Annotated in this window: 52 protein-coding genes and 2 pseudogenes (1 of these 54 running past the window's edge); 20 read left to right on the top strand and 34 right to left on the bottom strand. The window is 66.5% G+C overall.

The annotated features are described in order from the left end of the window. A protein-coding gene (locus ASC77_RS20790) for an alcohol dehydrogenase catalytic domain-containing protein (protein ID WP_200945076.1) crosses the window boundary here: on the bottom strand, nt 1-267 show its 5' portion. The gene continues 951 nt to the left of window position 1, outside the view; only the first 267 of its 1218 coding nucleotides appear in the window; the start codon lies at nt 265-267; the stop codon falls past the left edge of the window. A gap of 156 nt (nt 268-423) precedes the next feature. Between ASC77_RS20790 and ASC77_RS20785 the strand changes: the two genes are divergently transcribed. Next, a complete protein-coding gene (locus ASC77_RS20785) occupies nt 424-1386 on the top strand; it encodes a LysR family transcriptional regulator (RefSeq protein ID WP_056157359.1) in 963 nt (320 codons plus the stop codon). Between the two features lie 15 nt (nt 1387-1401). On the opposite strand, the gene ASC77_RS26320 is transcribed toward ASC77_RS20785, so the two are convergent. The 4 genes from ASC77_RS26320 to ASC77_RS20770 are packed head-to-tail and all read right to left on the bottom strand — an operon-like array spanning nt 1402 to nt 6171. Next, a complete protein-coding gene (locus ASC77_RS26320; RefSeq protein WP_156391213.1) occupies nt 1402-2271 on the bottom strand; it encodes an NAD(P)-dependent oxidoreductase in 870 nt (289 codons plus the stop codon). A 47-nt stretch (nt 2272-2318) separates the two neighbouring features. Further along, nucleotides 2319-3761 carry an aldehyde dehydrogenase family protein gene (locus ASC77_RS27625; RefSeq protein ID WP_056157357.1) on the bottom strand — a complete coding sequence of 481 codons (1443 nt, stop codon included), beginning with the start codon at nt 3759-3761 and terminating at the stop codon, nt 2319-2321. A 17-nt stretch (nt 3762-3778) separates the two neighbouring features. Continuing rightward, nucleotides 3779-4969, bottom strand: a complete 1191-nt coding sequence (locus ASC77_RS20775; protein WP_056157354.1) for an acyl-CoA dehydrogenase family protein — start codon at nt 4967-4969, stop codon at nt 3779-3781. After that, nucleotides 4966-6171, bottom strand: a complete 1206-nt coding sequence (locus ASC77_RS20770; protein ID WP_235547860.1) for a CaiB/BaiF CoA transferase family protein — start codon at nt 6169-6171, stop codon at nt 4966-4968. Before ASC77_RS20770 ends, ASC77_RS20775 begins: the two co-directional genes overlap by 4 nt. A 115-nt stretch (nt 6172-6286) precedes the next feature. Between ASC77_RS20770 and ASC77_RS20765 the strand changes: the two genes are divergently transcribed. After that, entirely contained in the window at nt 6287-6955 is a 669-nt protein-coding gene (locus tag ASC77_RS20765) for a GntR family transcriptional regulator (protein WP_056157352.1), read from the top strand. Nucleotides 6956-6971: 16 nt separating this feature from the next. On the opposite strand, the gene ASC77_RS20760 is transcribed toward ASC77_RS20765, so the two are convergent. After that, a complete protein-coding gene (locus ASC77_RS20760) occupies nt 6972-7817 on the bottom strand; it encodes a 3-hydroxybutyryl-CoA dehydrogenase (protein ID WP_321163716.1) in 846 nt (281 codons plus the stop codon). Nucleotides 7818-8230: 413 nt separating this feature from the next. After that, nucleotides 8231-8443, bottom strand: a complete 213-nt coding sequence (locus ASC77_RS20755) for a hypothetical protein (protein ID WP_056157350.1) — start codon at nt 8441-8443, stop codon at nt 8231-8233. Nucleotides 8444-9216: 773 nt separating this feature from the next. Between ASC77_RS20755 and ASC77_RS27895 the strand changes: the two genes are divergently transcribed. After that, nucleotides 9217-9384, top strand: coding sequence for a zinc-ribbon domain-containing protein (locus ASC77_RS27895; RefSeq protein ID WP_082575127.1), 168 nt, complete (start codon nt 9217-9219; stop codon nt 9382-9384). An 83-nt stretch (nt 9385-9467) separates the two neighbouring features. Here the strand turns inward: ASC77_RS27895 and ASC77_RS20750 are convergent, their stop codons facing one another. The 5 genes from ASC77_RS20750 to ASC77_RS26815 form a co-directional block, all read right to left on the bottom strand. Beyond that, on the bottom strand, nt 9468-10283 hold the full coding sequence (locus tag ASC77_RS20750) for a metallophosphoesterase family protein (RefSeq protein ID WP_056157348.1): 816 nt from the start codon (nt 10281-10283) through the stop codon (nt 9468-9470). Next, nucleotides 10280-10687, bottom strand: a complete 408-nt coding sequence (locus ASC77_RS20745; protein ID WP_056157346.1) for a hypothetical protein — start codon at nt 10685-10687, stop codon at nt 10280-10282. The genes ASC77_RS20750 and ASC77_RS20745 overlap by 4 nt, the downstream gene beginning before the upstream one ends. Then, a complete protein-coding gene (locus tag ASC77_RS20740) occupies nt 10684-12198 on the bottom strand; it encodes a hypothetical protein (RefSeq protein WP_156391212.1) in 1515 nt (504 codons plus the stop codon). Before ASC77_RS20740 ends, ASC77_RS20745 begins: the two co-directional genes overlap by 4 nt. 403 nt (nt 12199-12601) lie before the next feature. Beyond that, nucleotides 12602-13021 carry a DUF6221 family protein gene (locus tag ASC77_RS27890; protein ID WP_414813202.1) on the bottom strand — a complete coding sequence of 140 codons (420 nt, stop codon included), beginning with the start codon at nt 13019-13021 and terminating at the stop codon, nt 12602-12604. Continuing rightward, nucleotides 13018-13416, bottom strand: a complete 399-nt coding sequence (locus ASC77_RS26815) for a hypothetical protein (protein ID WP_156391210.1) — start codon at nt 13414-13416, stop codon at nt 13018-13020. The genes ASC77_RS27890 and ASC77_RS26815 overlap by 4 nt, the downstream gene beginning before the upstream one ends. Nucleotides 13417-13500: 84 nt before the next feature. Here ASC77_RS26815 and ASC77_RS20735 point away from each other — a divergent pair, with 84 nt between their 5' ends. From ASC77_RS20735 to ASC77_RS20710, 5 genes are all read left to right on the top strand, one after another. Continuing rightward, nucleotides 13501-13917, top strand: coding sequence for a helix-turn-helix domain-containing protein (locus ASC77_RS20735; protein ID WP_082575126.1), 417 nt, complete (start codon nt 13501-13503; stop codon nt 13915-13917). Between the two features lie 431 nt (nt 13918-14348). Beyond that, a complete protein-coding gene (locus ASC77_RS27755) occupies nt 14349-14603 on the top strand; it encodes a helix-turn-helix domain-containing protein (RefSeq protein WP_056157339.1) in 255 nt (84 codons plus the stop codon). Continuing rightward, nucleotides 14603-15829 carry a tyrosine-type recombinase/integrase gene (locus ASC77_RS20720; RefSeq protein WP_056157337.1) on the top strand — a complete coding sequence of 409 codons (1227 nt, stop codon included), beginning with the start codon at nt 14603-14605 and terminating at the stop codon, nt 15827-15829. The genes ASC77_RS27755 and ASC77_RS20720 overlap by 1 nt, the downstream gene beginning before the upstream one ends. Continuing rightward, complete coding sequence (locus ASC77_RS20715) at nt 15829-16107, top strand: hypothetical protein (RefSeq protein ID WP_156391209.1); 279 nt, start codon at nt 15829-15831, stop codon at nt 16105-16107. Before ASC77_RS20720 ends, ASC77_RS20715 begins: the two co-directional genes overlap by 1 nt. 130 nt (nt 16108-16237) lie before the next feature. Beyond that, entirely contained in the window at nt 16238-17362 is a 1125-nt protein-coding gene (locus tag ASC77_RS20710; RefSeq protein ID WP_056157332.1) for a site-specific integrase, read from the top strand. Nucleotides 17363-17632: 270 nt separating this feature from the next. Here ASC77_RS20710 and ASC77_RS20705 read toward each other — a convergent pair whose 3' ends face one another. Further along, the gene (locus tag ASC77_RS20705) at nt 17633-21067 is read right to left on the bottom strand and encodes a glycoside hydrolase family 3 C-terminal domain-containing protein (protein WP_162249844.1); all 3435 of its coding nucleotides are present in this window, start codon (nt 21065-21067) and stop codon (nt 17633-17635) included. 223 nt (nt 21068-21290) lie between these two features. Between ASC77_RS20705 and ASC77_RS20700 the strand changes: the two genes are divergently transcribed. Further along, nucleotides 21291-22478, top strand: a complete 1188-nt coding sequence (locus ASC77_RS20700; RefSeq protein ID WP_162249843.1) for an ROK family transcriptional regulator — start codon at nt 21291-21293, stop codon at nt 22476-22478. A 39-nt stretch (nt 22479-22517) separates the two neighbouring features. Here ASC77_RS20700 and ASC77_RS20695 read toward each other — a convergent pair whose 3' ends face one another. Beyond that, nucleotides 22518-23798, bottom strand: a complete 1281-nt coding sequence (locus tag ASC77_RS20695; protein WP_056157327.1) for a PucR family transcriptional regulator — start codon at nt 23796-23798, stop codon at nt 22518-22520. 184 nt (nt 23799-23982) lie between these two features. On the opposite strand from ASC77_RS20695, the gene ASC77_RS20690 reads away from it, so the two are divergent. The 5 genes from ASC77_RS20690 (at nt 23983) to ASC77_RS20670 (ending at nt 30452) form a co-directional block, all read left to right on the top strand. Next, nucleotides 23983-24354, top strand: coding sequence for a nuclear transport factor 2 family protein (locus tag ASC77_RS20690; RefSeq protein ID WP_056157325.1), 372 nt, complete (start codon nt 23983-23985; stop codon nt 24352-24354). A 28-nt stretch (nt 24355-24382) separates the two neighbouring features. After that, nucleotides 24383-25411, top strand: coding sequence for an amidohydrolase family protein (locus tag ASC77_RS20685; protein WP_235547856.1), 1029 nt, complete (start codon nt 24383-24385; stop codon nt 25409-25411). Next, complete coding sequence (locus ASC77_RS20680; protein ID WP_082575122.1) at nt 25404-26945, top strand: carotenoid oxygenase family protein; 1542 nt, start codon at nt 25404-25406, stop codon at nt 26943-26945. Before ASC77_RS20685 ends, ASC77_RS20680 begins: the two co-directional genes overlap by 8 nt. Further along, nucleotides 26942-28441: an aldehyde dehydrogenase family protein gene (locus ASC77_RS20675; protein WP_082575121.1), complete on the top strand. Its 1500-nt coding sequence runs from the start codon at nt 26942-26944 to the stop codon at nt 28439-28441. Before ASC77_RS20680 ends, ASC77_RS20675 begins: the two co-directional genes overlap by 4 nt. Before the next feature lie 106 nt (nt 28442-28547). Then, the gene (locus ASC77_RS20670) at nt 28548-30452 is read left to right on the top strand and encodes an FAD-dependent monooxygenase (RefSeq protein WP_235547854.1); all 1905 of its coding nucleotides are present in this window, start codon (nt 28548-28550) and stop codon (nt 30450-30452) included. Nucleotides 30453-30843: 391 nt separating this feature from the next. Here the strand turns inward: ASC77_RS20670 and ASC77_RS20665 are convergent, their stop codons facing one another. From ASC77_RS20665 to ASC77_RS20650, 4 genes are read right to left on the bottom strand one after another with little or no spacing between them, the layout of a single operon-like run. Then, on the bottom strand, nt 30844-31218 hold the full coding sequence (locus ASC77_RS20665; RefSeq protein WP_156391207.1) for a nuclear transport factor 2 family protein: 375 nt from the start codon (nt 31216-31218) through the stop codon (nt 30844-30846). Further along, nucleotides 31215-32252, bottom strand: a complete 1038-nt coding sequence (locus tag ASC77_RS20660; RefSeq protein WP_056157322.1) for a zinc-dependent alcohol dehydrogenase family protein — start codon at nt 32250-32252, stop codon at nt 31215-31217. Before ASC77_RS20660 ends, ASC77_RS20665 begins: the two co-directional genes overlap by 4 nt. A gap of 47 nt (nt 32253-32299) precedes the next feature. Continuing rightward, nucleotides 32300-33055, bottom strand: a complete 756-nt coding sequence (locus ASC77_RS20655) for an SDR family oxidoreductase (protein ID WP_056157320.1) — start codon at nt 33053-33055, stop codon at nt 32300-32302. Next, a complete protein-coding gene (locus ASC77_RS20650; RefSeq protein WP_200945074.1) occupies nt 33052-34425 on the bottom strand; it encodes an MFS transporter in 1374 nt (457 codons plus the stop codon). The genes ASC77_RS20655 and ASC77_RS20650 overlap by 4 nt, the downstream gene beginning before the upstream one ends. 161 nt (nt 34426-34586) lie before the next feature. Between ASC77_RS20650 and ASC77_RS20645 the strand changes: the two genes are divergently transcribed. Together ASC77_RS20645 and ASC77_RS20640 are read left to right on the top strand one after the other, a co-directional pair. After that, entirely contained in the window at nt 34587-35486 is a 900-nt protein-coding gene (locus ASC77_RS20645) for a helix-turn-helix transcriptional regulator (RefSeq protein ID WP_056157317.1), read from the top strand. Next, on the top strand, nt 35474-35866 hold the full coding sequence (locus tag ASC77_RS20640; protein ID WP_056157315.1) for a cupin domain-containing protein: 393 nt from the start codon (nt 35474-35476) through the stop codon (nt 35864-35866). The genes ASC77_RS20645 and ASC77_RS20640 overlap by 13 nt, the downstream gene beginning before the upstream one ends. 249 nt (nt 35867-36115) lie before the next feature. Here ASC77_RS20640 and ASC77_RS26310 read toward each other — a convergent pair whose 3' ends face one another. Further along, on the bottom strand, nt 36116-36697 hold the full coding sequence (locus ASC77_RS26310) for a branched-chain amino acid ABC transporter permease (RefSeq protein WP_268788438.1): 582 nt from the start codon (nt 36695-36697) through the stop codon (nt 36116-36118). A gap of 46 nt (nt 36698-36743) precedes the next feature. Here ASC77_RS26310 and ASC77_RS27885 point away from each other — a divergent pair, with 46 nt between their 5' ends. Continuing rightward, a complete protein-coding gene (locus ASC77_RS27885; protein ID WP_082575119.1) occupies nt 36744-37055 on the top strand; it encodes a hypothetical protein in 312 nt (103 codons plus the stop codon). Between the two features lie 137 nt (nt 37056-37192). On the opposite strand, the gene ASC77_RS27880 is transcribed toward ASC77_RS27885, so the two are convergent. The 13 genes and pseudogenes from ASC77_RS27880 to ASC77_RS20580 form a co-directional block, all read right to left on the bottom strand. Then, a complete protein-coding gene (locus ASC77_RS27880; protein ID WP_414813204.1) occupies nt 37193-37411 on the bottom strand; it encodes a histone-like nucleoid-structuring protein Lsr2 in 219 nt (72 codons plus the stop codon). Between the two features lie 143 nt (nt 37412-37554). Then, nucleotides 37555-39063 (bottom strand): Re/Si-specific NAD(P)(+) transhydrogenase subunit beta, encoded by a 1509-nt coding sequence (gene pntB / locus ASC77_RS20635; RefSeq protein ID WP_056157313.1) that lies wholly within the window; start codon nt 39061-39063, stop codon nt 37555-37557. A gap of 5 nt (nt 39064-39068) precedes the next feature. Then, a complete protein-coding gene (locus ASC77_RS20630) occupies nt 39069-40595 on the bottom strand; it encodes a Re/Si-specific NAD(P)(+) transhydrogenase subunit alpha (protein WP_056157312.1) in 1527 nt (508 codons plus the stop codon). A 1-nt stretch (nt 40596) separates the two neighbouring features. Further along, nucleotides 40597-41896: pseudogene (gene ccrA, locus ASC77_RS20625) on the bottom strand (crotonyl-CoA carboxylase/reductase). A gap of 35 nt (nt 41897-41931) precedes the next feature. Beyond that, nucleotides 41932-42427: pseudogene (locus ASC77_RS20620) on the bottom strand (MaoC family dehydratase); the annotation flags it as partial. Nucleotides 42428-42643: 216 nt separating this feature from the next. Further along, nucleotides 42644-43849, bottom strand: coding sequence for an acyl-CoA dehydrogenase family protein (locus tag ASC77_RS20615; RefSeq protein ID WP_056157307.1), 1206 nt, complete (start codon nt 43847-43849; stop codon nt 42644-42646). Nucleotides 43850-44133: 284 nt separating this feature from the next. Continuing rightward, entirely contained in the window at nt 44134-44847 is a 714-nt protein-coding gene (locus tag ASC77_RS20610) for an ABC transporter ATP-binding protein (protein WP_162249842.1), read from the bottom strand. 11 nt (nt 44848-44858) lie between these two features. Then, entirely contained in the window at nt 44859-46754 is a 1896-nt protein-coding gene (locus ASC77_RS20605; protein ID WP_056157304.1) for a branched-chain amino acid ABC transporter ATP-binding protein/permease, read from the bottom strand. Further along, complete coding sequence (locus ASC77_RS20600) at nt 46751-47644, bottom strand: branched-chain amino acid ABC transporter permease (protein ID WP_056157302.1); 894 nt, start codon at nt 47642-47644, stop codon at nt 46751-46753. Before ASC77_RS20600 ends, ASC77_RS20605 begins: the two co-directional genes overlap by 4 nt. Nucleotides 47645-47772: 128 nt before the next feature. Beyond that, nucleotides 47773-49020: an ABC transporter substrate-binding protein gene (locus ASC77_RS20595; protein WP_056157300.1), complete on the bottom strand. Its 1248-nt coding sequence runs from the start codon at nt 49018-49020 to the stop codon at nt 47773-47775. A 269-nt stretch (nt 49021-49289) separates the two neighbouring features. Then, the gene (locus ASC77_RS20590; protein WP_056157298.1) at nt 49290-50471 is read right to left on the bottom strand and encodes a CaiB/BaiF CoA transferase family protein; all 1182 of its coding nucleotides are present in this window, start codon (nt 50469-50471) and stop codon (nt 49290-49292) included. Nucleotides 50472-50523: 52 nt separating this feature from the next. Further along, complete coding sequence (locus ASC77_RS20585) at nt 50524-51366, bottom strand: oxidoreductase (protein ID WP_235547850.1); 843 nt, start codon at nt 51364-51366, stop codon at nt 50524-50526. Between the two features lie 80 nt (nt 51367-51446). Beyond that, the gene (locus tag ASC77_RS20580) at nt 51447-52664 is read right to left on the bottom strand and encodes a CaiB/BaiF CoA transferase family protein (RefSeq protein ID WP_082575114.1); all 1218 of its coding nucleotides are present in this window, start codon (nt 52662-52664) and stop codon (nt 51447-51449) included. Between the two features lie 382 nt (nt 52665-53046). On the opposite strand from ASC77_RS20580, the gene ASC77_RS20575 reads away from it, so the two are divergent. Next, nucleotides 53047-54237 carry an acetyl-CoA C-acetyltransferase gene (locus ASC77_RS20575; protein WP_056157294.1) on the top strand — a complete coding sequence of 397 codons (1191 nt, stop codon included), beginning with the start codon at nt 53047-53049 and terminating at the stop codon, nt 54235-54237. 31 nt (nt 54238-54268) lie between these two features. Continuing rightward, nucleotides 54269-55033, top strand: coding sequence for an enoyl-CoA hydratase-related protein (locus ASC77_RS20570; protein WP_200945073.1), 765 nt, complete (start codon nt 54269-54271; stop codon nt 55031-55033). A gap of 2 nt (nt 55034-55035) precedes the next feature. Here the strand turns inward: ASC77_RS20570 and ASC77_RS20565 are convergent, their stop codons facing one another. Then, complete coding sequence (locus ASC77_RS20565; protein ID WP_056157290.1) at nt 55036-56280, bottom strand: MFS transporter; 1245 nt, start codon at nt 56278-56280, stop codon at nt 55036-55038. Nucleotides 56281-56447: 167 nt separating this feature from the next. Here ASC77_RS20565 and ASC77_RS20560 point away from each other — a divergent pair, with 167 nt between their 5' ends. Next, entirely contained in the window at nt 56448-57206 is a 759-nt protein-coding gene (locus ASC77_RS20560; protein ID WP_056793501.1) for a TetR/AcrR family transcriptional regulator, read from the top strand. Nucleotides 57207-57389: 183 nt separating this feature from the next. On the opposite strand, the gene ASC77_RS20555 is transcribed toward ASC77_RS20560, so the two are convergent. Continuing rightward, on the bottom strand, nt 57390-57671 hold a 282-nt coding region (locus tag ASC77_RS20555), incomplete at its 5' end, for an AMP-binding enzyme (protein WP_056157286.1).

The following is a 57671-nucleotide window of genomic DNA, read 5'->3' as shown; positions in this document are numbered from 1 at the left end:
GGTGCCGATGTTGTTGAGCACGTTGCCCAGGTTGGGCACGATGCCGCACGCCTTGACCTCGACCAGGACGTCGGTCGTACGTGGTGTCGGGATCTCCAGTTGGTCGATCGTCAGGGGTTCGCCGACGGTGTGCATGCGCGCCGCGCGCATCGTCTTTGTGTTCGCCACAGTTCTGTCTCCGCTCCGGTCCGGTTGGTGCCGCGTGACCGTTGATGGCCAACGGGTTCGAGATCGCAGTAGCCGGAGGGTGTCCCGGGGCTGCTGCATGCGGCCTGCTCGACCTGCGCTCCGCGAGGCGAGTCCGCCCAGTGTTGCCCTCGTCACAAACGCGTGTAAAGCGGTGAGAAGCCCTCTAGAAGTTCGGGGGAATCGAAGTTAGGTTTGGGCCAGCGACGTGCTGGATCCAGGGAGGTCATCGACGCCGTGAACCCTTCGCCGCCGTCCTTCACTCTGAGGCAGCTGTCCTACCTGGTCGCAGCGTCTGACGCCGGCACGATCGTCGCCGCCGCAGAGCGTATGCACATCTCCCCATCCGCGATGTCGGACGCCATCACCGAGCTCGAACGGCTGCTCGGCACCCAACTCTGCGTACGCCGCAAGGCACAAGGCCTGACGTTGACCAGCGCTGGTATTCGAGCGGTGGAGGACGCACGACGCCTTCTGCACGCAGCGGATGAACTGAACGTCGCCCTTCACGCGGGCGGCACGAGGCTGGCCGGACCACTGGCGATCGGTTGCTTCACGACCATCGCGCCGACGGTGTTACCTCCGTTGCTCACCTCGTTCGCAACCGAACACCCAGGGCTGGATCTCGAGACGATGGAAGCGACCCAGGACCACCTCGTCAACCTGTTGGACACCGGTCGACTGGACATCGCTTTCGCCTATGACGCATTCATACCGGGGAACACGCCGCGGGAGAAGATCTTCGAGTTGCGTCCGCACGTGCTGCTCCCAGTCGACCACCGCTTGGCCGATGCTCCAGCCGTGCACCTCGAGGACCTGGCGGACGAGGACTTCATCATGCTCAACGCGCCACCGTCGACAGACCACGCCTTGGGCCTCTTCGCGGAACGTGGGCTGACTCCGAAGATCCGTCATAGGACTGGCAACCCCGACGTCGTCCGTTCGCTTGTCGGCAGGGGCCTCGGCTATGGACTGCTGCTCCAGCAGTGGCCCGACTACTCAAACGTCGGCGACTTCCCGACGGTGCGTCGAGAGCTCCTCTCTGACATTCCTACGATCGCGGTCGTCGTCATGTGGTCCGCGGCGCTCGGACTGACTAGTAGGGCTCGAGCGGCGGTGGAGTTCGTGCGGACCGTTTCGTGGCCGGTCGTACCGCCACTCCCAGCAGATGCTGGACGAGGAACGGTATCTCCCGGCTAGCTGGCTCTGCTTGCCCTAGTTGGCACCAGCATCGCCACCAGGCAGAAGTTCGTCGAGTACATCCCCCAGGGTCACCTCGCCTGAACTCGGCCCGTCGCCTGACAGTGCACGCTCATAGATCCATGCAGCCGCTTCGTGGAACCCGTGAGGTAGACCAGCATCGCGGAAGGTTTCTGCGACTGCCCGCATCTCGAAGGCCCATCGCCATCCCTTGCGTGCCGCGGCGTTTGCGGCCGCGTGGACCTTCGTCCCAAGATCAGGCTGGGACCGACCCCACTCAGCGAGGAGGTCCGACTCGACCCCGTGAGCGCGAGCTGCGGCGAGCCCGGCTAGCAGGAGGGCCTGGTTGCCCTTGGTCCAGGAGGCGTAACACATCTTCAGAGCCGACGCTGCTGATGGGCCTTCGAGCGTGATCGCCTCGACCGGTCCGCCGCCGAGGACCTGAGCGGCTGCTTGGGCAGCCGGGCCTGAGAGGAAGAGGCGCACGGGTCTCCCCTCGGTCGGGGGTTCACCGACCACACTACCGTCGACGAAGCGGCCACCGCCACCTTCGACCAAGGCTCGCAGCTGCGTCGACTGTGCCGGCGAGATCGCGTTCGCGTCGACGAAAACTCGTGCTCGATGACCGATCGTATGAGCGACATCGGCGGCTGCGTGGGGTGGGACGATCGAGATCACCAGGTCACACTCAGCCACCAGGGTCGCCAGGTTTCCGACGTCCTCGAGCCCCGCTCGGGTGGCGCGATGTCGTGTGCGGTGTCCCCGCGACTCCGAGGCCCAGATCACCCGATGGCCACGCTGGACGAAGCAGCGACCAAGCGCTGCACCCATGTCGCCGGGATGGACGATCCCGATCGTTCGTCGATCTGCCGCTGCGTCTGCCAACGCCGACTCCTGTCGTGGGGTCAAAACTGGTGGTGCCGGGCTCGGTTTCAGGTGACCGCCCCAGATGCGACGTACGCGGTCTTGACCTGGGTGAAGAACTCGCGAGCCTCCTCACCCTGCTCGCGCGGGCCGAACGACGAGGCTCCGCGGCCACCGAACGGGACATGGAAGTCGACCCCCGCCGTTGCCAGATTGACCATGACCATGCCCGCCTCGGCGCGCCGCCGGAAGTCGTGGGCGGCAGCGAGCGAGGTGGTGATGATGCCGGCCGTCAGCCCGTATGGGGTGTCGTTCGCGACCGCGAGGGCCTGCTCGTAGTCCTCGACCTCGATGACCGAGGCGACTGGCCCGAAGACCTCCTCGCGGTTGATGGCATCTTCCGGGTCGGTGCCCAGCACGAGCGCAGGGCGCATGAAGAATCCGTCAGTCGGGGCGGCCTCGAGCTGGCCGCCGACCACCTCGCGGCCGGCGTCCGCCGCCTCGCTCACATACCGTCGGTCCTGGTCGAGCTGGTCCCGGTCTACGACCGGGCCCATGTCGATCCCGTCCTCGAGCGCGTGACCCACTCGCAAGCCCGCCATGGCGACGCTCAGGCCGTCGACGAACCGGTCGTGGATCCCCCGGGTGACGATCAGGCGGGAGGAGGCCGTGCAGCGCTGGCCGGTCGATCCGTAGGCGCCAGCGAGCGCCTGGGTGACCGCGACTTCGATGTCGGCGTCGTCGAGGACGACGAGGGGATTCTTGCCGCCCATCTCCAGCTGCGCGCGGATGCCCGCTGCGCTGGTGCGCTCTAGCACCCGGCGACCGGTGTCCTCGGATCCGGTGAACGTCACGGCGTTGAGCCCGACTGAACCGGTCAACACGTCGCCGATCTCCCTGCCGCGGCCAAGGACCAGGTTGAGCACGCCGTCCGGCAGGCCGGCGCGGTGCAGAATGTCGACGAGGTGCCAGGCTGAGGCCGGCACGGCCTCTGCCGGCTTGAGGACGACGGTGTTGCCGTAGGCGAGTGCCGGCGCGATCTTCCATGCGGGGATGGCGATCGGGAAGTTCCACGGCGCAATGACGGAGACCACACCGACCGGCTCGCGCGTGATCGAGACCTCGATGCCTGGGCGGACGGAGTCCAGCAGTTGTCCCCGGTTGCGGATTGCCTGTCCGCCCTGGAACTGCAGAATCTGGGCCGCGCGGCGGACCTCGCCGATCGCCTCAGGAAGTGTCTTGCCCTCCTCGCGGGCGAGGACACGTCCGAGCTCGTCCGCGCGACGCTCGATCTCGAGGCCCGCGATTGTGAGGATCTCGCCGCGTCGAGCACCGGTAGTGGACGCCCACCCCGGAGCCGCGGCGACCGCTGCCTCGATGGCCTGGTGGGCGAGGTCCTCGCTCGCGGCTCCCCAGGAAGCGACGACGTCGGTCGAGTCCGACGGGCTGAGGTCGTGGTGGACCGGGCCACCCTCGATCCGCTCACCGCCGACGAAGTGGCTGAGGGTCATGATCCCCGTAGCCGACGTCACCGGAAGGCCGCGATTCCGGTCATGGCCTGGCCGATCGCGAGCGCATGCATCTCCGAGGTGCCCTCGTAGGTCAGGACCGACTCGAGGTTGTTCATGTGCCGGATGACCGGGTACTCGAGGCTGATGCCGTTGGCGCCGAGGATCGTGCGGGCCGTTCGGCACACCTCGAGCGCCTCGCGGACATTGTTCAGCTTGCCCAGGCTGACCTGTGCTGGGAGCAGGCCGCGGGCGTCCTTGGTGCGACCGAGGTGCAGCGCGAGCAGTGTGCCCTTGACGACCTCGACGGTCATGTCGGCGAGCTTCTGCTGGGTGAGCTGAAACCCGGCGATGGGCTTGCCGAACTGGGTGCGTTCGCTGGCGTACGCGAGGGCTGCCTCGAGGGAGGAGCGTGCCGCTCCGATCGCTCCCCACACGATGCCGTAGCGCGCCTCGTTGAGGCAGCTCAGCGGGCCCCGCAAGCCGACGACCTCGGGCAGGACGGCGTCAGCGGGCAGGCGGACCGAGTCGAGCACGAGCTCGCTGGTCACCGATGCACGCAGCGACATCTTGTGCTTGATCAGGGGAGCACTGAAGCCAGGGGTGTCGGTTGGCACGACGAAGCCACGGATGCCCTCGTCGGTCTGAGCCCAGACGATGGCCACGTCGGCAACGGAGCCGTTGGTGATCCACATCTTGCGGGCGTCGAGGATCCAGTCGTCGCCGTCGCGGCGGGCGCGGCTGCGCATCGAGGCGGGGTCGGACCCGGCATCGGGTTCGGTCAGTCCGAAGCAGCCGATGGCGCGGCCCGCTGCCATGTCCGGCAGCCACCGCTGCTTGTGCTCCTCCGAGCCCCAGCGGTGGATCGCGAACATCGCCAGCGACCCCTGCACCGAGACCAGCGATCGGAGGCCCGAATCAGTCGCCTCGAGCTCGAGGCACGCCAGTCCGTATTCGGTGGCGCTCATCCCGCCGCATCCGTAGCCCTCGAGGTGCATGCCGAGCACACCGAGTTCGCCGAGCTCGAGCGCCAGGTCGCGGATCCCGGGGATGGTGCCCTCCTCGAACCAGGTCGCGATGTGCGGCTCGACGCGGTCGTCGCAGTAGTGCCGTACGGCGTCACGGATGTCGCGCTCGTCCTGGCTCAGCACGACATCGATGCCGGCCGGGTCTGCGGGGTTGAATGTGAGGTTCCTGGTCGTGGCGCTCATAGGTGCTCCTGGTTGTTGACGGCGTCCGAGGTGGGGGTAGTCAGCCAGCGTCGGACGTCATCGTCGTGTTGGCCGAGGGTCGGAGGTGGGGTGGGGTGTGCGGGCTCGAAAGCCGAATAGTGGATCGGGTGAGCGACCTGAGGGGGTTCGCCATCGACATCGACGAGAGGGTCAAGGCCCAACGAGACGGCCAGGTCGATCCCATGAGCGATGTCCTTCACCTCACCAGCAGGCACGTCGGCGACGGTCAGCACCGTTTGCCACTCGGCAGCGGTGCGAGCGGCAAGTCGGTCCTCGAGCAGCGCGACGAGCTCGTCACGGTGCCCAACGCGGGCGCCGTTGGTCGAGAAGCGATCGTCACCGGCCACACGCGGAAGTCCGAGCACCTCGCACAGGCGCTGGAACTGTCGATCATTGCCACACGCCACCGCGAGCAGACCGTCGGCACAGCGCAGGGTCTCGTAAGGTGCTATCGACGGGTGTCGGTTGCCCAGGCGGTGCGGCGAGGTTCCCGTGGCCAGGTACGAGCTGGCCTGGTTGGCGAGCGACCCGATGAGGCTCTGCAACAGACTGACCTCCACGTGCTGGCCGAGCCCAGTCAGTCGCCGTTGGTGGAGAGCAGCCAAGATTCCGATCACGGCGTCCTTGCCCGTGAGGACGTCAACAAGTGCGACCCCAACCTTCTGCGGGTCGCCGCCAGGTTCGCCCGTGATGCTCATGAGCCCGCCCAGCGCCTGCACGACGAAGTCGTAGCCCGGCAGGTGAGCGCCGGCCCCGCTGCCGAAGCCCGTGATCGAGCAGTGGATCAATCGCGGGTTGACCACTCGATTGGCGACCGGGTCGAGGCCGTACTTGTCCAAGCCTCCCGATCGGAAGTTCTCCACCAGCACGTCGGCACGACGAACGAGCTCGTGAGCCATTGCGAGGTCGGCGGGCACCCGCAGGTCCAGCGCGATGCTCTGCTTCGAGCGGTTCGCGGAGCCGAAGTAGGACGACCCATTCCGCGTCCAGGGAGGTCCCCAGCGCCGCGTGTCGTCTCCGCCGTCGGGATGCTCGACCTTCACGACGGTCGCACCGAGGTCGGCCAGGGTCATCGTCGCCAGCGGCCCGGCGAGGACCCGGCTGAAGTCAGCGACGACGAGGCCCGTCAACGGCGGATCGCGCAGCACTGTCGGCGCGACAGCAGTTACGTCGTCACTCACGTCATGCCCCATGCAGCGTTGCCTCGATGTTCGCGTCGAACCAGTGGAAAAAAGAGAATCTTATAAATTCTAAGGAACTGTCAAGTGGATGGGCCCTCCGCTAGGCTCAAGGGCGATGAATGGTCCTCAGCACCCCGGTACGACCCGCAGACTGACGGCGCAGCAGTTCGCGCTCGAACAGATCCGGGAGCTCGTGGCTAGTGGTCGGCTGAAGCCCGATGCGCGGATCCGGCAGGAACAGCTCGCGGCAGAGTTGGGAACGAGCGTGGTCCCGGTGCGTGAGGCACTCAAGACGCTCGAGGCCGAGGGCCAGGTGCGCTACGAGCCGCACCGCGGCTACCAAGTCGCGCGACTGAGCCTGGCGGAGCTGACCGAGACCTACCTGATCCGGCGCCTGCTCGAGGATGAGATCGTGCGCATCGCAGCGCCCCTACTCGATGACAAGCGCTTCGCCGAACTCGACCGCCTCATGCAGGCGATGGAGTCCGCGAGCGCAGCGGGCAACCCTCACCTGATGATCGCAGCGAACCGTGATTTCCACTTCACGATCTTCGGGGCGGCCAGGCACCCTCGCATGGAGGACTTCATCCGCATGCTGTGGCAGAGCACGGACGCCTACCGCTCCGTGTACTACGCCGATCGAGGTGCGCGCGATCGCGTCAACGACGAGCATGCGAGCATCGTCGCGGCACTACGCGCCGGTGACATCGACCGGGCATTGCGCGAGCTCGATGAGCACCGCGGCCACGCCGTGACCGACCTCGCGGCTCGCCTCGAAGGCTGAGTCGGACACTTTCGGCTCAGCTATAGGTGTAGAACCCGCGGCCCGTCTTGCGGCCCAGCAGGCCGGCGTCGACCATCCGCTGCAGGAGCGGCGGGGCGGCGTACAGCGGCTCCTTGAACTCGTCGTACAGCGACTCGGCGACGGCCTTGGTGGTGTCCAGGCCGATCAGGTCGGCGAGGGCGAGCGGGCCCTGCGGGTGCGCGGCACCCAGGACCAGGCCGCGGTCGATGTCCTCCGCGGAGGCGAAGCCGGACTCGAACATCCGGATCGCCGACAGGATGAAGGGGATCAGCAGCGCGTTCACCACGAAGCCCGCCCGGTCCTGGCAGTCGATCGCCTGCTTGCCGAGCGAGCCCTCGACCCAGGCACGCGAGCGCGCGGTCGTGTCCTCCGAGGTCAGCAGGGAGGGAACCAGCTCGACGAGCTGGAGCACCGGCACCGGGTTGAAGAAGTGGATGCCGATCACCTGCGTCGGGCGGCTCGTGACCACGCCCAGCTTCATGATCGGGATCGACGAGGTGTTGGACGCCAGGATCGCGTCCGGCGCCTCGACGATCGCGTCGAGGGACTTGAAGAGCGCCACCTTGGCGGCCTCGTCCTCCGCAATCGCCTCGACCACGAACTCGCGGTCCGCCAATGCCTCGAGGTCGGTCAACACTCGGATCCGGCCGAGGACCTCCTCGACCGAGTCGATCTTGCCCCTGGCGGCGGCGCGCTGCAGCGATTTCTCGAGCCGCGACAACGTCGCCTTCGCGGCGACGTCGCTCGACTCAACCACCACGACGTCCTGGCTGGCCCGCGCGCTCACCTCAGCGATGCCCGAGCCCATCAGGCCACCACCGACAACACCGATCGTCTCCACCATCGTCACTGCACAACTCGTCTCGCCTGTGGGCTCGTTGACGGGGCACGACAACTTCGCTCGAGCTCTTCCCAGAAATCGGTCGAGGCGCGAACTCGCTGGCAAAGGGTGACTCTCGGGCCCAGCACCGGAGCAGGATCGACGGACGACGCTACGGCGCTCGCTGACGTGACCGACGAGTAAGAGACTGACCTCACAGGTCCTCTGGTTCGCCAAACCGCCGTCAGGGTCCGACCTACGCACAGACGACCGGCCAGCGACGAACGCACCGCTCGACGCCATCGGGACCGTCACCGACCACCGCGTCGTGGCCACCACTCCGAGGTAACCCCAGAGATCACCACTTCATCTACGACGTCGAGTCGACCTCGGCGTAGCCCTTTCGCCGCATTGACTCGCCGGACCTGCGTTGCCTACGGGCCGCGGTTATGGCCGACGCCGTTACCCAGATCGCTGTCGGTGTCCGCCGGGATCTCCGCAAGGACCTTCAGGTTGCCCCCGTCCGAGGTGATCCAGACTCTGGATACGCCGAGGTCGCGAAGGGACTGCTCCGTTGCTGTCAGCACGCGGTCGAGAAGTGAAAGGGGCAGGTTGCCTGCGATCGTCAGGATGTGGAGCTGTCTCACGCATTGCTCCGTCCACAGCGCTACGCCCGGGGTTGATCTGCCGACCCCGCACCTGCTTCCGATAGCGGGGCCGGCAGTCGTACCGGAAGTGTCGTTCCGATCACCTGGCGTCCGTCCCGTTGAGCGACAGACCAACGGTTTGGACTGCACCGACCACTCGAGGAGGGAGGGGAATCGTGTCGGTCGGTGCATTGTCGCCGCTGGCGGCCAAGCTCGGGACTCCGGCCGCCAGCAGTGAGCCGGAGTTTAGGGACGTGAGTTGTTGTGACTGGCGGGTAGGAGATCTACCTCATAGCGGCATAGATCGTCCGGTGGAACAAGTTCATTCGTCGTATTCGGGCGTTAGCCGCAGAAGTTGTGCCGCATCATGTCCCGCTGCACGTGCCCGAGCCGGAGATCGGCTGTTTCGCGCTAGATCTGGGACGGCGACCGACGCACCAGCGTCTCGGGGAACGGAAACGTAGACCTGGTCGAGTACACGCGGTGCCGGGGAGCTTGGCCGCCTGAGCGTGCTATCCGAAGCCGAGACCGAGGTCGCACGGGCGCGCTGGTCTCGCGCTTCGCCAGCGACCGCAACGCCGGCGAAGTGATGGCGGCCCGCTCGAGGGGTCAGACCGCGTGGCTGGGGAGAAGGCGGCTCCGATCCGCACACCTAGAACGAGCCGACGACATCGACTCGGCGAACACACCAGAGCAGGAGAACCACATGCGTACCAACCCCAGCACGCGGCGCGACCCCGGGCTGCCGTTCGCACCAGAAAAACATCTTCCCGATGAAAGACGGCACATTCATCTGGTTCGACGGCTACGAGCACCACGACGTCAGCCATCACCCCGTTTGGTGGAAGTGCCCTCGCGGACACGAGTGGCAGGAGTCTCTGGCGTCGATGACGGCGCGGGCCGCAGGTGCACCACGCTGCACCGCCTGCAAGCGCCCCTGACGTGAAGACCCAAGTTCGCCGGCCGGCATCCCACGGCGTCGGTCGACGAACTCAAGGTCGTTGCCTGCACCAGAGCCCGCCTTCTATGGTCGGAGCGCGGGATCGTCGAGCGTGTCGAGATCGAGCAACCGGACGTTCCCGGCCTTGCCGTTCTTGTCGAGAGACCACACTCGGGTGTCGTGGTCGGCGCCCGGCAGACGTACCGTCGCCTGGCCGCTCACGTGATAGTGGCCATGGATATGAAGCCGCGGACGTATGCCGAGAACTGCCTCAGTGACCAGCTCCCGCCCGACGCGGGCGTAGTCGACCCCGCGATCTGACCAGCCCATCGGGTTCGAACGCAAGATCTCGCCGACCTGAGGTACGCACCAAGGCGGTCCGGGCGCGTCGTGGGTCACCATGACGTCTGCGTACCCGCCGGCGACGGTTCGGTCGACGTCGTCCTGAGTCATCTGCTCCTCCGGCCACCAGTCCTTCCCACGGGTCCTGTATTCGAAGTCGATGCTCGGAGCGCCGCCGAGCGCGACGAAGGTCCGCCGTCCCATCGTCCAGCGCCAGCCCCGCGGCAGGATGGCGATGTGATCCGTGAGGTAGAGCGGGAGAGGTGATCCGCTCTCGTCCCGTCGCTTGGGGTTTTTCCACAGCATTTGCAGCCTGGCGTGATCCTCGTGGTTCCCGTCCACCACCTTCAGAGTGAGGTCGTACTTCGCGCAGACCGCGTCGACGGTGCGTAGGTACTGCTTGCCCGAACCGCCAGGCCAGACGCCGAAGTCACCGACCTGGATGGCTGCCTGGATGCCCCTCTCGCCGAGGGACTGCAGGCGCGCGTTCGCCCACATCCGGTCACCGTGAAGGTCCCCGATCACGGCGATGACGTTGTCGAGACGCGACGCAGTCATACGCTTCGCTCTTCCGGTTCGGACGCGCCTGGTCGAGGCAACCAGGGGAAGCCTGGCCACGGCGCCTGATCGCGGTCGCGGAGGGCGTCGCCCAAGGCGTAGTGGCGCCTTCCTCCGGCACGCGGATCGATCACCCAGCCAACTGTCAGGTCCGCGCGGCGGACCTCGATGCCGAGTGTGGCGAGCATCCGGGTGCGGACAAGACGCCACCCTCGGGCGCTCATGCCCGATGACAGGAAGACCTGCTCGAGGCTCATCTGTCGCAATGGGATCGCCCAGTCCTCCCGAGCGGCGTCCAGGAGGTCGATCGGCATAGTCCTCCCGAGATGGACGTCGTGAAGGAACTCCGCGCGCAGCCGTCGAGCGTCAGCCAGGGCGCTCCGCTGGGCCGTCATGTCGCTCATGCCCTGCGCTCCTCTGGACGCTCGAGCTTGTGGCCGAACGCCGGGTCCGGGAGGGGCGGAGGCGTGACCCCGATCGGACTGGTCACGCGCTGGCGTGCAGCACGCTCCGGGCTATCGGCCGGACCGATCAGATAGGCGGGTAGGCACGTCGCGCCGGCGACGCCCTGCGATGCCCCGGTCGGCCGCCGGGCGGACCTGTCCCGCAGCGGGTCTACGTCCTGCGGCACACCGACGGCTGAACGGAGAAGGTCGGCCGACAGAACTGCCGGCGAGTGCCGCTCCCGGAGCCAGAAGGGCGTCTGGGAGAGGATCGACGCTGCGGAGATGACGGACCGGAGGGCGACGCGGGTGTCGTCGGCGAGCGGACGTTGACGTGGGTCCCACATGCGGCAGCGCGTCCACTGGGACGCCTCCCCGTTGGGCCTGTCCACCTCCAGCCACCCGAACCGCTCAGTTGCCAGATGAGGTCTTGGAAACCACTCTCTCCAGGTCGCCACACCCACGCGGTTGGCCGTACGGTCTCTTGAAGATCCGGGAAACGTCCGCACCGCTTTGCCGACCTCCCGATAGACGGTTCGGCGGACGCGATCGCCGTGCCGCAGGACCGCAGCCGGAGGTGGGGCCACCAGGAAGACAACCGTCAACCCAGACGTTTCGAGCGGACTCTCCGCGAGGACCTGCATCCAGCGCTCGACCTTAGCCGTGAACTTCTCTCCGATCGACGAGGTGATCTCGATGGCGACGCGGAGACCATCGTCCCGCACGAGAGTGAGGTCCGGGCCGCCTCGACCGGCAGATGGGTAACGGCACATAGCCGTCAGGTCAGCGAAAGACGAGAGGTGCGGCCCGAGGACCGTTCCGATCTTGAGATGCCCTGCAGCGCGCAGCGCGAGCTCGGCGCCCAGCGTGTCGTGGCGGACATGCACGGCGTTGGTCGGGAGGGGGCGTCCGCCGGTGATGGCCACTGCCTCGGCGACCGACAGCTGCTGGATCAGCCGTCGAACGATGTTCAGGTCCCCGAGCTGATAGCCGACCGTTCCATCGCGGGCTGCGCCCAGGCCCTGGCCGAGATACGGGCTCGCGATGTCGATCAGTCCTGCGGCGAACAAGTTGGCGATGAGGTCGGAGCGAGGGTCGGCGAGCGACGGCTGGTTCGTGAACGTCGCCGCCTGGTTGTTCGTGACGGAGCCGTACGACGCAAGTGCTCCCAGCAGGTGGATGGCCGCGTTGCGTCTGGCCAAGGTCTGACGATTTGGGTCGAACGTCGTCGGCGCTCGGCGATAGGCAGCGGGCAGCGCAGGCCCTCCGGCTGCCGCCATGCCTGGGGCGTGCGCGAAGCCGGTTGCACCGGGGTAAGGACCGACGTCGCCGAAGATCTCGTCGTACGGGTCCAGCGATGTCGGCGCTTGCCGATTGCCGCTCAGTCGGGTCGGAAGGTGGCCGCTGATCGGATACGACGTGGCGTCGGACAGGTGCTCTTTAGGAATTGAATCGCTCATGGCGGTGAACATGCGTATGCACAGAGGAACCGGCGGCCGGGCGCAGGAAGTGGGCCGCGATTCTGGTCCGCGAACGCTCCATCTGGGTGGATAGACCGACGCCTGAATCCTCAGTGAACGCACTCTCAGGCCGAACCTCCTCTTCGACTCCGTCGAAGCGACGGCGCAGACACGAACACAACGATCCACCGAGCACCAGGTAGCGAGAGGCGAAGGACAGACAACGGCAAGACAGCGAGACACCACAATCGACACCATCACGACCTTCGAATCGACTCGCCCCGACACCGGATCGCCATCGACGCAACACCGGCCCGCCGAGCGAAGCGAGGCCTTATCTATGAGTCGCATGGACCCCACCCGTCGGGAAGCGCTGTCGCGCGGTCGCCGTGCCGGCATCTGCGGCGGCGGTCGGTCACGAGTCGTTCCACGAGTCGTTGTAGTCGGGGTGATCGGCGTATCTCCAGGTGAGGCGGCAGAGCGTCGGGCACGGATACGTGACCGGGCGCGGCCGCTCGGCAAGGGTCTCGACACAGATCGCACAGGCCCCACCGTCAGTGGCCCGATGGTCGGCAGCGATCTGTCGTCGAGCGGACAGGTCGTGCTCGAGGCGACGCGGGTCCTCCCGGAACCAGACCTCGACTCGATTGGGATGAAGTCGCAGGAAGTGATCATGGTGACCTGGATCGGCTGACCACGAGATCTCCACGGCCGAAGTTGTCGCCGACGCAGGTTCGAGTCGCGGCAGAGCCTCGAGGTACAGGAGGAGTGAGTCCACCCGCTCCTCGTCCTCGGTGAGCCGAGCGGAGAGGAAGTCCGCCGGGTCTCCTCTCATCGCTTCCACTCCGATGCGAGGAGGCGAGCCAGTTCAGTCAGGCCTGCACTATTTCCGCCCGACCTATCCCATTCCTCTGGCGTCATGTCGCCGAGCTCCGACGCAGGCGTGCGCAGCAGGATGACAATGCTCCACGGGTTGGCCGAGCCGTGCAGCACACCGATGAAGGAGGCGAAGGCAGGCTTGACCTCAACGACTCCGTCTGGTCGCCGCCGGAACTGCCAGACCGGATAGTGCGCCGCTCCTCCTTCGGGCACGAGACCCAGCACAGATCCGGATGCGGTCCGACGTTCCAGTTCTCCCACAGCGATGCCTAGGGCTTCCGCTGTTCGCTGCAGAGTCCAGAACGGCGCGAGAAGGTCCGCGATCTCATTGGGCTCGAACTCCTCATCCAAGGCTCCTCCTATCCGGGCCGTTAGGTCCTGACAACGCGCGTGCAGCGGAGCCCGCCCCATGACACAGCGTGAGAGGATCCGCGGGTGGGTGATCGACCAGACGCGCGCTCAGACCGGGACTGGGTACGCGATCGCCTCCAAGCGCTGAGGGCCGAGCGCGACGCGCTCGATCAACAGCGCAAGCAACTCACCGAGGAACGTCACCGTCTGTTGCGAGAGGCCCACGACCTCGGGTGGACGTGGTCCGAGATCGCCGCGTTCGCGGGCTACGAGAACGCGACCGTGGCCCGCAACCAGGCGACGGCTCGCGGTTCCCGTCCCCCGCCTGCCCACCCGCCTGGCACCCACTCCGTACGCGAGGCAGCGGAGCGACTCGGAGTCACGCCGCAGACCATCTACAACTGGATCGATGCTGGACGACTCGAGATCGCCGACGGTTCTGCGCGAGGCACACGCGTCTTCCTCCCGTCCGACCCGTCCTCAGCCGGCGAGTCCGAGTAGTTCGGGACTTACCCCCTCCGCCAGAAGGAGGAGCGCGTCCGCTTCATTCTCCTGGCGCAAGCGTTCGCGCGTGGCGCTCGAGACCGAAGGTCCGAGCGTGTAGCGGAGGCGGTAGACCGTATCCGCGTACTCGACCGGGCCCGGCAGAGTCGCGGGCCGGGTGGTCATGTCCGCGTACGCCGCGACGACAAGTTCGTGACGCTCCTGGGTCCTACCGCTCAGGCAGGGCTTCGTCGCGAGGCGTCGCTCGAAGGCGCGCCAGAAGTCGCTATCGGTGACCGATGTGAAGTGCGGAAGATCAGTTTCCACGTAACCCCCTCGAGACTGTTTCACTAGCGTAAGTCGGTTACTTACGTACGTCAAGTCGCGTCGTCGAGCGCGAGCGATCCGGCGGAGAGCCGGCGTTCGAAAAACTCCGCATGTAGGAGGTCATGCAGACAAATGACTCCATCAGCCAGCAACCTCACACGACCGCGCAGACAGGCATGGTCCTCGACCTACGTCGGGTAACCGACCTTCTTACCTCTGAGTGTGTCGCCGAGGCGCTCGGCGTCACCACAAAGACGTTGACGAACTGGCGCTCGCGCGGCGTCGGGCCGGCACACGTCCGGGTGGCCGGGCGCGTCTACTACACCCGCGACGCGTACGACGCGTACTGGCACGAGCAGACCGGTGGGGCCGCCTGATGGGCCGCCGACCGATCCCCCTCGGCGGCCACGGCGACATCCGACCAACCCAGGTCAAGGATCGACTGTGGGTCTCGAAGGTCCGATGGCGCGACGACGCCGGCGGGTACCACCGCGTCGCAGTCGACGCGCCCACGAAGGGTGACTGCAGGGAGCTGGCCGCTGAGCGGGTGCGGGAGGCCCTGGAAGACTGGCGTACCCGCCAGGTCGACGCCGCGGAGGTCAGGGACCTCACCCTCGACGAAGCAGCCGAACTATGGTTCACCGCGCTGGCCCGCACCAGCCGACGCCCGTCGACGATCGAGCAGTACCGCGCGTGCTGGCGAGGCACCCTCTCCCCTGTCCTCGGACACGAAACCGTCACCAGTCTCGACCGCGCTCGGGTCCAGCATGTGCTCCTCGAGGGATTGTTCGCCCGTCACCAGGGCCACCGCTCCGACAACGGGGCTTGGGTGGCCGGCGAGTACCGCCTCGACGAGAACGGCGACCGCATCCCGCTGCACGGCGCGCAACCACGGAACGTGATGCGCCTTCTTCTGCGGTGGACGGCCGACCGAGGACTGCGTGACGGGAACCCACTCGACGGCACGGCGAGTCCTCAGCGGCGCCAACCGAAGGTGCGCGCGCTCACGGACGAAGAAGCGACGCGTCTGACACAAATGGCCGAGGGCTGGTTCAGGACCGGCCACGGGGCGAGTGACACGCTCTGGCACGGACTCATCCTGCTCCGCCACCTGGGCCTGCGGCTCGGAGAGCTCTTGGCGCTGACGTGGTCTGACGTCGACCTCGAGACGGAGCCGCCGACCGTCACGGTTCGGCACACCCTCTTGGAGCAGCGGGGCGCCGTCACCGGCCTGGGGCCGACCAAGGGCGGCACCATCGACATCATCGCACTCCACGAGCGCGTCGTCGCCGTCCTCGAGACCAGGATGCCGACGTCACCCGCTCCGGACGACTTCGTCTTCGCGACCCGGACCGGCCGACCGGTCACGCACGCGAACTTCCGCCGTGCGCTTAGGGACCTGGTGCGCGACACAGACCTGGCCTGGGTGCACCCGCATTCGATGCGGCACACCCTCGGGACTAAGGCCAACGAGCACCTGGATCTCGAAGCGGCCCGCGACCTGCTCCGACACAAGGACGATGCGGTCACTCGTAAGCACTACGTGGAGCGCAACAGCATCCGCATCCTCGACCCCCGCGGCCTCTTTGAAAGCGAGAAGTGATGAGCGAAAGCGATCGGCTGAGCTTTGGCGAGCTCCCAGAGCCTGCCAGGCGAGCACTCGGGTTCCACTTGGCGGAACTCAAGGCCACGGCCAAGAAGTCGGAGGAGCACAGCGACATCGTTGCGCTCGAGCTCCAGATGCTGGACCTGGGAGACATCGGCAGAGCGGCCTGCTCGCTGAGAGGCCTTGCCGACGCGATGCAGCGATCGAGCGCCCTTGCTGACGCCAAAGGAAGGCACTTCGCGGCCATGTCTCGCATCCTCGAGCAGTTCGTCTGACGGACGGTCGGTTTCGCGCCGACTTGGAAATAGGATCGGCCCGATCGAGGACTCTCGATCGGGCCGATCCCACCTACGATCCCACTCGGGCTGACAGCGTGAGGCGACCGCGTTGGCTCAGCGTCGGACGATGATCACCACCGCCTTGGGCGCGGTAGTCGCGCCGGTTCCCCTGAGGATCACCCGCACCTTCACGGCCTTGCCCTTCGCGAGGTTCTTTGTGGCTTCTCGCGGCAGCGTGAACCGGATGACCTTCTTGTGCCCGGACCTTACAGAGACCTTCTTAATCAAGGACTTCTTGACGGCCGAAGCGATCTGCACCTTGCCGGTGCAGGCGGCGCATGCACTGGCGCAGCCGACCTCGACCGCGATCCTGCCCTTCTTGCTCGCGGTCGCCCTCTTGGTCAGGACGGTCAAGGTGCGCTTGGCGACCGGGGCTGGCTCGAGGTTCTCGACCGCCGCCGGGATCGCGTCAGCGTCGTACTTGAGTGCCGGCGTGATCGTCGGCAGGACCGGAGCCCGATTCGGCGAGATGGCCGCCCTCAAGGTTCGCAGACTCGACCTCAGCCGACGGCGCGCAGTCATCGCTGAGTCTGTGACCCCGGTCCAGGGTCTCGGGCTGGTCTGGGGCACGCCCAAGTCACACCAGCGCCGCGAGGTGCCGGTCCCACAATTCCTGGTCAAGGACCTGGCTCGCCACGTCGCCGACAAGGGGCCCGACGATCTGGTCTTCGGCGGCATCCGCCACAACCAGCCGCTGCGAGTGTCTACGTTCCGACACACCTTCACCACCGCTGCCACCGCGGTCGGAATGGCGGACCCGAACCCACACGAGCTGCGCCACACCGCGGCCAGTCTCGCCATCGCCTCCGGCGCCGACGTCAAAGTCGTACAGAAGATGCTCGGGCACGCCTCAGCCACGATGACGCTCGACACCTACGGTCATCTCTTCGACGACCGGCTCGTCGCGGTCGCCATGGAGGCAGCGCGCGACAACGAGCAGAACAAGCCTGCCGCTCATCTGCCCGCCGCCGCTCACGAAACCGGGCCCGCAGGAACGCCTACCGTTGACCCTGTTGCCATTTCGTTACGACGGACCCTTGAGATCCGAAACGGCGAAGACCTCCTGATCAACGTTTCCGCTGGTCAGGAGGTCTTCATGCAGCGCACCCCCAACGGGATTCGAACCCGTGCTACCGCCGTGAAAGTCCGAAAATCGGATGATGGGTCGATGTCGATCGTCATCGAGAGTTGACGAATGCGCTGGTCAGCGTCGGTATCGACCGTTGGATACCGCGAGCCGCGATCGGATTGTTCTGGCTCTGCTGTTGCCAATCTGTTGCCACGACACTCCACGACGACACAAGGGCTCAGGACACGCGGCTGGGCCGCGACCCCGGGCTCATCGGCCCATCAAGAGTCCTTGCAGATACTGATCAGGGCCCCGCGAAACTTCCTTGGAACCCGCCTTCGACGGTGCGAGTGATCTCGCACCGTCGACCCGGTTCTGGTGTTCGTCGTTCGGCTACTTGACCCGAAGCCGAAGCGCCGGCGCGTTGCCGGGCCTGAGACTCGCATTGCCGGCGTACGTCACCGACACCTTGTGAGTTCCCTTCTTCAGTCGCGGCAGCGTGACGACCGCCTTGCCATTACGCAGGTGCGCCTTCAGCGAGGTGACCTTTTTGGGGCTGACCCTGACCTTGACCACGACGGTGCCGTCCGCGCGAACGCCCTTCGGCGCGCTCACCTGGACGACGACCTTGGCGCGCTGGCTCGCCCGCACCGGGTTCTTCGCGAAGCTGGCCCGGACCGTGGCGGTGGCCTTGTTGACCTTCAGCGTGGCGTCCTGGGACAGTGCGTCGCCCAGGATGTTGCTGAACACCGCTCGGTAGCGTGAGCCGTTGGCCGCCGCGGTAGCGGTGACGCTGAGCTCAGTTGACGTGGCGCCCGGTACGACGACCCACGTCTTGCCGCCGTCGGCGCTGGTCTGCCACGACACGGTCGGAGCAGGCGTCCCGGTAGCGGTGGCCGTGAAGGTAGCGGTCTTTCCGACCGTCGCCGACGTCGAGGCCGGGTCCTGGGTGACGACCGGAGCCTCCACCTTGTCCAGGACGTTCACGTCAGCGGTGAGCCGGATGTCGTCGGAGGCAGAGCCGACCGTCAGCGTCCGCTGTCCGGTACCCACGATCCACTTTTGCTCGGCAACCGACCAGGAGGAGAGTTCGCGAGGCGCTACGTTCAGCGACACCGTCTTGGACTCGCCAGGGGCAAGGTCGACGTGGTCGAACTGCACGAGCTTGACTTCTGCCTGGTCGACGCCGGCCGGCAGTTCGCTGGACTCGCCGAGGTAGACCTGGGGCGACTCACCGCCGGCGACTGCGCCGGTGTTCTTCACGGTGAAGTTGACGTCCAGGCCGCCGTTCGTGGCCTGCTTGACGCCCAGGTCGCTGTAGTCGAACGACGTGTAGGACAGGCCGTGACCGAACGCGTACAGCGGGGTGTAGTCGTTGACGTTCTCGGCCGAGGCGTACCACCGGTAGCCGATGTTGAGACCCTCGGTCCACTTGATCGTCTTCTGGGTCTCGCCCGCGTCCTGGGTGCCACCTGCTCGCTCGGGGTGACCGGCGAATAGTGTCTGGCTGCTCGTGCGCGGGAAGGTGAGGGTGAGCTTGCCGGACGGGTTGGACTGGCCGTACAGGGTCGCGGCGGTTGCGGTGCCACCCTCCTGGCCGGGGTACCACATCTCGAGAATGGCGTCGACGTCGTCAGCCCACGGCATCTGGACGGCGTTGCCCGTGTTGAGCACGACGACGACCTTCTTGCCGGCTGCGTGTGCGGCCGCCTCGACGGTGGTCACCAGCTGGTTCTGGGTGGCGCTGAGCTGGGCGACGTCGGTCTGCGCCGACTCGCCGTCACCCGTCGTGGCGTTGGAGTCGTCGACGTACACCACGGAGACCGCGTTCGTCGCTGCAGCGGCGGCTGCCTCCTGTAGTGCGGCCGAGGTCGGTGACCAGGCGAAGCGAAGCGTGGGCGTCGTTGCCGCCGTGGCCTTGGGCTGGTAGGTGATCTTCACGGCGTGACGGCCCGGGGTGAGTGCGGTGGTGGCGGCGACGTTGTCGTAGCCGAGGTACTGCCCGTTGTCCGCGGTCGTCTGAACTCCAGGTGCACCGGTCGCGAAGGTCGGAACGGCGTTTTGGAGGATCTTCGAGTCCGGGTTCCGCAGCTGCACGTTGGCTCCGTCGAGCGTCATGCTCAGGGTGCTGGCGCTGACGTTGCGGGTCTGCTGGTTGTACTTGGTGTTGTCGCCCAGGTCGGTGCCGAACGGACGCTGGATCAGCAGCCGGTAGGTGTCGGCGGTGGGGACGTTCACGTACCCGGTCCAGGTGAAGGTCTTGCCTTTGGCCAGGTCGTTCTGGCGACCGTCGAGGACGGTGTCGACCTTGGTAGAGGTGCTGGCGTCGGCCTCGGTGGTGGTGCGGGTCAGGCCGGGGGTGACACCGTCGGAGTCGACGCTGAGGGCGGCGGCCGGGATGGTCGTACCGAGCAGGTCGATGCCGGGCACGGAGGTCACCGCGGAGCCGGCGATCGTCTTCATGGCCTTCAGGGGCGTGATGTTGACCCGGTCGCCGAACCCGATCGCGCGCTCTCCGCCGGGGCTAGCGGGCAGCAGTCGAGCGGACTGGCCCATCACCGCGACCGTGCCGTCGGTGCTGAGCGGCAGGGTCTGGGTGTCGTTCTTCAGCAGCGTGGCCGCACGCTCGGCGAGCTGCCGCGCCACGGTGATGCCCTGGTTCTTGTCCACGTTGATGCTGTTGTCGGGGCTGTCGACGTCACCGTGCTGCGGTACCGAGGACTGGTAGGCGGCCGGGATGTGGTCGTTGTCGAGCATGCCGAACCGCTCGTAGCCGTAGAGGATGCGGGCCGTGGAGTTGCGGGCGGCTGCGGCGTAGCGGCCGTCGTAGTCGGTCGAGGTGGGGTCGATCAACTTGAGGAGGTTGGCCTCCGAGAGGAAGCTCGAGAGGAACTCCTGATCGGCGCCGGCCAGCAGGTCGGAGGTGGCCTTGGCGCCGCCGTAGTCGGTGGTGATCCAGCCCGGGAAGTTCCACTCGCCCTTGATGATCTTGTTCATCAGGCCGTCGTTGGAGCATGCGTAGTCGGGCTTGCTCTCGAACCCGGCGATCTGGAAGGTGGCGTAGGAGCACATCATCGAGGTGACGTGCGCATCCTTCGCTGCGGCCTCGGCGGGGGCCAGGTAGATCTCGCGAGCCGCCTGCTCCCCAACGATCGACGGGGTCGTCTGGGTCTGGCCGCTGTAGAAGCTGACGTGCTTGACCTGGGACATCAGGCCCTGGGACTGGATGCCCTCGATCTCGCGGACGCCGAGCTGCTTGGCCACGTACGGGTCCTCGCTGAAGGCCGTCATGTTGCGAGTCCACGACGGTGTCCGAGCCAGGTCGACCTGCGGGCCGTAGAGAAGGTCCATGTCGAGGGCCTTGCCCTCGGTGCCTTCGGTTTGTCCGAGGAGGCTGAAGATGTCGCGGTCGAATGACCCGGCCAGACCCACGCGTGTCGGGAAGGCTGTCGAGTCGGCGAACCCTTCGATGCCGAGCGCGTCCGCGTGCCGGGCCTGCGGGATTCCGAGACGGACGATTGGGCGCACGTAGCCGGCCTGGTTGTGGGGATCCGGGTCGAGAGTGACATCGGTCTGGGTCTTGTTGGCCCAGCTGCCCTCGATCAGCCGTACTTGCTCAGCGGGGGTGAGCTGGTTGACGAGCCACGTGACGGTGGGTGTCCACGGGGCGTCGGAGGCGACGGCGGGGCCGGACGTCGGTGCGGCCGCGGCGACCGACGCTGATGCCGTCGCTCCGATCGTCCACGTGTTGGCGGTCACGGCGAGCGCCGTGACCGCGACCGCGGCTAGGGCGACCCCGCGCACACGGAAGGATCTGTTCGCTTGCATGGTGGTTCTCCTCGACATACTCCGAAATCGGAGAAATGGTCTGCAGGGTCCGGGTGAACCCCGCTGAAATGAGCGCGTGATGGACGCCACATGCTCTGGTGCCGAAGTATGTGTGTAGGCGAGAACGTCGTCAAGGGACTGTCCCGCTTCGAGATCAGAGCACATGTGGGCTTGCGTACCTGGCAGCGCTAAAGTTCGGCTAGCCACAGAGAGGTAGGCGCGCGTGAACGGATCCGGCAGGCTCGATGCGCGGGCGCGTGTCGTCAGAGTCCTGGCGGAAGTGGGGACCGCGTCACGCGCCGAAATCGCGCGCTCGACGGAGTTGGCGTTCTCCACCGTCTCTGCCGCTGTGAGCACCTTGCAGTCCCAGGGACTGGTTGATGAGGTGGCGGTCGCGCCGTCCGGGCTCACGATGGGCAGGCCATCCATGCTGCTGTCGTTGAACCGTCGCGCGGGGTTGGTCGGCGGCGTGGAGATCGGCAAGCAGCACTTACATGTCGTGCTGGCGGGTCTCTCGCACGCGGTGATCTCTGAGTCGCGTCGGCCGGTGCAACCTGACCTCCCGGCCGACGAAGGCGCCGCCCTTGTCGGAGCCACGGTCAGCGACCTGCTCGAGGAGGTCGGCGCGGACAGGTCGGAGCTGCTCGGTGTCGGACTCGGCCTGCCGGGGCCGATCCGTGAGCCGAACGGCGAGGTCGGCGACTCCTCCATTCTCCCCGGGTGGGTGGGTGTTGGCGTCGCTGAGTTGGTGAGCGCCGAGCTGCAGGTACCGGTGATGGTCGACAACGACGCGAACCTGGGCGCCCTGGCCGAGTGGATGTGGGGCGCCGGGCGCGGTTGTCAGGACATGGTCTTCTTGAAGGTCGCGACCGGCATCGGAGCAGGTCTGATCGTGTCCGGGAGCCCGTACCGCGGCACTGGGGGCACAGCCGGCGAGATCGGGCACACCCAGGTGAATGCTCATGGTCAGTTGTGTCGCTGCGGCAACCGTGGGTGCCTGGAGACGGTGGCCGGCTCGCACGCCCTGGTGCAGGCGTTCTCCGAGACCCGGGAACGGACGCCGAGCCTCGAGCAGGTGATCGAGTGGGCCTTGTCGGGCGATGTCGGTAGCCGTCGTGTGATCGGGGACGCAGGGCGGGCCATCGGCTCAGCCATGGCGATGTTCTGCAACGTACTCAACCCGGCACGAATCGTCGTCGGCGGAGAGCTGGCGGCTGCGGGCACGTACCTGATCCAGCCGTTGCGAGAGGTGCTCGAACGAAACGCCATTGCCTCGGCGGCTGCGGACGTCGAGGTCGTCGTCGGAGAGCTCGGGGACCGGGCCGTCGCGCTAGGCGCCGTTGGTCTGGTTCTGCGCTCGACCACGATCGAGCTGCCCGAAGCGTCAAGGAGCGAGGCCCGACTCGGGTAGCTTCTTCCGACCGACTTCCGCGTGCCGGTGTTCGAATCCTCAGTCGAGGAAGTCGGGAAAGTAGTACGCCAGCTCGAGTGCGAGCAGCGTCTCGACCCCTCGGTCGCCAACGGGTCGCCCGAGCAGTTCCCCCGCCTTCGCGACCCGGTACGAGACCGTGTTCACGGCGATGAAGAGCCGCTCCGCGGTTGCTGTCCTGCTGCCGCCGTTCTGCAACCAGGCCCGCAGCGTCTCTCGTAGGGTGACAGACTTCGCGTCCGATCCCGACAGTCCCGCTAGCTCGGTTTGGGTGAACGTCCTCGCCGCCTCTGGATCCGTTGACAGCAGCGCGACGACGCGCACGTCGTCGAAGGGCCAGAACGTGTCGACCTCACTGTCACGACCGACCCTCGCGGCCTGCAGGCAAGCACGATGACTGGCGCGCACTCCGCGAACGCCCCGGTCGGGGACGCCCAGCGCCACGTTCATCCACACCGGTCGTGTTGCCTGGCGCACCCGATCCGAGTAGTCGGACGGTGGTGTCGACTTCCACGACCACCACACCTCCGTCACATCGTCCTGCGGCAACACCAACGTCCGGACGGCCCCCAAGGTCTCGCCCGCGGCATGGGCGAACGATGCGACGGCACCGTCCTTGTCCGGGATGTGGCCGGCTCCCCGGCTCCAGACCGAGGCGATCAGGTGGGCGTCCGTCAGGCGCACACCGAGGATCTCCTCGGCGCTGTTCCCCGGGTCCACGCCGGCGACCAGCTGGGTGAAGATGCGCAGCTGTTCGGCCGGCACGCGTCCCTTCCACAGCGCCAGCTCCTCCTCGTACTCACGGATGAGCTCGCCGGCGTAGGAGGTGATGTAGCCGTTCATCGCCCGGTTCAACTGCCGCACCTCGTCGACCAGACGGCTCTCGGGCACGACCTTCTCGACCTCGGCCAGGAGCGCGTCCTGGGCCATCGCGTGGCAGGCCCACACTGTTTGCAGGACCGTGTTGATCGCGACTCCGCGGTGCACCGACTGGTGCACGCTCTCGGTTGCGCTGCCGGAGCGCGAGACCGAGGGAACCCCCTGGTGAAGTCCGATGAGCACCGTGAGCAGGCTCGCCTCGCATCCCTCGCGTTCCGAGCCGGTCACCATCGCCGGAGAGTCGTTCTCGCGGAAACGGGTGGTGACTTCGGTGACGATCCGCTGCGCGGTCTGAGACGCCCACCAGGTCGCCGGCTCGCCGATCTCGCGCTTTGCGAGCTCGACAAGCTCGGGCGGGCTGACGCGCTGCGAAACGGGCTGGTCCGGGTCAGGTCTCAGCCCGGGGATCCAGGTTGAGGTCACGGGTCCTCCATCTTCGGCGACGCATCGCGCACGGTTCTCGGGTGCTCTGACGCCTGACGTTGTCGCCGGACGTCAACGAGTCGGAAATTTTTGGGAGCCGCTCCCAAGATCCAGCGCGTGTCGACGGTCATAGTTCCGACGAGACGCTGGTCACAGTAACCGAGCGCACACAGCGGAGGTCGCAATGGAACGTCACACGGTCGAGGCCCTCCTCGATACCTACTACAAGGGTCTCAGCAACCAGTCGGTCGCCGAGATCCCGTTGACCGCTGACGTGTCGTTCGTCGGTCCCCGGATGGGCCCGTTCGAGGGTGAGGAAGCGGTCCGGGCGATGCTCGCACAGGTCTCCCAACTGTTCACGGCGTTCACGATCACCCGTGAGTCTCAGGTCATCGACGGTGACACCGCCGTTCTGTTCCTCGACTTCGCGCTGCCTGATGGTCGCCACTTCTCGCTCGCCGACGTCTTCACCCTGCGTGACGACGCGTTCGCGAGCATCCAGCCGTACTTCGACCCCGGCCTGCTCCAGGACCTCGGCATGGCCGGGCCGGCGTGACCCGACGAGACGGACAGTGACTTCACGCGTGGTCTCACGTATCGACACCCACCAGCACATCGTCCCACCCGGGTACCGCGAGTGGCTCCTGGCCGAAGGCGTCGACGCCGGCGGCATGGCACCGCCCGCCTGGAGCGCCCAGGCCGCCGTCGCGAGCATGGACGAGCTGCACACCGAGGTCGGCATCGTGTCCTTGTCCACCCCCGGGGTGCACCTGTCCGGTGACAGCGCGCGGCCCTCTCCCTACGCACGCGAGTGGGCGCGGCGAGTCAACGACTTCTCCGCCGAGACCGTCAAGGACCGCCCGGACCGGTTCGGGTTCTTCGCCACCCTGACGCTGCCCGACGTCGACGGCGCCCTCGACGAGCTCGCCCACGCTCTGGACGTCCTGGGCGCGGACGGCGTCATCCTCCCGACGAACATCTATGGCCGCTACCTCGGCGACCCGGCTTTCGACGCCCTGTTCGACGAGCTGAACCGCCGCCGGACGACTGTTCTGGTTCACCCATCCGAACTGCCCGCGGCGCCGGTCGACGGTATCCCGCCGTTCGCGGTCGACTTCCTCCTCGACACCACCCGTGCCGCCCTGAACATCGCTCAGTCGGGGACGCTCGAGCGTTGCCCGGAGGTCCGAATGATCTTGTCCCACGCCGGTGGGTTCATGCCGTACGCCGCAGGCCGGATGGCGCCGTTCGCCGGTGCCGGGGACCCGAACCTGGGCCGGGAGCGGCTGGGGCGGTTCTACTTCGACATCGCGTTGTCGAGCCCAACGGCGCTGCCGTCGCTGTTCGCGCTCGCCACTCCGGACCGGGTCCTGTTCGGCAGTGACTTCCCGTTCCCGCCGCAGCCGGTCGTCGTCGGCGCGGCCCGCTCGTGGGAGCAGTTCGACGTCGACCCCGACCTGCGGCACGCCGTGGACCGCGGCAACGCCGAACGGCTCTTCCCGCGCCTCGCCGCCGGCACCGCTACAGATGCCGCCGCCGATGCCAGGGCTGGCCTGGACCGGCACCATCCGTCCGACTCACCCATCGCTACAGCAAGGACAGCTCATGCGTGACCTCTCTGTCGGCCCGCCGACCGCACTCGTCCGCCGCCCCACCCAGGCGCCCGCCACTCCGCCGGCGTGGGACACCGACAACAAGTTCCTCAACGGGCCGTTCGCGCCGTGGCGCGGTGAGTCCAGCGAGTACGACCTCGAGGTCATCTCTGGCCAGATCCCCGACGACCTGGCCGGTGCCCTGTTCCGCATCAGCTCCAACCCAAGGTTCGAGCCCCTCGACCTCGAGCGGTATCACTGGTGGGAGGGCGACGGCGCTGTCGCGGGGGTCTACCTGCGCGAGGGGCGCGGGAAGTTCGCGATGAAGTGGGTCGAGACCGACTCGATGAAGTTCGAGGTCGAACAGGGCCAGGCCGTGTACTCCGGGTTCGTCAACGGGTCCGCACCGCACCCGCCGCCCGTCGGGGGCCCGCCGGCCAAGAACGTCGCCAACACCAACGTCGGCATCTTCGACGACCACCTGCTGGTGTACTTCGAGGGCGGGCTGCCGACCTCGATGCACCCCGAGTCCCTGGAGACCTACGGGTCCTACGACTTCAACGGCGGCATCGACATCCTGTGCACCGCGCACTACAAGATCGACCCCGCCACCGGCGACATGCTGTTCTTCGCCGCCGTCGGACCGCACCTGACCTGGTACCGCGCGGACGTGAAGACCGGCAAGGTCGTCGACAGCCACACCATCGACATGGGCTGCCCCGCGATGGTCCACGACTACATCGTGTCCGAGAACTACGCCATCTTCCTGGTCTCCCCGACCCAGTTCCGCCTCGACATGATCATGCAGGGCCGCGCCGGCGTCCTGTGGGACGAAGCCGCCGTCCCGGACGGCGCTCGGTTCGCGGTCCTGGACCGCCGGACCAAGGACGTCACCTGGTACGACACCGGGCTGATGGTCGCCCCGACGCACTTCTTCAACGCGTTCGAGACCCTGACCGGCATCACCGTCGACGTCCACATCATCAACCGCCTCGGGAACCCCGCCGACGACCCGGACAACCCGGTCAGCTCCCACACCTGGTTCCCGCCCGCGATGGCGTGGCGCTTCGAGCTGGACCCGACCACGAAGAAGGCGACGAACACGATGCTCTCCGGTGTCGCCGGCGAGTTCCCCAAGATCAACGACGACTGGCTCGGCCGCGAGAACCGGTGGGGCTACTTCGCCACCACCCGCGACCTGAGCCCGGTCACCATGACCGACGGCATGGCGCGCCACGACCACACCACCGGGCAGACCATCGTCCTCGAGGGCCCCGACGGGCTCACCAATCCCAGCGAACCGGTCTTCGTGCAGCGCCGCGGCGCGACCGAGGAGAACGACGGGTACCTGCTGTCGTTGTGGTGGAACCCCGCCACCGGCCTGTCCGAGCTCCTCATCCACCACGCCGAGGCATGGGAGGCCACCCCGCTGGCCCGGGTGAAGCTCCCGGTCCGGGTGCCGTTCGGCTTCCACGGCAGTTGGGCGGACCAGGACGTCCTGGACAAGGCCGTCGCAGCCAACTCGCAGCGCAGCAACGAAGGAGCAACCTCATGACCACCACCGCCGACCCGAACACCGCCCCCGCCAGCCCCGACTCGACCGCGGTGCAGCAGACGTGGGACGGAGCCATCTTCGACGGCACCTTCCGGGCCGCGGCTGAGACGCTGACCGTGACCGCCCCGGCCACCGGGAAGACCATCGGCAGCGTCGGGAAGGCCACCACCGAAGACCTGGACCGTGCTGTCGAACAGGCCCGAACCGCGCAGCGGGAGTGGGCGGCGCTGCCGTACAGCGCCCGCGTTGCGGTGCTGCTCAAGGCCGCTCAGCTCCTCGAGGCCGACCCGGGCCGTATCGCCGGGTGGCTGGTCGAAGAGGCCGGGTCGGGTCAGGGCAAGGCCGGCTTCGAGGTCGGCCTGATGACGACCGAGCTCCAGGAGTCCGCAGCACTCGCGTCCCATCCGTACGGCGAGATGCTGCGCTCCAGCAAGCCGCGCCTGTCCATCGCCCGTCGCGTCCCCGTCGGTGTCGTCGGGGTCATCTCCCCGTTCAACTTCCCCGGCATCCTCTCGATGCGTTCCGTTGCCCCGGCGTTGGCGCTGGGGAACGCGGTCATCCTCAAGCCCGACCCGCGGACCTCCATCAGCGGCGGCATGGCCATCGCCGCCCTCTTCGAGGAAGCCGGCCTGCCCGCAGGAGTACTGCACGTGCTCCCCGGCGGCGGTGACCTCGGGGCGGCGATCGTGGCCCACCCGGGCATCCCGTGCCTGTCGTTCACCGGGTCCACCGCGGCCGGCCGCAAGATCGGTGAGGCCGCCGGTCCGCTGCTGAAGAAGGTGCACCTCGAGCTCGGTGGCAACAACGCCCTGCTCGTCATGCCTGACGCCGACGTCCAGGCCGCCGCGTCCGCTGGCGCGTGGGGCAGTTTCCTCCACCAAGGCCAGATCTGCATGACCACCGGTCGGCACCTGGTGCACTCCTCGATCGCGGAGGAGTACATCGCTGCGCTGAGCGAAAAGGCCAAGCACATCCCGGTCGGGGACCCCACCGACCCGAACATCCCGTTGGGGCCCATCATCGACGCCCATCAGCGCGACCGGGTCCACGCCCTGGTGACGGCGTCCGTCGAGGGCGGCGCCACCGTGACTGCCGGCGGCGCCTACACGGATCTATTCTACCAGCCGACCGTCATCACCAACCTGACCCTGGACACCCCGGCCTGGGCTGAGGAGATCTTCGGCCCGGTCGCACCGGTCATGGTCTACGAGACCCTCGACGAGGCCATCGACATCATCAACGCCTCCGAGTACGGCCTTTCGGTCGGCATCCTCGCAGGCGATGCCTACCGGGCCTTCGAGCTCGCCGGACGCATCGAGTCCGGCGCGGTCCACATCAACGACCAGACCGTCGACGACGAAGCCTCCATTCCGTTCGGTGGCACCAAAGCCTCCGGCGTCGGTGGCCGGTTCGGCGGCCCGAGCGCGAACCTAGACACCTTCACCGAGACCCAGTGGGTCACGATGCAGGCCGACATCGAGCGCTACCCCTTCTGACCCCACGGGGAGCCCGGTGGGCGCCGGGCAGGACAGCAGCCGTCCCTTCGCCGTCGCACTTGCTACGACGAGCCGCACCCGCCAACAAAGAACCGAGCATCCCGCGATGCTCACGAACGGAGACACGACTGTGCAGCAACACCTCAACGGCTTCCGGCCCGGTGACCCCGACGTCGCAGCCGCCGACCCGGCTCGTGCGGACCTAGGGCCGCTGCCGGACGAGGTCGATGTGCTCATCGTCGGAACCGGACCGGCAGGGCTCGTCCTCGCTGCCCAGCTCGCCAAGTTCCCCCACATCAGCACCCGCATCGTCGAACGACGCGACGGACCCCTCCAGCTTGGACAGGCCGACGGCATCGCGTGCCAAACGGTAGAGATGCTCGACGCGTTCGGACTCAGTGAGCGCCTGCTGCGTGAGTCCTGCTGGATCTCCGAAACCGTGTTTTGGGGACCCGACCCCAACTCTCCGGGCAACGTGGTGCGCACCGGCCGCATCCAAGACGTCGAGGACGGGCTCTCCGAGTTCCCGCACGTCATCCTCAACCAAGCCCGCGTCCAGGACATGCTGCTCGAGTCGATGAAGAACTCACCCAGTCGTCTGGAACCGGACTACGGACTCGAGGTGACCGGTCTGTCCATCGCCGAGAGCCGCGAGTATCCGGTGACCGTGTCGCTGCGCTCAACCGAGGACGAGGCCCCGGCCAGAGAGCAAACGGTCGCTGCCAGGTACGTCGTCGGCTGCGACGGTGCTCGCAGCGTCGTCCGCCAACACATCGGCCGCGCCCTGCACGGCACTGCCGCCAATCATGCGTGGGGCGTGATTGACGTCCTCGCCGTCACCGATTTCCCCGACATCAGACGCAAGGCACTCATCAAGTCGGACGCCGGGACCCTGATGGTCATTCCCCGCGAAGGCGGGTACCTGTTCCGGATGTACGTCGAACTCGACAAGCTCGCACCTGGGGAACGGGTCCGGAACCGACACGTTACCTCGAGCGACGTCATCGACGCAGCGCGCCGGATCCTTCACCCGTTTGTCATCGACGTGAAGGAGGTCGCGTGGTGGTCGGTGTACGAGGTCGGCCAACGCCTGAGCGACAAGTTCGACAACGTCAAGGACGGAATCGGCGCCACGCCCCGAGTGTTCGTGGCCGGCGACGCGTGCCACACACACAGCCCAAAAGCCGGCCAGGGCATGAATGTCTCCATGCAAGACGCTTACAACCTCGGTTGGAAACTCGCCGCAGTCCTCGAAGAACGCAGCGACCCTGAACTGCTGCACACCTACAGCACCGAACGGCATGCGGTCGCCCAAGAACTCATCGACTTCGACCGGCACTTCGCCACCACCATGAGCGCCCGCGCCACCGACACCAGCGCCGCGGACACACCAACCCTGAAAGAACAGTTTGCACACCAGGGCCGATACACCGCCGGAGTTGCTACCCAGTACGCGCCCGGCGCCCTCACCGGCCCCAACACCTGGCAGCACCTCGCCGCCGGGTACCCCATCGGGAGCAGGTTCCATTCCGCTCCGGTCGTACGACTCGCGGACACCCGACCGATGCACCTCGGCCACGTTCACGAAGCTGATGGACGGTGGCGGCTGTACGCCTTTGCGGACCAGCGCGACGTAGCTGACCCGTCATCACGGTTGCGTGCGCTGTGCGACGCACTGGCTGACGCCGAGCGGTCACCCATTCACCGCTTCACGCCGCCCGATGCAGACCCGGATGCGGTCTTCGATCTCCGAGCCGTCCTCCAGCAACACCACACAGCCGTCGACCCGACCGACCTGCCTTCGGTGCTGCTCCCGACCAAGGGTAGGTATGGCCTTCGCGACTACGAGAAGGTCTTCACCCCCGCCACTGAGGACATTTTCGACACGCGTGGCGTCGATCGCCGATCCGGAGCACTCGTCGTCGTACGCCCCGACCAGTACGTCGGCCACGTCTTGCCGTTGGACGACGTCGACGAGCTCACCGGCTACCTCACCGGTTTCATGCGCTGACACCAGGTCGCGCGGTGGTCGATGAGGGGCGCGGGTGAGCTGGACGCTACGACGAGCCTCACCAGCTTCGAGCCGGTTCGACGTCCTGCTCGTCGAGGCCGAAGACGTACCCAGCACCTGCACCGGGCGAAGCACATTGGCCACGGCACCGACCACAACCGGTCCGGCACCACGGATATCCCTTCGCCCGATTGCCTACGGACCTCGAAGAACACCATCGGCCTGACCACCAGGTCATGGTTCACCGCATCCACAACGCGTTGAACCGGTTGGTGGGCCGAGCGGCTTGCGGAGCGAGCCTGACATGTCGTCATCGTGCGGGTGCTGCTGCGTCGGCGGACGCCTCCTCGCGACCATGCACCCAGTACGCGTCGCGAAGGATTCATCGCGATCACCACGTCGTCGCGACGGATCGAGCGACGACCCAGGAACCGTCGTCGGTGCGGATGTAGGTCTGCGTCAGTACGAGGCGCCAGTTGGCTCGGGTGCCATAGACCGTGGCGTCGGTCAGAGTTCGCGCCCGCAGCACCGTCTCACCCTCAGTCACATCAACCGCGACATCTTGATCCACTATCCGGTGGTAGACGAACTGGCCACTACGCATCTCGGCCAGCCACTCGGACTTCGGCTGCTCGTAACCAGTCATGTGAGTGAGGGTGAATTCGTCGGACAGCAATGCGTCGAGTGCTCGCGTGTCACCGCTGACCATGGCATCCGCCTGGTCTTGGTAACACGCGAGCACTTCGGCGCGGTCGTCTGTTGTCACGGCTGGACGAGGACCTTGAGTGCCGTGCGGTCAGCCATGGCCTGGTAGCCGCCCGCGACCCCGTCGAGGTCGACGGTCTGGTCGAAGACCTTCCCGGGCTCGATCTTGCCGTCGAGGATGTCGGGCATCAGCTCCTCGACGTACGCACGGGCGGGGGCGGGTCCACCGGTGAGGGTGATGTTGCCACCGAAGAGACTGCCGAAGCCGATGGGCGCCTCCTCGTACTGCGGCACACCCACGCGGCTGATAACGCCGCCGGCGCGGACGATGCCGTACGCCTGCTGGTATGCCGGCATGTGTCCGACAGCTTCGATCACGATCTTCGATCCGTCGCCGCCGGTGAGGTCGCGAACCTTCGCGATCCCTTCCTCGCCGCGCTCGGAGACGACGTCGGTGGCACCGAACTCGCGACCGAGGTCGGTGCGGGCGTGGTGGCGGCCCATCAGGATGACCTGTTCAGCACCGAGCCGCTTCGCGGAGAGCACGGCGAGCAGACCGACGGCGCCGTCGCCGATGACGGTGACGGTGTCGCCGGGCTGTACGCCGGCCCTCAAAGCCGCGTGGTACCCGGTGCCGAACACGTCGGACAGCGTCAACAGGGACGGCATCAGTGCGGAGTCTTGCGCAACGGGAAGCTTCACGAGGGTGCCGTCGGCGAGCGGGATGCGGGCGGCCTCTCCCTGACCGCCGTCGTTGTCGCCAGTGGCCCAGAAGCCGCCGTGGACGCAGGAGGTCTGGAGACCTTCGCGGCAGTACTGGCAGGTGCCGTCGGAGTAGGCGAACGGCGCGACGACGAGGTCGCCCTTCTTCACTGTGGTCACGTCGGACCCGGTCTCTTCGACGATGCCGATGAACTCGTGGCCGATGCGTGCGGGACCGTCGGCGGCGGACATGGAGCCGTACGGGTGCAGGTCGCTGCCGCAGATGCAGGCGGTGGTGATGCGAACCAGCGCGTCCGTGGTGTCCTTGATGACGGGGTCGGGGACGTCCTCGATGCGGATGTCACCGGCGCCGTAGATGAGCGTTGCTCGCACTTCTTGTTCTCCTCAGGTGTTGACGTGCTTGATGTCGAACTCGGTGGTCAGCGGATCGTTGCCCAGCGGCGGAGGTCTGCTTGCACTGTGAGCGGTTCGTTGCCGAGCGGCAGACCGGGGCGGTCGTGGGCTCCGTCGGGCGATCCGGGAGCGTCGGGGTAGGTCGCGGCGTACGCGGCGTCCCAGTCCTCTCGCGGAGGACCTGCGACGGAGAAGACCTCGACGGTTCTGCTAAGCGCGACGGGGGTGCGAAGCGCCTGGACCAGGGCCTCGGCGACGTCTTCTCGGCGGACATGCCCGTACTCAGTCTCGTCGCCCTGGCGGAAGTCGGCGTGACGCTCGTTGCTGGCGCCGGCGTCGAACCAGCCGGGCCGCACGATGGTGTAGGGCAGCCCGCTGGCGCGCAGCAGTCGCTCGCCGCGGCGCTTCCAGTCGAGGATCTCGCGGGAGCTGCCGCCGGTGCCGGTGACCCCGATGGAGCTCATCAGAGCCACCCGCACCTCACGGCCGTCCAGCGCTTCCAGGAGCGTCGGCACCGCTCCGTAGTCGATGGCCTCGTAGCTGCCGGAGCCGTACGGCGCTCCGTGCGTCATGACGACCATGTCGACATCGACCAGGGCCTCTCTCACGCTCCTGGCGTCGGTGAGGTCGCCGCGCACGACGTGGACCTCGGCGCCGACTACCTTGCTTGCTCGACCCGGGTCACGGGACAGGACTAACGGGGACTCATCGAGCTCGCGGAGCCGGCTCACGACGAGGCGGCCGATGCTGCCGGTGCCACCGAGCACGAGGACGCGGCTCATCGCGCCACCGCCTCAGCCATGAGCTGTTCCTGGTCACGGTGCACCCGCCGCTGTGCGGGGACGATCACGCTGACGACGACCAGCAGGCACAGCGCGAGCAGTCCGGTACCCCACAGGAGCGCGGTCGCCACCTCGGCAGACAGGCTGCCAGCGCTGGCGGAGGCGGCGACCAGGATCGCGAGCCCGGTGGCCATGCCGAGCTGGTGGGCGGTGTTCACCAAGCCACTGGCCGCTCCGGCATCGACGGCACGAACGCCGGCCAGCCCGAAGTTGGTCAGCGGGGCGAATGCCAGCCCCTGGCCGGCTCCGATCAGGACCATCGGCAGGGCCACTGCACCCAAATAGGAGCTGGTCGGGTCGACCTGGGCCAGCCACCCCATCCCGATGAGCGTCAGGGCGACGCCGGCGACCAGCAGCGGCGCCTCGCCATAGCGTCGGGCAAGCCGTGGGAAAGCCGTGGCGACGGCGAAGTTGACCACCGTCATCGGGAGGAACCCGAGGCCCGCCTGGAAGGCCGTGAAGCCGAAGACGCTCTGCATCAGCTGGGTGGTGAAGAAAAAGAAGCCCATCATGGCCCCGAGGTAGAGGGCACGGGCGGCGTACGCACCGGAACGCCGGCGGTCGCCGAAGAGGCGCAGCGGCATGATCGGCTGCTCGGCGCTGCGCTCGTGGAGGACCAGGATGGTCAGCACCACGGCTGCCACGACAAGCGCGCCGACGACGGCGGGGTCGGTCCATCCGCGCTCGGCCGACTCCAGGATCCCGAAGACGAGTGCACCGACCCCGGTGGTCGCCGACAGCGCACCGGTCAGGTCGAAGCGACCGGGCTGGGGGCGAGTGGTGGGCAGGTAGCGGGGTGCGAGGGCGATCATCGCGATCCCGATGGGCACATTGATGAAGAAGCCCGCCCGCCAGGAGATCCACTGCGCGGCGGCACCGCCGACGAGCATTCCCAGGCTGGCGCCGATGCCCGCCGTCGCGGCGTACCAGGCAACCGCGCGGGAGCGCTGCTCACCCTCCGGGAAGCTCGCGGTCAGCAACGAGAGGGCCGACGGCGCGACGATGGCCGCTCCTATGCCCTGCAGCGCGCGTCCGCCGATCAGCCACCATCCGGCCGGGGCAACCCCGATGAGGAACGACGCCGTCACGAACACCAGGAGACCGGCGACGAACACGCGACGTCGCCCGAGCAGGTCTCCCAGGCGCGCGCCGAGGAGGAGCAGTCCGCCGAACACGAGCGTGTAGGCGTCCTGCACCCAGGACAGGCCGGACGGCCCGAGATTGAAAGCGGCGCCGATGCTCGGCAGCCCGGTGAAGATGATCGAGTTGTCGAGCAGGATCAGGAAATAGCTGACCAGGATGATGGCCAAGATCGCGCGAGGGTGCGCCGGGCCGGTCGAGTTGGTGGATGCGTCGGGTGAGGTCGTCACATGCACCAGACAACGCTTCTTCTACCGCTCGCAACAGGCACCGTTGATAGGGGTACTGACAGGGACTCCCACAAGTCAGCAACCGCCGTACCGTGGAAAGCATGGCCGCCAAGGACGACATCCGTGAGTTCCTCACCACGCGCCGAGCCAAGATCACCCCTGAGCAAGCAGGTCTTCCTGTCTACGGCGTGAATCGGCGGGTCACCGGCCTGCGGCGCGAGGAGGTGGCGCTGCTCGCCGGGATCAGTGTCGAGTACTACACCCGCCTGGAGCGCGGCACCGTCGGCAGCGTGTCGGAGGGAGTGCTCGACGGGTTGGTCCACGCCCTTCAGCTCGACGAGGCCGAGCGCGACCACCTCTTCCGACTGGCCCGAATCCTGGGCTCTCCGTCCAAGGGCACCGGCCCGCGGCGGGTAGCCGCGAAGAAGCGGGTGCGTCCCTCGATCCAGCGCATCCTCGACCAGATGCCGATGCCGGCGTACATGCGCAACGGCCGTTTCGACATCCTCGCCGCCAACGATCTGGGGCGAGCGCTCTACAGCCCTCTCTACGAGCAGGCCGACTCCAAGGGGCTCCCCAACAGCGCCCGCTTCCTGTTCTTGGACCCGGTCGCATCCGAGTTCTTTGTCGACTACGACAAGGCCCTCAACGACTGCGTTGCGTTCCTGCGAGCCGAGGCCGGCCGCGACCCGTACGACAAGGACCTGTCCGAGCTCGTCGGCGAACTGTCGACCCGGAGTGAGGACTTCCGTCGGCGCTGGGCCTCCCACGACGTCCGCTACCACCGCACCGGTCGCAAGAAGTTCCATCACCCGCTCGTCGGCGACCTCGAGCTGGACTTCGAGGCGTTCGAGCTGCCCGGCGACCCCGGACAGCGCATCAACATCTACACCGCCCCGCCCGACTCACCTTCGGCCGACGCTCTCAACCTGCTCGCCAGCTGGAGCGCTCGCCAACCCGTCACCAGCACCCCACAGAACGAGGAAACGTGGAACTCCTGACCCAGCAGCCCACTACACAAGGACCCGTCGAGCTCTTCACGGGCAACGTCTACTTCGACGTCATCGCCCGAGGAGAGGGAGAGTCGAGGATGCGCGTCAACACCGTGCGCTTCACTCCGTGTGCCCGCACCGCCTGGCACAGCCACAGTCTCGGCCAGACCCTGCACGTGACCGAGGGCATCGGCATCGTCGCCACACGCGACCAGGTCATCGTGATGCGACCGGGCGACACGGTGCACACGCCGCCAGGCGAGGAGCACTGGCACGGGGCCCTGCCCGACCACTTCATGGCGCACCTCGCCATGTGGGAGGACGACGACGCCACGTGGGGCGACCACGTCACCGACGACGAGTACGCCGCCGCTACGGCTGCGACGTGAGGCTGAGATGGAGTACCGCTCTCGGCCGCACCGGTGTCAAGGTCAGCCACCCGTGCCTCGGCACGACTATCTTCGACCGCTCGGGGGTCCGCGCCGTTACGTCCGCCGAAAGTCCGTGCGCTGTTGAGTTGGAGAACGTGCCACACATGAGGTCCGCTTGTCGGCGGGTCGCGATGTCGCCCGTGTTCTCGTGGCATGTGGACGTCATATTGGGATCTCCAGCAGACAGGTCACGTTCTGTCGGCGCTGCTATCTGGTATGTGCAGCCCCGCCACTGACCGAGCTAGAAGCGTCTGCTGTCGCGGTTGGCCGTTCACTTGGGCCAATCCAACGACTCGGAAGGAACGGATCGCGGAGGCGTGCGAACCTTGGAGCGATCCCCTTTTCGCCCGCCACCTCGCTCGCCACACCGTCTGGATTCTGAATGGCAGTTACAGCGAGTGCGAGACCGGCCACGATCGTCTGGTACTGGCCGATATCGAAGGTTTTGTCGAGAAACGACACAAACAGCCCGTCTGGCGCAAACATCAAACCGGCGATCACCGCCCCGGCGATTCTGCCAATGCCGGCCACATACGCGACGGCGAGAAGACTCAGTGACGTCAATGCAGAAAACGACAATGCCGAGACAGTCCCCTGTTGGTACGCCAACAAGGCGCCGCCAAGACCTGCAATGAAGGACGACACCACAAACGCAAACAGCTTGGTCGGTGCCACTCGGACTCCGACTGAGGAAGCGGCTCGCTCGTTCGACCTAACCGCGACGAGCATTCGCCCCGTTGTTGATGTGCGCCTTTGCCGACCATCGCGACGTCCGCGACCCGTCGTCACGACTGCGTGGCCTCTGTGATGCACTCCAAACCCCAGACGCTCACCAATCCGACGCTTCACGCCGACAGGTTCTGATCCCGATGCGGTCTTTGATCTCCGTGCAATTCTTCAGCAACACCACACCAGTGTTGACCCAACGGATCTGCCGAGTGTGCTCTTCCCACAGAAGGGCACATACAACTTGCATGATTATGAAAAGGTATTCACCCCGGCGGCCCTAGACATCTTTCAAAGCCGTGGAATCGATCGACGAGCGGGCGCAGTCGTAGTCGTGCGTCCGGACCAGTTCGTCGGACACGTCCTCCCCCTCGATGCCATCAATGAACTCTCGGACTACTTTGCCAGATTCATGTGCTGAGATTGACAAGCCAGGCTGAGCCGATGCACCCGGACGCACAGATCCATGCAGGGTTCGCGCTCGACGAGAACACTCGGTGTTGAAGGCAGGTTAAGAGTGTCGGATCGACGTCCGCCCTCGAAGGGAGCTGACTCTGATCAGTTGGCAGTGTTCCACCGCGCCACGACGTCACCCGGAATCCGACCGCGGTCCGCAACGCCGATGCCCTGAGCCTTCGCCCACACCCGAACATCTTTGGCGCAGTAGTCGCTCTTGGATCCGGCGCCGACACTATTGCGACGCCCACCGGTCTTCGTGGCGTGGCCGAAGTACACCGCGATCGCCTTGTGGAAGCCAGTCGCTTCCTTGACCGTCAGGTCAATTGATTACGTCGCCACACGGTACGAAACTCTATCGACTCCCGTTGCCATCGACGATGTCGTTTCCCGACAGATCGCTCACAAGCTGCGTGGTCACACGCTGAAGGACCACCGCTTGACCCTGCGCCCAGAGTCGTCCGCTAACGCGTTCCGGCTGAAGCGCCACCTGGCAGCCGATCCTGAGCCGGCAGGTTGCGGATGATCTCCTGCACCTTGTCCTTGGCGTCGCCGAAGAGCATCTGGCTGTTGTCCTTGAAGAAGAGGGGGTTCTGCACGCCGGCGTAGCCGGTGGCCATGGAGCGTTTGAAGACGATGACCTCGCGCGCCTTCCAGACCTCGAGGACGGGCATGCCGGCGATGGGGCTGTCGGGCTCGTCGAGGGCGGCGGGGTTGACGGTGTCGTTGGCGCCGATGACGAGGACGACGTCGGTGTCGGAGAGGTCGGGGTTGATCTCGTCCATCTCCAGGACGATGTCGTAGGGGACCTTGGCCTCGGCGAGGAGCACGTTCATATGTCCGGGCAGGCGCCCGGCGACCGGGTGGATGCCGAACCGGACCGTGACGCCCTGCGCGCGGAGCTTGGCGGTGAGCTCGGCGACGGGGTACTGGGCCTGGGCGACGGCCATGCCGTAGCCGGGGGTGATCACCACGGAGGAGGCGTTGGTGAGCAGGTCGGCGACGGCGTCGGCCTGGATCTCGCGGTGCTCGCCGTAGTCGCGCGCCTCGCCGGACACGGCGCCGTCGGAGCCGAAGCCGCCGGCGATGACGGAGACGAAGGAGCGGTTCATGGCCTTGCACATGATGTAGCTGAGGATCGCACCGGAGGAGCCGACCAGGGATCCGGTGATGATGAGCAGGTCGTTGTCGAGCAGGAAGCCGGCGGCGGCTGCGGCCCAGCCGGAGTAGCTGTTGAGCATCGAGACGACGACCGGCATGTCGCCGCCGCCGATCGCGGCGACGAGGTGGAAGCCGAGGAAGAGCGCCAGCGCGGTCATGGCGAGGAGCGGGACCAGCGCGATGGCGTCATCTGTCCACCCGTCGTACGACATGAACCAGAACAGCAGGCCCAGCGAGGCCAGGAGGACCAGCAGGTTGAGCAGGTGCCGCTTCGGGAGCACCAGCGGCGAGGACTTCATCCGCCCGCTGAGCTTGAGGTTGGCCACGATCGAGCCGGTGAGGGTGACCGCTCCGATGAAGACGCCGAGGAAGACCTCGACGTCGTGGATGGTCGCCTCGGGTCCGGTGTGCGGGGCGTTGGGGTCGAGGAAGGAGTTGATGCCGACCAGGACGGCGGCCAGGCCGACGAAGCTGTGCAGGATCGCGACCAGCTCGGGCATGCCGGTCATCTCGACCGTGCGGGCCCGCCAGGCGCCGATCGCGCCGCCGGCGCTCATGGCGAGCAGGATGATCAGCAGGGTGACGCCGACGCCGCGGAGGTTCTCGGCGCTGTCGAGCTCGGCGTTCTGCGAGGCCTTGAGCAGGGTGGCCACCAGGGCCAGGCCCATGCCGGTCATGCCGGCGATGTTGCCGGACTTGGCGGTCTCGTGCTTCGACAGGCCGGCGAGGGCTCCGATGAAGAGGACGCCGCCGATGATGTAGAGGCCCTGGATCAGGCCGTCGAGGTGTTCCCAGGTCAGGAAGTCCGACATGTCGCTCAGTCCTTCCGGAACATCTCGAGCATCCGGAGGGTCACCAGGAACCCGCCGAAGATGTTGATGGACGCGACGAGGACGGCGAGGGTCGCCATGATCGCGATGGCCGGGTTGGTGGAGCCGACCTGCAGGATGCCGCCGACCAGGATGATCCCGGAGATCGCGTTGGTCTCACTCATGAGTGGTGTGTGCAGGGCGTGCGCGACGTTCGAGATGACGTAGTAGCCCACGAAGACCGCCAGGACGAAGACGGTGAAGTGGCCCAGGAAGTCGGCTGGTGAGTACGTCGCGGCCAGGAGGAACAGCACCGCGAGGCCGGCACCGGCGTACGCCTTGCTACGTGGGTCGGGGGGCGGCTTCGGTGCAACAGGCTCCGGTACGGCGACCGCCGAAGCCGCTGCCGCAGAGACCTGGACGGGCGGCGGCGGCCACAGTGACCCGCCGTCGTGGGCGACGGTGATGCCGCGGACGATGACGTCCTCGAGGTCGAGTGTCAGGACGCCGTCCTTCTCAGGGGTCATCAGCTTGAGCAGGTTGACGACATTGGTGCCGTAGAGCTGCGAGGTCTGCGCCGCCAGCCGGCCCGGGAGGTCCGTGTAGCCGATGATCGTGACGCCGTTGCCGGTCACGACGACCTCGTCGGTGAGGGTCAGCTCCGTGTTGCCGCCGTTGGCGGCGGCCATGTCCACGATCACCGAGCCGGTCCGCATCCCCGCGATGGTTTCGGCGGTGATGAGCTTGGGGGCAGGACGCCCCGGGATCAGCGCGGTCGTGATGACGATGTCGGCCCCGCGCGCCTCCTCGTCGTACATGACCGCGGTGGCTGCGGCCTGGGCCTCGGTCATCTCCTTGGCGTAGCCGTCGGTCGAGACCTCCGACTCCATGTCCACCGTGACGAACTGCGCACCCATCGACTCGACCTGCTCGGCCACCTCGGGGCGGACGTCGAAGGCCCGCACGATCGCGCCCATGCTGCCGGCGGCGCCGAGCGCGGCCAGGCCGGCGACCCCGGCTCCGACCACGAAGACCTGGGCCGGCGGCACCTTGCCCGCCGCGGTGACCTGGCCGGTGAACTGGCGACCGAAGGAGTGCGCGCCCTCGATCACGGCACGGTAGCCGGCGACGTTGGCCATCGAGGACAGCACGTCCATCGACTGCGCCCGCGAGATCCGGGGCACGGCATCCATCGCCAGCGCGGTCACCTTCGCCGCGACCAGCGCCTCCACCAGCTCCGGGCTGCGGGCCGGCGCCATCATCGAGATCAGCACAGCCCCAGGTCGCAGGCGGCCGATCTCCTCGGCGGTCGGGGCGTTGACCTTGACGACGACGTCGCTCGACCACACCTCCTCGGCACTGCCGAGAGCGACGCCGGCCGCGGCGTAAGCCGCGTCGGGCTGGTCCGACCCGGAGCCCGCACCGGACTCGACGACCACGTCGTACCCCAGCTTCTGCAGCTGACCGGCCGTGGCGCCGGTCGAGCCCACCAACGTCTCGCCAGGCTTGGCCTCGCGGACGATGCCGATGCGCATCTCAGACGCCGCGGAAGCGGTTGATCGCGTCGAGGTGGGTGGCGCGCATCTCGTGGTCGCGGACGCCGAGGCCCTCCTCGGGGGCGAGGCAGAGGACGCCGACCTTGCCCTGGTGCTTGTTGTGGTGCACGTCGAGCGCGGCCTGGCCGACCTCGTCGAGGGAGTAGGTGCGCGAGAGGGTCCCACGACTCGCGGTAGTTGGCGAAGTGCGAGGAGATGATCCGCTTGAGGTTCATCCACAGGTAGCGGTTGTCGTACTCGTGCATGTAGCCGCTGGTCGAGGCACAGGTGGTGATGGTGCCGCCCTTGCGGGTGACGTAGACCGAGGCGCCGAAGGTCTCGCGGCCGGGGTGCTCGAAGACGATGTCGATGTCCTCGCCGCCGGTCAGCTCACGGATCTTGGCGCCGAAGCGCTTCCACTCCTTGGGGTCCTGGGTCTGCGGGTCCTTCCAGAACCGGTAGCCCTCCTCGGAGCGGTTGATGATCATCTCCGCGCCCATCGACCGCGCGATCGCGGCCTTCTCCTCGTTGGAGACCACGCAGACCGGGTTGGCGCCGCCGTTGAGGGCGTACTGCGTCGCGAAGCCGCCCAGGCCGCCCGAGGCGCCCCAGATCAGGACGTTGTCGCCCTGCTTCATGTCGCCGCCGTTCTTGGAGACCAGCTGGCGGTACGCCGTGCAGTTCACCAGCCCCGGGGACGCCGCCTCCTCCCAGGTGAGGTGGTCGGGCTTGGGCATCAGCTGGTTGGACTTGACCAGGGCGATGTGGGCCAGGCCGCCGAAGTTGGTCTCGAAGCCCCAGATCCGCTGCTCGGGGTCGAGCATCGTGTCGTTGTGCCCGTCGGGCGACTCCAGCTCCACGCTCAGGCAGTGGGCGACCACCTCGGCACCGGGCTGCCACTTCGTGACACCGGGGCCGGTGGCGAGCACGACGCCCGCGAGGTCGGAGCCGACCACGTGGTAGGGCAGGTCGTGGCGCTTCGCGAGCGGGGACAGGCGCCCGTAGCGCTCCAGGAACCCGAACGTCGAGACCGGCTCGAAGATCGAGGTCCACACGGTGTTGTAGTTGATGGCCGAGGCCATCACCGCGACGTAGGCCTCACCGGGGCCGAGCTCGGGCAGCGCCACGTCCTCGACGTGGAGGGACTGGCGCGGGTCCTTCTCCTTGGTGGGGACGTCGGCGAACATCTCGGCCTCGTCCTTGTGCACCGTCACGGCGCGGTAGGACTCGGGAAGCTCGAGAGCGGCGAAGTCGGCGGACGACGTGTCGCCCGCCATGATCGCGTCGAGGATGTGCTGCACGGTCGGCTCCTACAAATGATTGGGGAATCGGAGGATCAGCGGGGCGCCGAGCCTGGCCAGTTCCTGTCGGGTCGTGGGACCGGGCGGCCTGGCTGCTCACCGCCACGGGCCGCTAGGTAGGACTGCTTCGGGACCATCACCAGTCGGCGGAAGGTGCACACGATCGTGCCGTCCTGGTTGTAGCCGATGGTCTCGACATGCACGACGCCACGGTCGTCCTTGCTGGTGGACTCCCACTTGTCGAGCACGGTGGTCTCGCCGTACAGCGTGTCGCCGTGGAAGGTCGGCGCGACGTGGCGCAGGGACTCGACCTCGAGGTTGGCGATCGCCTTGCCCGAGATGTCGGCGACGCTCATGCCGAGCAGGATCGAGTAGACGTAGTTGCCGACCACGACGTTCTTGCCGAACTGCGTTGTCTCCTCGGCGTAGTTCACGTCGAGGTGCAACGGGTGGTGGTTCATCGTGAGCAGGCAGAACAGGTGGTCGTCGTACTCGGTCACCGTCTTGCCGGGCCAGTGCTTGTAGGTCGCGNGTGCAACGGGTGGTGGTTCATCGTGAGCAGGCAGAACAGGTGGTCGTCGTACTCGGTCACCGTCTTGCCGGGCCAGTGCTTGTAGGTCGCGCCGACCTCAAACTCCTCAAAGCTGCGTCCGAACTGCAAGAACCCTCCTGTGGTGGATCCGAGCGAGCGCGACGACGGAGAGGTTCGGAGGCAAGCCGCGCCCGCCCGGGACTATGGGTTGACGATCAGCCGGCCTTGTACTCCTTGAGGAGCGCCCGGCCGATGATCATCTTCTGGATGTCGGAGGTGCCCTCACCGATCAGCATGAACGCGGCCTCACGGTAGAGGCGCTCGATCTCGTACTCCTTGGAGTAGCCGTAGCCGCCGTGGATCCGGAAGGAGTCCTGGACGACCTCGTTGCAGTACTCCGAAGCGACCATCTTCGCCATGCCGGCCTCGACGTCGTTGCGCTCCCCGGCGTCCTTCTTCCGCGCCGCGCGGACCATCATCGAGTGCGCGGTCTCGACCTTGGTCGCCATCTCCGCGAGCCGGAACAGGATCGCCTGGTGCTCCGCGATCGGCTTGCCGAACGTCTCCCGCTGCTGGGCGTACGCCGCGCCGAGCTCGAAGGCCCGGTTCGCGATCCCGACCGCGCGGGCGGCGACGTTGACGCGGCCGACCTCGACGCCGTCCATCATCTGGTAGAAGCCCTTGCCCGGCTCGCCGCCCAGGATCTGGTCCGCGGAGATCTGGTGGCCCTCGAACACCATCTCGGTGGTGTCGATGCCCTTGTAGCCCATCTTGTCGATCTTGCCGGGCACCGTGACGCCCTGGGCGGTCTCCCCGAAGCCGGGCTCCTTCTCGACCAGGAACGTCGTCATGTTCTTGTAGACGCTGTCGTTGCCCTCGTCGGTCTTCACCAGCACCGCGACCAGGTTCGAGCTGCCGCCGTTGGTCAGCCACATCTTCTGGCCGGTGATCGAGTAGCCGTCGGTCCCGTCGTCCAGTGAGGTCTTGGTGGCCTTGGTCTTGATCGCCGACACGTCCGAGCCCAGCGAGGGCTCCGACATCGAGAACGCGCCCCGGACCTCACCGGTCGCCATCCTCGGCAGGTACTTCCGCTTCTGCTCCTCGGTGCCGTGCCGCATCAGCATGTAGGCCACGATGAAGTGGGTGTTGATGACACCCGAGACGCTCATCCAGCCCCGCGCGATCTCCTCCACGCACAGCGCGTAGGTCAGCAGCGACTCCCCCAGCCCGTCGTACTCCTCGGGGATCATCAGCCCGAAGATCCCGAGCTCCTTGAGCCCCTCGACGATCTCGGTCGGGTACTCGTCGGCGTGCTCCAGCTCGGTCGCGACCGGCAGGATCTGCTTCTCGACGAAGCTGCGGACGGCCTTGATGATCTCGGCCTGGTCCTCGCTGAGGCCATCGGTCTCGCACAAACGCATCTACCAACGTCCTTTCTCGGATGTTCGGCGGATCGGTCGAGGGCGAGGCACCGGCGGATGACTCCGGACGATCAGGTCGCACTTCGAGCACCGGTCGCCGGTCACGCTCTCGAAGGGCTGTCCCCAGAACTTGAACCAACTCAGTGCCGACTCGCCACAAAGCGTCAGGGTGGTGCCCATCACCTTGGCGTGGATTTCAGCGGTCGGGTCCTGGACCAATTCTCCTGACATCAGGCGCGTTCGGGCGAACCGCGCGGTAGCGAAGGGCTCTGCGTGCATCGAGATCACACGAGTCCCAGTTCGTTGGAGCCGAAGAAGGCCTCACGGATCGAGTCCCTCGAAGCGATGATCTCGCTACCGCCGACCCGGACGATCCGTCCGCCTTGAAGGACATAGGTCCGCTCGCAGATGCCCGAGAGCCACGCCAGGTTCTGCTCGGCGATCAGCCACGAGACCCCGCTTGCCTTCGTGCTCTCGATCGCCTCTCCCAACTTCTCGACGATGCTCGGCGCGAGGCCAATGGTCGGCTCGTCGAGCAACGCCACCACCGGCCGCCGAACCAGGATCCGGGAAATGGCCAGGATCTGCTGCTGGCCCCCGCTCAGCGTTCCGGCCAGGGCCTGGCACTTCTGCTCCATCGCCGGGAAGAGCGCGAAGACCTCCGCCTCGAGCTCGTCGTAGTCCGCCCTGATGCCTGCCAGACGAGCACTCATCCGAAGGTTGTCCCTGACGGTCAGGTGCCCGAAGACGTTTCGGCCCTCGGGTGCCCATCCCAGGCCGGACCTGAGTCGCTTCGCCGACGGGAGACGCGTCAGATCCTCGCCTGCAGCGGCCACGGAGCCGCGACCTGACTTCACGTCGCCGACGATGGCACCCAGCAAGGTAGATTTGCCCGCACCGTTGGGGCCGAGCACGACGCCGATCTCACCCGCGCTGAGATCGAGACCGACGTCCCAGAGCACCTGGAGCGACCCGTAGCCCGCGTCGAGTGAGCGCACCTCAAGAGCGTTCATACCGACTCCCCCTCCGCAGGTGCGGACTCGTGACTGGTAGACCCGAGGTATGCGTCGATGACAGCGGGGTTCCTCAGGACCTCGTCCGGCGTGCCGTCAGCGATGATGCGGCCCTCGTGAAGCGCGACGATCCGGTCGACCGCCGGCGCGAGCACCGGGATCAGGTGGTCGACTATCGCGACACACGCCCCTTGGTCGGCAGCGGCGCGCGCCACTGCCAAGACCACGCCGTGCTCGTCTTCCGTGAGTCCGGCCAGGGGCTCGTCGAGGAGGAGGACTCTGTTGCCCTGAATCGCCGCCTTGGCCACCTCAGTCAAGCGCCGGGCAAAGAACTGCGAGTCGTCACCGCGCCGGTCCGCTCCGTTCGGGATTGCCATCCGTTCCAGCACGGCGGTTGCATCGGCCTCGCGGACGCCACGCATTCCGAGCATCAGATTCTCGACCAGCGACAGAGACTTGAAGAGGCGCGGACTCTGAAACGAGCGACCGTATCCGTGCGCCGCTCGCCGGCTCGCGGACACTTGGCGCACCGAAGTCCCGTCGAGCTCGACATCCCCCGCCGAGGATCGTTCGATGCCGCTGAGGATGTTGCACAGCGTGCTCTTGCCGGCTCCGTTCGGTCCGACGATCCCGACGATCTCCCCAGGACGCACCCGGAAGCTGACGCCCTCAAGCACGCGGAGGCGACCAAAAGACTTGTGGACGTCGGCGATAACAAGGCCCGACCCGATGTCCTGCCCGGGTTCCGCCCACGCGAGTGACGCGATCACGTCCACCGGGGACTCGATCGACGACTCGTCATCCGGCGCGCTCGTGGCGGACCGTCGAGCACGCCAACGGCGGGGCAGCCGGAGAAGAGCTGTCGCGAGCTCTACCCCACCGAGTCGCGGCAGTACCAGGCGCACGATCAGGATCGCCACACCGAACTGCACGAGCTGCGCGTAGAGCGAGATCGTGGGGCTGCTGGCCAACTCTTCAGCAACCGTCTGCAACCCGAAGATGATCACCCAGCCGAGGAGCGGGCCGAGCGCCGTGCCGGGACCCCCGATGAAGACGGCGAGGGTCGCGAGGATGAGCAAGCTGATGTCGAGCGACGACTGTGGGATGGAGTAGCCGGAGTAGTACGCCTGGTAGGCGCCACCGAGGCCGAAGACCAGGGCCGAGCCCATGTACGCGGGGATCCGCTGGAGCTGGATACGCACACCGGCGACCTCTGCGGCAACGGCGTCGTCCCTGATCGCGCGCCAGTTCCGGCCCGGTCGCGTGTTGGCAACCAGAACGTTTACGAACATCACAGCGCCGGCAAGTAGTGCGAGGAGGATGAAGAGTGTCTCCTCGCTCATGGACGGGATGCTGATGGCGATCAGCCCTTCCGACCCGCCCAGCGTGTCCGAGCTCTGGACGAGAGCGGCAACGATCTCGCTCAGGACCAAGGTGAAGATCGCCAGGGTGAGACCGGAGACGCCCGAGACCTTGATCAGGACGGACATTGCCGCCCCGGCGAGCATGGTCCCGACCACGAGTGCCGGTAGGAACACCGCCAACGACACCGAGTTGTTGACGGCGAGGACGGTGGCGTAGGAGCCGATCGCCCAGAAGATCATGTGTCCGAAGGAGAACTCGCCGAGGTAACCGCCTACGAGGTTCCATCCGTAACACATGATCAGCAGCAGCAAGCCGTTGGTGAACGTCGGAAGACTGAAGGCACCGGCGCCACCGCCGATCGCCATGACGAGGACGAACGCCGTGGAGATCGTCCAGCCTCGCTCTAGCGATAGAAAGCTCCAGCTCGTCCACCGGCCCCGGTCGGCGCCGGGACCTTTGGACGAACTCGGCGAGATCCCCTCGCCGACGTCAACCGCGACAGCGTCCGAGGTGCTGACCGTGTTCATCGAGCGCTCCCGACCTGCGCGGAGCGGAACCCGGGCAGTGCCATCACGCCCGTTCTGAGCAGCCCCAGGACCCGCCCACCGACCAGCGCGACGAGGAACGTGCACATCGTCAGTGCCGCGGCGGTGTAGCCGTCGAGGCTGTAGCTGAACGCCGCCTGCACCATGCCGTAGACCAGACCGAGGACGAGGCACCCAAGGAGGTGGGTCCGGGCCACCTGGCTGACCAGGAACATCACCGTCAGGAGCTGCAGACCGAGGGTCGGCTCGACCGGTTGAGTCGCCATCATCATGCCGCCCGCGAGGCCCGCCAACACGCCGGAGATCACGAAGACACCCGCGTAGATGCGATCGACCGGAACTCCGATCGATCGAGCACCGAGGGGATAGCGGCTCGCGACGTACGCCAGCTTCCCGAGCATCGTGTAGCGGGAGACAACGAAAAGACCGAGCGATACGACGACGGCCAGGACGATGGCGGCCAGCTGCGCGCTGGTGAGGAACCCACCGAACAGGCTGATCGACGCGTAGTGCAGTCCGATCGACTGGACGTCGGCAGAGAAGAGGAGCTGGTAGACGACAGTGAGTGCACTGAAAAGAAGCAGGGTGAAGACGAGCTGCGATGCGTGGCCCTCTTGAGCCCGAGCCGCACGGATCAACAGGGCGTAGATCGGATAGCACACGGCACCGATCCCCACGGCCGCTATCAGGGTCGCGATCGCAAGTGGCACGCCGTCTCGCACCAGCTCGAGGGTGATGTACATGCCGCCCACCACGAACGCGCCGTGGGCGACGTTCACGATGTCGGCGACCTCTTGACAGAGAGAGAAGCCAATGGAGATGAGCACGTAGAGGGCGCCAACGGCGGCTCCCGAAAGCAGTGCCTGCGTCATGCCGGTTGCTCCTCGATCTGGGGGATGGTGCGTCGGGACCGCATGCCGGCCACCTTTCGCTCAGCGCGCTGGACGAGGTCGGCGGGGACGCCTATCGGCTCGGAGGCCGGCATCGCCGCCGACCAAGCTCACTGGATCTTCGAGTAGGGCACGAGGTCGGCGGTCGCGAGCTCGTCCGGGTAGACATATGCCAGCTTGCCGCCCGCGAGAATCTGGACGACAGGTGACAGCACGGCGAGGTTGTTGCCATTCTCGTCGAAGTCGACCCCTCCCGGTGTCATGTAGAACGGGAAGGTCGAGCCGGCTGGATCATCGAACTTCACGTCCGTCCTGAGCGCCGCTGCCACCTTTTCGGGATCCGTGCTCTTGGCTGCGGCCACCGCGTCGAGCGCCAGGCTGACGGCCGACGCGCCCGACGCGCCCGAGCTCTGGTCCATCGCCAGGCCGGTCTTCTCGGTGAACGCCTTCGAGAGCGCGTTGGACTCCGGCGTGAAGTAGTCCGAGGTCGTGTCCTTGTAGTACGCCAGGCCGGTCCAGCCCAAGGCGTCGTCACCGACGGCCTTGGTGAAGGCGTCTTGATAGATGGGCGCGCCCGCGAAGAAGAAGCCGTCACGAGGCCGCCAGGACTGGGCGCCGACGGCCTGGGCGAAAAGGATCGAGTCGTTCGGGTACTGGTTGCCCGTAATGAGGTCGACGTTCGCTGCCTCGAACTTGGCAAGGATCGGGGCAAAGTCCTTGACCTGACTCGGGTCGTACTCGACGACTGTCACGTTCAGGCCGAGCGCCTTGATGCCCTCCTCAAGGATTGGGCGCTGTGCCGGGCCAGGAGGCTGGTTGAGGATCAGAATTCCGACGTTCTTGAGATCGGGGTAGGTCCCCCCGTCTATGAGGCTCTTAATGTATGTGACGGCCTGGTCCGTGACGGCGGTGATGGACGGCAGGGTCCGGAAGATGTACTCCGAATCCTCAGTGATCGTCGGGTCCACGGCGCTAGTAACGGCGGGGATCTTGAGGCTCTCAAGGAGCGGCTTTGAGGCGATGACCTCCGCCGACGGCCCCGGCCCGAGAAACGCAGTGACTCCGTCACGTGCCATCTCGCGGATGATCTTCGTGGTGGTCGCTGGGTCGCTCTTCGTGTCCTCGACGATCAGCTTGACCTTCTTGCCGCCGAGTTCCTTGACGCCGCCGTCCGCGTTGATCTGATCGACGGTCATCTGCGCTGCGTCCGCCTGGGGCTTGCCGTACGCTGCGCTGGCGCCGGTCAGTGCCGCTGGGAATCCGAGCACGATCTCGTCGCTGTCCGATGCATTCGAACCGTTGTTGCCGCAGGCTGCCAGGGCGCCGGCGGCAAGCGCACCAGCCACGATCAGCCCCACTTGCTTCGGGGAACGCATTCTCATCGAGATCGACTCGCTCTCTGTGTGAACCTGAGTGACTGACGCCGCCTTGGCGAACAGTTGACTCGTGTCACACTTTGGATTGGCGTCTAAACTTGGTTGGGAATCTAGTAACCGACGCCACACTCGTCAAGAGGCAGTGAGAAGTCGGTCGCTCAGGGTGGCGCATCGATCCCTGCGGCTCAGCGCTTAGAGCACAGGAACGTTTGGCCCGATCCACGACATCGGGGGCGGACTGTGGAGTTGCCTCAGACGCCGTCGGAACGGACAGCAACGACGCCCTGCGCGACGAGCTGGGCGATCCGCTCGTCGTCGATCCCTGACTGCTCGAGGACCTCAACGCTGTGCTGCCCCAGCTGCGGGGCCACCAGGCGAATCGGCGTCGGCGCACCGTCCATCCAGAGCGGTCCGCGAGCGATCGGAATCGTCCCGAGCACCGGATGCTCGACCTGCTGAACGATCTGTAGGGCCTCGACCTGTGGCTCGCCGAACGCCTGAGCAATGTCGTTAATCGGCCCGCACGGCACACTGGCCTCCTTCAGCTCAGCCAACCACTCACTCGAGCTTCGCATCACCAGACGGCTCTCAAGCTCGCGCCGCAGGTCGTCCTTGTGGCCACGCCGGATCTGGGAGTCCTCGAAGCGAGGATCGAGCACGAGCTCGGGTCTGCCGACGACTGCGCAGAGGGCCCCGAACTGCGCCGCCGTCCCGGCTGCAAGGTTGATCGGCGAGTCTGCGGTACGGAATACGCCATAGGGGACGACGACCGGATGATCGTTGCCGACACCGTCCGGCACCTCCGACAAAGACAGGTAGCGCTGTCCCTGGAACGTCAGAACCCCGATCACGCTCTCGAGCAATGACGTATGCACCGTTTGTGACTGGCGCCTGCCGACAAGGGCCGCGCAGATTCCTAACGCCGCGAACATGCCTGACAGGTTGTCGGCGAGAGGAATCCCGGACCTCAACGGACCCGTCTCAGGGGAGCCTGTAATCGACATCAGACCTCCCATTCCCTGAGCGACCTGATCGAAGCAGGCCTCACCCGAGCGAGGACCGACGTGACCAAACCCGCTGATAGACGCAACGATCACGTGTGGATGCAGCTCCGCTAAGGACTTGGAGTCGAGATCCAGTTTCGCCATAACTCCAGGGCGGAAGTTCTCGACGAGAACATCGAAGCCGCCAACCATTTCCCGCAGTAGCGCACGACCCTGCTCAGACCAGATGTCGAGAGCGAGCGACCTCTTGTTGCGGTTGGCCGCGATGAAGTACAGGCTCTCGGACCCTTGGTACGGTCCCCACTTGCGGCAGAGTTCACCCTGAGGCGACTCGACCTTAACGACGTCAGCGCCGAGGTCGCCGAGCAATGCAGTACAGAACGGGCCGGACAGCGCTCGCGTGAGATCGAGGACGCGAATGCCCGTCAAAGGTAGACGTTGCTCCTCAGTCGCGTAAGTCACCTCGGCCGCCGCGCGGCCGTCACGACTCGAAGTCCGTCGACGCGCTCACGCTCTCCCACTCGGCGATCTCTGCCAGCTGGCCCTCAACCTCGCTCCGGATCGAAGCGATCGCATCCGTGCCAAGAAGGAGCCGGAACGGAACGCGCTCCCCCTCAATCAGGTTGACCAACGCCCGCGCGGCTCGCTCGGGGTCACCTGGCTGCGTGCCGTGCGTCGAATCGTTTTCCTTGCGGCGCACGCCGGCGGTGGCAGCATAGTCCCCGATAGGCTCCGCCGACTGGTGCAGCGATCGCCCGGCGAAGTCCGTCCGGAAGCCTCCCGGCTCGATGACGACGACGCGGATGCCGAGCGGGCCTACCTCCTTAGCCAACGCGTCAGACAACCCCTCCAAGGCGAACTTGGTTGCGGAGTAGTATCCCGAGCCCGGATTAGCCCGGCGACCACCGATCGAGGAAACGTTCAAGATGGTGCCACTGCGCCTTGCCCGCATCTGGGGAAGCACGGCCTTGATGAGATTGAGCGGTCCGAAGAGGTTGGTTGCGAACAGCTCGTCAATGTCGCCCTGCGGCGCCTCTTCCACTGCAGCGCGATAACCGTGGCCGGCGTTATTCACAAGGACGTCGACACCACCAAACGTCTCATTGGCCAAGCCGACGGCGGCGACGATCTCGTCCCCGTCACGCACGTCGACCTGGGCGGCGCGGGCTCGCTGCGGATATCGCTCGACGAGTTCGGCGACCGAACTCAAGGTCCGCACCGTCATGACGACGTTGTCCCCGTTTTCGAGGACCGCTTCGGCCAAAGCCCGCCCGAGTCCGCTGGAGCATCCCGTGATCAGCCACGTCGACACAGTGAGGGTCACCTCTTCATCGAATAAATTTGTACTGTCGTCTGTAGTTGGACTGACATCCAGTAGGAACGTAGTCACGCTTCAGACGGCCGTCAAGGTCGCTCGATCTTCAGGTCGTCTCGAACTTCGTCGCCATGTTGCCCAATCCATTCAGCGGGCGAACGGAGACCGACTGCTCGCTCGCGATGAGCCGCAGCGAGCGACTCGAGGTCGAGCGACGGCAGGTCGGATCGGCTTATGACCGACACCGGAACCGATGGAACCGAGAGCCGCTCACCTCGGTACGACATCGGCATCATCGTTCCGCTGCTCGCCGCCTGGTCGCTCGCGCACGCCTCACCGACCGTGAGTAGCGGAGACGCCGGCACGTCGACTCTCGACAGGAGAGTGACCACCTCGTCGCTCGTCATCTCGAGGATGCGCTCGCGGATAACAGCACGCTCCTCGGGGGCACGCGGTCCACGGCCATCACACGTTCCACTGCTCCAGTCGCCCCGATCCCGCATCTCCGCAGGCAGTCCGAGCGCGTCACAAAAACGCTCCCAGAAGTGCCGCTCAATGGGACAAACCACGACGTGTCGGCCGTCCGCCGTCTCATACACACCGTTGCGAGGTCCGGCATCCCGGTGCTCAGGCATACCGGTCCCGACGAGCGACAGGCTCAATGCGTCGCGCCACATCCACGAGACCGCCGCCTCCCAGACCGAGACATGCACAAACTGACTTCCGAGGCCACGCTCGCGTCGATACAGCGCCGCGAAGATGCCACTCGCGGCGGACATGCCTGCGGTATTCGTGCCGACGGTGCGGAAGCCGACCACAGGGTCGACGCGTTCACCCCGCCCCTCGACCTGGATCGACCCCGCCATCGCGTCGATGTTCAGGCCGTGAGCGCCGAGTTGAGACCACGGTCCACCCAGGCCGTAGCCGGTGATCTGGCAGTACACGACGTTGTCGTTGATGCTCAGCACCGACTGGTAGTCGATGCCGAGTTCGGCGGCCCGAGCGGGTCGATTGCCGACGATCACGACGTCGGCCCAACCCACAAGGTTTTTGACCACTGCCTCCCATTCTGTGGACCGCGGGTCGACCGCGATGCTCCTGACGCCCACGTTCAGGTAAAGATGGAGGATCCCCTCACCGTTGAAGGTTTGATCGCCACTGCGAAGGCCATCTCCATACCGCGGGTGCTCGACTTTGATCACGTCTGCGCCAAGGTGGGCCAGCCAGCGACTTGCCGTTGGGCCGGGAACATGGGTCGAGAAGTCGACGACGCGAGGTCGACCGCGATCTGGCGACGAGTCGCTCATCCCGCATCGCTCGCCACCGCGAACCGTCGACCTAGAGGCTGCGAGCTGGTGACCTGGTCCACACAGTTCTCACACGCACGAGGACCGTCGACCCGGAACGGAGCCCAGTACTTGAACCAGCTCACAGTGCCCAAGCCGCACGCCGAACGAGTCGTCCCGATCCGCTTAGCGTGCACGCGGAGCACGGCGGGAATGACCTCGTCATCTGCCACCGTGCCGGACGGGAAGGGCGCCGCCGCAAACCACAGCTCGGCATGTCCCATTAGGCCGCCCACTCTCTCGATTCCTCGCCGCACAATCCACGGGGAGTAGACTGGAGTCTATACTCGGACTGTTGTTCAGATCGACTGACTGCAGTCACGATGTCAACCTGGAGGTACGTATGCCCGGTCCCACGTCCGTCATCGTCGGTGGGGCTCGGACGCCGATCGGCCGACTGCTGGGCGCACTCAGCTCCGTTCCAGCGACCGAGCTCGGCGGCATCGCCATCAAGGGCGCTCTGAATCGAGTCGGCATCAGCGGCGACACCATCGACTACGTGGTCATGGGCCAGGTCCTCCAGACCGGCGCCGGCCAGAACCCGGCGCGAACCGCCGGCCTGCTCGCAGGAATCCCCGGCACTGTCCCCTCGGTCACGATCAACAAAGTCTGCCTGTCCGGCATCAACGCAGTCGCGATCGCCGACCAGCTCATCCGTTCCGGAGAGGCCGAGATCGTCGTCGCTGGAGGTATGGAGTCCATGTCCCGGGCGCCCCACTACCTGCCAGGGAGTCGTACTGGTTACAAGTTCGGCACGGTCGACCTCGTCGATTCGATGGCCCACGACGGCCTCTGGGACCAAGCGACCCGCCAACCGATGGGCGCGCTCGCAGAGACCTACCTGACCGGCCATGGCGTCACCAGGTCCGACATGGACGAGTTCGCGGCCCGCTCCCACCGACTCGCAGCAGAGGCCCAGACGAACGGGGTATTCGACGATGAGATTGTTCCGGTCCCGATCAGCACACGGTCTGGAGCAACCATAGACGTCCTTCGGGACGAGGGCGTGAGGCCCGACACCACGACCGAGACCCTGGGCCGGCTGAAACCGGCATTCGCTGCGGACGGCAGGATCACCCCCGGCTCCGCCTCGCCGATCTCGGACGGCGCTGCCGCGATGGTGATCATGTCGCGAGAGAAGGCCGAGAGTCTCGACCTTGCTTGGCTCGCCGAGATCGTGGCGCAGAGCACCGTCGCCGGACCGGACAGCAGCCTGCAGCTCCAGCCTGCGAACGCGACACGCAAGGCGCTCGCCAAGGCAGGCTTGACGGTAGACGACCTTGACGTCGTCGAGATCAACGAGGCTTTCGCGGCCGTCGGGATCGAGACCGCACGAGACCTCGGTCTGTCCGAAGACAGGGTGAACGTCAACGGCGGCGCCATCGCCATCGGCCACCCGCTCGGAATGTCGGGAGCGCGCATCGTGCTCCATCTCGCACTCGAGCTGCGCAGACGAGGTAGTGGCATCGGTGCGGCGGCACTGTGCGGAGGCGGCGGGCAGGGTGACGCTGTCGTCCTGAGGGTGCCGCGGTGATCTCGATGCCCGCTACGTCGGAATCACTGACGTGAACCATCTGAGACTCGGCTCCGATGACCGCGTCGCAACCGTGACGATGGATCGAGCACCGGTCAACGCGGTGGACCAAGCCATGTATTTGGAGCTCGTCGAGGTCTTCTCGAATGTCCGCCACCACCTGCCGGATGCCGACGTCATCATCCTCATCGGCGCCGGCAACACATTCTGCGGCGGCAACGACCTCCACGAGTTCATGACGATGACGCCGGAGAACGTGACAGCGAGGATGGCACTGGTCCACGCGGCCTTCCGATCGATCTACGAGTGCGAGATCCCTGTCATCGCGGCTGTTGACGGTGTAGCTGCGGGGACCGGTGTTGCGTTGGCGGCGTCGGCCGACCTCGTCGTCGCGACCGATCGAGCCCGCTTCGCGCTGCCGGAAATCTCGGTGGGTGCGATGGGCGGAGCAAAGCACCTCTCGAGACTCGTGCCCCAAGGCGTCGTCCGTCGGATGTTCTATACCGCCGAACGCGTCCCGGCATCCGAGCTCGCCAGGTACGGTGGAATTGCGTCGGTCGTGCCAGCCGAGGAGCTCGTGACCACAGCGACAGCCCTGGCACGCTCCGTTGCTCGGCACAGCCCCGTGGCGATCCGGATCGCCAAGAAGAGCCTCACCGAGATCGAATATCTCGATCTCCAGAGCGGATACGCCCGCGAACAGCGCTACACAGGCGAACTGAGCGGGTACGCAGACGCGAAGGAGGCGGTACGCGCGTTCTTCGAGAGGCGCGAACCGCGCTACACCGGCATGTAGGACTAGAGCGCTGGGGCCTCCGCGACGATCCGCGACGGACCTCGCTGTCTCAGGTAGTTGCTGCAGCCGACGAGTACGCCAACCGAGCAGCCCACCGCACTCGCTGCAAGCGCCCACCGCGGGCCGGCGTGCTGCCCGATATAACCGAAGATCGGCGCTCCCAGAGGCACTGCTCCCAGGAGTGCCATCATGTAGATCGACGTCACCCGCCCTCGCATCGCGGGGTCGGCGCGGATCTGCACTGTGACGTTCGCGCTCGTAGCGAATGTGTAGAGAGTCAGCCCGACAAGGGGAACCATGGCCGCATAAACGGGGTACGTCGGCGCTAAAGCGGAGAGCATCTGCACTCCGGCGAAAAGAGACGCAGCGATTACCAAGCGCCTCAGACGGGGTTGGGGGCGACGCGCAGTAAGCACTGGTCCCGCCAACGACCCGATCGCCATCAAGGTCCCGAGGATGCCGAATTCGCGCGCCCCCTTGCCGAACTCGTCGGTCGCCATGAGGGCGCTCAAGATCGTGAAGTTCATGCCAAACATGCCGACGAAGAACGAAAGGGTCAGGACGAGCTGCAGATCTGGCCGCCTCTGCAGGTAGCGCACTCCCTGCCCGACGGCACCGCGACTGTGAGCTCGGGCGGGAAGCTTGTTGAGCAGCCTCGTGTCGAGGAGCACCAAGGATCCAATAGAAGCGCCGTATGTCGCAGCATTCGCCAAGATGACCCAGCCCGTGGCCGAGGCACCGGAGCCGAGAGCGGCGATCAGTAGTCCGGCGACGCCAGGACCGATCAATCGGCTGGCATGGAAAGACGCCGAGTTCAAAGCGACCGCGTTGGTCATCTGATGTCTGTCGACCAGCTCGGAGACGAAGGAGAGCCGAGCCGGGGTCTCGACCGCACGCCCAATACCGAACAGGAGGTTGAGCATCAGCACCTGCCACAACCCGGCCATGCCGGTCACCGCCAACACTCCGAGGATGGCTGAGAACGTCGCCATGACCGCTTGACTGCCCACGATCACGGTCCGCTTCGGCAGGCTGTCCGCCAGGGCACCCGCCCATGGAGACAGGACTAGGGTCGGCAGCATTTGGAGCGCGATCGCCGCCCCGAGTCCGGATCCGCCACCACCCACCTGAAGCACGAGCCACGACATCGCAGTGCTCTGCATCCAAGTGCCGACGTTCGAGATGAACCCACCGACGGCGTAGATCCGGAAGTTGCGATTACCGAGAGCGCTGAGGATCGGGGTCATGACATACCCGCACGAGATGAAACTGAGTGCTCGTCATCTCGCAACGTCGTCGTAACTCCAGTCGATTAGACATGCATCCATATTTAGATCTCAGTCTATGAAGGACGCCGGTCGGGGTCAAACCCCAAGGCTGCACAAGACGGTAGAGACGAAGGGAGGGACTCGTCGTGACGGGATCTCTGTTGGAGCGCAGGGAACCAGCTCGCCTCTCGCGGCGTCGCGCACGGACGGAGCAGCAACGCGCTCAGATCTATGCCGCGGCCCTCGAGATGTTCGCGAGGGCGGGCTTTGCTGGGACGACCGTCGACAGCATCGCGGTTGCGGCGCACGTTTCCCGCTCGACGGTTTTCAACCACTTCCCACACAAACAGGACCTATTGACGGAGTGGGCCAGCCAGTGTGGGCACCGTATGAAGAACGTCGTAACCATTCGGCGAAGCGTGATGTGCACCGTCGAGGACGCCCTACGCGACTACACGGCCGAACTCGCCCGACTCTGCGTCGATCAGTCCGAGACAGCGACTGCAGTCATCAGCGCGATGGAGCACCCAGCACGTTCGTTGGCATGGAGTTGGATCCGTCCCGACATCACCGAAATCGTCTCGCACAGCCGCCACCCCGGCGCACTCACGCACTCGACCGCTGAGCAGCTGAGCCTTCTCCTCTCGACCGCCTACGCCGCCACACTGGTGCGCTGGGCGACCGAGCCAGACGACCTCAATCTCGAGACGGCACTGAGAGCCAACGTCCAATTGCTCATCCGCGGCCTCCTGCCTACGTCACCTTCGATTCCCACCTGGACCAGTAGTTCCTCAGCCGGGAGCAGCGTCGGCCACCTCGCTCCGACCAGAGGTGCCGGAACGCAAGCGCTCCGCGTGGTCGACGGCCTGGTCGATGAGCTCGGCGACATGGTCGTCGACCAATGAGTGGACGATATGGCGTCCGTGCCGCTCGCTGTCAACTATGCCCATCGTCCGCAGCAGAGCCCACGAGCACGCCCTCGTCGTGGGGTCACCACACAATTCCCTGCCGTTTCTCCGCGTACCCATGCGTCAGCGCAATTGGGGCACACTCTCGCTAGTGCCACCGGCAATGTCCCCGCCGCCCAATCAGTCCTCCGAGCCGCCTGAGCTCTGCTTGGAGGCGATCAGGTCCATCACCGAGGAGTCGGCGAGGGTGGTGACGTCGCCGACCTCGCGGTTCTCGGCCACGTCGCGCAACAGGCGGCGCATGATCTTGCCGGAGCGGGTCTTCGGGAGCTCCGGGACGATCATGATCTGGCGTGGCTTGGCGATCGCGCCGATCTCCTTGCGGACGTGGTTGCGCAGCTCTTCGACGATGTCCTCGCCGCCGTCGCCGGCCTCCTCGCGCAGGATCACGAACGCGCAGAC

It is taken from the genome of Nocardioides sp. Root1257 (assembly GCF_001425175.1).
Lineage (GTDB): Bacteria > Actinomycetota > Actinomycetes > Propionibacteriales > Nocardioidaceae > Nocardioides.
Note: the sequence above shows the minus strand (reverse complement) of the source record. Positions and strands in the feature narration are given on the sequence as shown.

Excerpts from the sequence above, each read along its gene's own strand:
- ASC77_RS20715 (WP_156391209.1), top strand. The coding sequence starts at position 15,829 with ATGAGCGAAAGCGATCGGCTGAGCTTTGGCGAGCTCCCAGAGCCTGCC.
- ASC77_RS20690 (WP_056157325.1), top strand. The coding sequence starts at position 23,983 with ATGGAACGTCACACGGTCGAGGCCCTCCTCGATACCTACTACAAGGGT.
- ASC77_RS27625 (WP_056157357.1), bottom strand. The coding sequence starts at position 3,761 with ATGACCCTCAGCCACTTCGTCGGCGGTGAGCGGATCGAGGGTGGCCCG.
- ASC77_RS27895 (WP_082575127.1), top strand. The coding sequence starts at position 9,217 with ATGAAAGACGGCACATTCATCTGGTTCGACGGCTACGAGCACCACGAC.
- ASC77_RS20605 (WP_056157304.1), bottom strand. The coding sequence starts at position 46,754 with ATGAACACGGTCAGCACCTCGGACGCTGTCGCGGTTGACGTCGGCGAG.
- ASC77_RS20580 (WP_082575114.1), bottom strand. The coding sequence starts at position 52,664 with ATGAGCGACTCGTCGCCAGATCGCGGTCGACCTCGCGTCGTCGACTTC.
- ASC77_RS20615 (WP_056157307.1), bottom strand. The coding sequence starts at position 43,849 with ATGCGTTTGTGCGAGACCGATGGCCTCAGCGAGGACCAGGCCGAGATC.
- ASC77_RS20675 (WP_082575121.1), top strand. The coding sequence starts at position 26,942 with ATGACCACCACCGCCGACCCGAACACCGCCCCCGCCAGCCCCGACTCG.
- ASC77_RS20745 (WP_056157346.1), bottom strand. The coding sequence starts at position 10,687 with ATGAGCGACATGACGGCCCAGCGGAGCGCCCTGGCTGACGCTCGACGG.
- ASC77_RS20710 (WP_056157332.1), top strand. The coding sequence starts at position 16,238 with ATGATCACCACCGCCTTGGGCGCGGTAGTCGCGCCGGTTCCCCTGAGG.
- pntB (WP_056157313.1), bottom strand. The coding sequence starts at position 39,063 with ATGTCGGACTTCCTGACCTGGGAACACCTCGACGGCCTGATCCAGGGC.
- ASC77_RS20575 (WP_056157294.1), top strand. The coding sequence starts at position 53,047 with ATGCCCGGTCCCACGTCCGTCATCGTCGGTGGGGCTCGGACGCCGATC.
- ASC77_RS20740 (WP_156391212.1), bottom strand. The coding sequence starts at position 12,198 with ATGTTCACCGCCATGAGCGATTCAATTCCTAAAGAGCACCTGTCCGAC.
- ASC77_RS20645 (WP_056157317.1), top strand. The coding sequence starts at position 34,587 with ATGGCCGCCAAGGACGACATCCGTGAGTTCCTCACCACGCGCCGAGCC.
- ASC77_RS20655 (WP_056157320.1), bottom strand. The coding sequence starts at position 33,055 with ATGAGCCGCGTCCTCGTGCTCGGTGGCACCGGCAGCATCGGCCGCCTC.
- ASC77_RS20705 (WP_162249844.1), bottom strand. The coding sequence starts at position 21,067 with ATGCAAGCGAACAGATCCTTCCGTGTGCGCGGGGTCGCCCTAGCCGCG.
- ASC77_RS20680 (WP_082575122.1), top strand. The coding sequence starts at position 25,404 with ATGCGTGACCTCTCTGTCGGCCCGCCGACCGCACTCGTCCGCCGCCCC.
- ASC77_RS20565 (WP_056157290.1), bottom strand. The coding sequence starts at position 56,280 with ATGACCCCGATCCTCAGCGCTCTCGGTAATCGCAACTTCCGGATCTAC.
- ASC77_RS20670 (WP_235547854.1), top strand. The coding sequence starts at position 28,548 with ATGCTCACGAACGGAGACACGACTGTGCAGCAACACCTCAACGGCTTC.
- ASC77_RS20630 (WP_056157312.1), bottom strand. The coding sequence starts at position 40,595 with ATGCGCATCGGCATCGTCCGCGAGGCCAAGCCTGGCGAGACGTTGGTG.
- ASC77_RS27890 (WP_414813202.1), bottom strand. The coding sequence starts at position 13,021 with ATGAGAGGAGACCCGGCGGACTTCCTCTCCGCTCGGCTCACCGAGGAC.
- ASC77_RS20775 (WP_056157354.1), bottom strand. The coding sequence starts at position 4,969 with ATGAGCGCCACGACCAGGAACCTCACATTCAACCCCGCAGACCCGGCC.
- ASC77_RS20765 (WP_056157352.1), top strand. The coding sequence starts at position 6,287 with ATGAATGGTCCTCAGCACCCCGGTACGACCCGCAGACTGACGGCGCAG.
- ASC77_RS20720 (WP_056157337.1), top strand. The coding sequence starts at position 14,603 with ATGGGCCGCCGACCGATCCCCCTCGGCGGCCACGGCGACATCCGACCA.
- ASC77_RS20600 (WP_056157302.1), bottom strand. The coding sequence starts at position 47,644 with ATGACGCAGGCACTGCTTTCGGGAGCCGCCGTTGGCGCCCTCTACGTG.
- ASC77_RS20750 (WP_056157348.1), bottom strand. The coding sequence starts at position 10,283 with ATGACTGCGTCGCGTCTCGACAACGTCATCGCCGTGATCGGGGACCTT.
- ASC77_RS27755 (WP_056157339.1), top strand. The coding sequence starts at position 14,349 with ATGCAGACAAATGACTCCATCAGCCAGCAACCTCACACGACCGCGCAG.